Source organism: Mucilaginibacter lappiensis (assembly GCF_050433765.1).
Classification (GTDB): Bacteria; Bacteroidota; Bacteroidia; order Sphingobacteriales; family Sphingobacteriaceae; genus Mucilaginibacter; species Mucilaginibacter lappiensis_A.
This window is the reverse complement of record NZ_JBNPWP010000013.1, coordinates 1-57671: the sequence shown is the minus strand read 5'-3', so window position 1 is coordinate 57671 and position 57671 is coordinate 1. Positions and strand designations below refer to the sequence as shown.

Annotated in this window: 53 protein-coding genes (1 of these 53 running past the window's edge); 34 read left to right on the top strand and 19 right to left on the bottom strand. The window is 40.9% G+C overall.

Annotation, left to right across the window (positions count from 1 at the left end; translation table 11 throughout):
* Positions 1-371: the 3' portion of a YceH family protein gene (locus M2273_RS27845; protein WP_429401148.1), read on the top strand. It extends 283 nt beyond the left edge of the window; the window shows 371 of its 654 coding nt (coding positions 284-654); its start codon lies off the left edge, out of view; its stop codon occupies positions 369-371.
* A 108-nt stretch (positions 372-479) separates the two neighbouring features.
* On the opposite strand, the gene M2273_RS27840 is transcribed toward M2273_RS27845, so the two are convergent.
* Positions 480-782, bottom strand: coding sequence for a hypothetical protein (locus M2273_RS27840; RefSeq protein WP_429401146.1), 303 nt, complete (start codon positions 780-782; stop codon positions 480-482).
* Between the two features lie 273 nt (positions 783-1055).
* The gene (locus tag M2273_RS27835; protein WP_429401145.1) at positions 1056-5348 is read right to left on the bottom strand and encodes a two-component regulator propeller domain-containing protein; all 4293 of its coding nucleotides are present in this window, start codon (positions 5346-5348) and stop codon (positions 1056-1058) included.
* Between the two features lie 238 nt (positions 5349-5586).
* Here M2273_RS27835 and M2273_RS27830 point away from each other — a divergent pair, with 238 nt between their 5' ends.
* The gene (locus M2273_RS27830; RefSeq protein WP_429401143.1) at positions 5587-5805 is read left to right on the top strand and encodes a VF530 family DNA-binding protein; all 219 of its coding nucleotides are present in this window, start codon (positions 5587-5589) and stop codon (positions 5803-5805) included.
* Here the strand turns inward: M2273_RS27830 and M2273_RS27825 are convergent, their stop codons facing one another.
* The 4 genes from M2273_RS27825 to M2273_RS27810 form a co-directional block, all read right to left on the bottom strand.
* A complete protein-coding gene (locus M2273_RS27825; RefSeq protein WP_429401141.1) occupies positions 5806-7110 on the bottom strand; it encodes a DEAD/DEAH box helicase in 1305 nt (434 codons plus the stop codon).
* 82 nt (positions 7111-7192) lie between these two features.
* Positions 7193-8002, bottom strand: coding sequence for a tRNA pseudouridine synthase A (locus tag M2273_RS27820; protein ID WP_429401139.1), 810 nt, complete (start codon positions 8000-8002; stop codon positions 7193-7195).
* Between the two features lie 110 nt (positions 8003-8112).
* Positions 8113-8337, bottom strand: a complete 225-nt coding sequence (locus M2273_RS27815) for a CDGSH iron-sulfur domain-containing protein (RefSeq protein ID WP_429401137.1) — start codon at positions 8335-8337, stop codon at positions 8113-8115.
* Positions 8338-8450: 113 nt separating this feature from the next.
* Complete coding sequence (locus M2273_RS27810; RefSeq protein ID WP_429401135.1) at positions 8451-8678, bottom strand: hypothetical protein; 228 nt, start codon at positions 8676-8678, stop codon at positions 8451-8453.
* Between the two features lie 183 nt (positions 8679-8861).
* Here M2273_RS27810 and M2273_RS27805 point away from each other — a divergent pair, with 183 nt between their 5' ends.
* From M2273_RS27805 to M2273_RS27790, 4 genes are all read left to right on the top strand, one after another.
* Complete coding sequence (locus M2273_RS27805; protein ID WP_429401133.1) at positions 8862-9893, top strand: aldo/keto reductase; 1032 nt, start codon at positions 8862-8864, stop codon at positions 9891-9893.
* Positions 9894-10002: 109 nt separating this feature from the next.
* Positions 10003-10368: an MmcQ/YjbR family DNA-binding protein gene (locus tag M2273_RS27800; RefSeq protein WP_429401131.1), complete on the top strand. Its 366-nt coding sequence runs from the start codon at positions 10003-10005 to the stop codon at positions 10366-10368.
* A 129-nt stretch (positions 10369-10497) separates the two neighbouring features.
* Positions 10498-11826, top strand: coding sequence for a Gfo/Idh/MocA family protein (locus M2273_RS27795; protein WP_429401129.1), 1329 nt, complete (start codon positions 10498-10500; stop codon positions 11824-11826).
* Between the two features lie 170 nt (positions 11827-11996).
* Positions 11997-13364: a 3-keto-disaccharide hydrolase gene (locus tag M2273_RS27790; RefSeq protein ID WP_429401127.1), complete on the top strand. Its 1368-nt coding sequence runs from the start codon at positions 11997-11999 to the stop codon at positions 13362-13364.
* 93 nt (positions 13365-13457) lie between these two features.
* Here the strand turns inward: M2273_RS27790 and M2273_RS27785 are convergent, their stop codons facing one another.
* Entirely contained in the window at positions 13458-14486 is a 1029-nt protein-coding gene (locus M2273_RS27785; RefSeq protein ID WP_429401125.1) for a GntR family transcriptional regulator, read from the bottom strand.
* A 166-nt stretch (positions 14487-14652) separates the two neighbouring features.
* On the opposite strand from M2273_RS27785, the gene M2273_RS27780 reads away from it, so the two are divergent.
* Entirely contained in the window at positions 14653-16311 is a 1659-nt protein-coding gene (locus tag M2273_RS27780) for a glycoside hydrolase (protein ID WP_429401123.1), read from the top strand.
* Positions 16312-16528: 217 nt separating this feature from the next.
* Here the strand turns inward: M2273_RS27780 and M2273_RS27775 are convergent, their stop codons facing one another.
* The 4 genes from M2273_RS27775 to M2273_RS27760 all read right to left on the bottom strand — a co-directional run bounded on the left by M2273_RS27775 (position 16529) and on the right by M2273_RS27760 (position 20651).
* Positions 16529-17557: a cytochrome d ubiquinol oxidase subunit II gene (locus tag M2273_RS27775; RefSeq protein WP_429401121.1), complete on the bottom strand. Its 1029-nt coding sequence runs from the start codon at positions 17555-17557 to the stop codon at positions 16529-16531.
* An 11-nt stretch (positions 17558-17568) separates the two neighbouring features.
* A complete protein-coding gene (locus M2273_RS27770) occupies positions 17569-18876 on the bottom strand; it encodes a cytochrome ubiquinol oxidase subunit I (protein ID WP_429401119.1) in 1308 nt (435 codons plus the stop codon).
* Between the two features lie 142 nt (positions 18877-19018).
* Positions 19019-19504 (bottom strand): hypothetical protein, encoded by a 486-nt coding sequence (locus tag M2273_RS27765; RefSeq protein ID WP_429401117.1) that lies wholly within the window; start codon positions 19502-19504, stop codon positions 19019-19021.
* 109 nt (positions 19505-19613) lie between these two features.
* Positions 19614-20651: a LacI family DNA-binding transcriptional regulator gene (locus M2273_RS27760; RefSeq protein WP_429401115.1), complete on the bottom strand. Its 1038-nt coding sequence runs from the start codon at positions 20649-20651 to the stop codon at positions 19614-19616.
* Positions 20652-20781: 130 nt separating this feature from the next.
* On the opposite strand from M2273_RS27760, the gene M2273_RS27755 reads away from it, so the two are divergent.
* From M2273_RS27755 to M2273_RS27720, 8 genes are all read left to right on the top strand, one after another.
* On the top strand, positions 20782-22266 hold the full coding sequence (locus tag M2273_RS27755; protein ID WP_429401113.1) for a xylulokinase: 1485 nt from the start codon (positions 20782-20784) through the stop codon (positions 22264-22266).
* An 81-nt stretch (positions 22267-22347) separates the two neighbouring features.
* Positions 22348-23676: a xylose isomerase gene (xylA, locus tag M2273_RS27750; RefSeq protein ID WP_429401111.1), complete on the top strand. Its 1329-nt coding sequence runs from the start codon at positions 22348-22350 to the stop codon at positions 23674-23676.
* A gap of 51 nt (positions 23677-23727) precedes the next feature.
* Positions 23728-25428, top strand: coding sequence for a sodium/sugar symporter (locus M2273_RS27745; RefSeq protein WP_429401399.1), 1701 nt, complete (start codon positions 23728-23730; stop codon positions 25426-25428).
* Positions 25429-25676: 248 nt separating this feature from the next.
* On the top strand, positions 25677-26876 hold the full coding sequence (gene uxuA / locus M2273_RS27740; RefSeq protein WP_429401109.1) for a mannonate dehydratase: 1200 nt from the start codon (positions 25677-25679) through the stop codon (positions 26874-26876).
* Positions 26877-27007: 131 nt separating this feature from the next.
* Positions 27008-28417 carry a glucuronate isomerase gene (gene uxaC / locus M2273_RS27735; RefSeq protein ID WP_429401107.1) on the top strand — a complete coding sequence of 470 codons (1410 nt, stop codon included), beginning with the start codon at positions 27008-27010 and terminating at the stop codon, positions 28415-28417.
* Entirely contained in the window at positions 28417-29457 is a 1041-nt protein-coding gene (locus tag M2273_RS27730; protein WP_429401105.1) for a PfkB family carbohydrate kinase, read from the top strand. The genes uxaC and M2273_RS27730 overlap by 1 nt, the downstream gene beginning before the upstream one ends.
* Positions 29454-30113 carry a bifunctional 4-hydroxy-2-oxoglutarate aldolase/2-dehydro-3-deoxy-phosphogluconate aldolase gene (locus M2273_RS27725; protein WP_429401104.1) on the top strand — a complete coding sequence of 220 codons (660 nt, stop codon included), beginning with the start codon at positions 29454-29456 and terminating at the stop codon, positions 30111-30113. Before M2273_RS27730 ends, M2273_RS27725 begins: the two co-directional genes overlap by 4 nt.
* Positions 30114-30133: 20 nt before the next feature.
* A complete protein-coding gene (locus M2273_RS27720) occupies positions 30134-31423 on the top strand; it encodes an MFS transporter (RefSeq protein ID WP_429401102.1) in 1290 nt (429 codons plus the stop codon).
* A gap of 100 nt (positions 31424-31523) precedes the next feature.
* On the opposite strand, the gene M2273_RS27715 is transcribed toward M2273_RS27720, so the two are convergent.
* Positions 31524-31757, bottom strand: a complete 234-nt coding sequence (locus tag M2273_RS27715; RefSeq protein ID WP_429401100.1) for a hypothetical protein — start codon at positions 31755-31757, stop codon at positions 31524-31526.
* A gap of 172 nt (positions 31758-31929) precedes the next feature.
* Here M2273_RS27715 and M2273_RS27710 point away from each other — a divergent pair, with 172 nt between their 5' ends.
* From M2273_RS27710 to msrA, 3 genes are all read left to right on the top strand, one after another.
* The gene (locus tag M2273_RS27710; protein ID WP_429401099.1) at positions 31930-32865 is read left to right on the top strand and encodes an MBL fold metallo-hydrolase; all 936 of its coding nucleotides are present in this window, start codon (positions 31930-31932) and stop codon (positions 32863-32865) included.
* A 92-nt stretch (positions 32866-32957) separates the two neighbouring features.
* Positions 32958-33197: a DUF3820 family protein gene (locus M2273_RS27705; protein WP_429401397.1), complete on the top strand. Its 240-nt coding sequence runs from the start codon at positions 32958-32960 to the stop codon at positions 33195-33197.
* A gap of 93 nt (positions 33198-33290) precedes the next feature.
* A complete protein-coding gene (gene msrA, locus M2273_RS27700; RefSeq protein WP_429401097.1) occupies positions 33291-33938 on the top strand; it encodes a peptide-methionine (S)-S-oxide reductase MsrA in 648 nt (215 codons plus the stop codon).
* Positions 33939-34049: 111 nt separating this feature from the next.
* On the opposite strand, the gene corA is transcribed toward msrA, so the two are convergent.
* Together corA and M2273_RS27690 are read right to left on the bottom strand one after the other, a co-directional pair.
* The gene (gene corA, locus M2273_RS27695; protein ID WP_429401095.1) at positions 34050-35183 is read right to left on the bottom strand and encodes a magnesium/cobalt transporter CorA; all 1134 of its coding nucleotides are present in this window, start codon (positions 35181-35183) and stop codon (positions 34050-34052) included.
* Entirely contained in the window at positions 35184-35801 is a 618-nt protein-coding gene (locus M2273_RS27690; protein WP_429401093.1) for a WbqC family protein, read from the bottom strand.
* Between the two features lie 35 nt (positions 35802-35836).
* Between M2273_RS27690 and M2273_RS27685 the strand changes: the two genes are divergently transcribed.
* Entirely contained in the window at positions 35837-36721 is an 885-nt protein-coding gene (locus tag M2273_RS27685; RefSeq protein ID WP_429401091.1) for a lysophospholipid acyltransferase family protein, read from the top strand.
* A complete protein-coding gene (locus M2273_RS27680; RefSeq protein WP_429401089.1) occupies positions 36718-37803 on the top strand; it encodes a glycosyltransferase family 2 protein in 1086 nt (361 codons plus the stop codon). The genes M2273_RS27685 and M2273_RS27680 overlap by 4 nt, the downstream gene beginning before the upstream one ends.
* Here M2273_RS27680 and M2273_RS27675 read toward each other — a convergent pair.
* Positions 37772-40324: a mechanosensitive ion channel family protein gene (locus M2273_RS27675; RefSeq protein ID WP_429401087.1), complete on the bottom strand. Its 2553-nt coding sequence runs from the start codon at positions 40322-40324 to the stop codon at positions 37772-37774. The two genes, M2273_RS27680 and M2273_RS27675, sit on opposite strands and share 32 nt — an antisense overlap.
* A gap of 42 nt (positions 40325-40366) precedes the next feature.
* Complete coding sequence (gene aroQ, locus M2273_RS27670; RefSeq protein ID WP_429401085.1) at positions 40367-40786, bottom strand: type II 3-dehydroquinate dehydratase; 420 nt, start codon at positions 40784-40786, stop codon at positions 40367-40369.
* Positions 40787-40826: 40 nt separating this feature from the next.
* Here aroQ and xerD point away from each other — a divergent pair, with 40 nt between their 5' ends.
* Both xerD and M2273_RS27660 read left to right on the top strand, forming a co-directional pair.
* The gene (gene xerD / locus M2273_RS27665; protein ID WP_429401083.1) at positions 40827-41726 is read left to right on the top strand and encodes a site-specific tyrosine recombinase XerD; all 900 of its coding nucleotides are present in this window, start codon (positions 40827-40829) and stop codon (positions 41724-41726) included.
* A 204-nt stretch (positions 41727-41930) separates the two neighbouring features.
* Positions 41931-42269 carry a hypothetical protein gene (locus M2273_RS27660; protein WP_429401082.1) on the top strand — a complete coding sequence of 113 codons (339 nt, stop codon included), beginning with the start codon at positions 41931-41933 and terminating at the stop codon, positions 42267-42269.
* 13 nt (positions 42270-42282) lie between these two features.
* On the opposite strand, the gene prmC is transcribed toward M2273_RS27660, so the two are convergent.
* Complete coding sequence (gene prmC, locus M2273_RS27655; RefSeq protein WP_429401080.1) at positions 42283-43155, bottom strand: peptide chain release factor N(5)-glutamine methyltransferase; 873 nt, start codon at positions 43153-43155, stop codon at positions 42283-42285.
* A gap of 33 nt (positions 43156-43188) precedes the next feature.
* On the opposite strand from prmC, the gene ribD reads away from it, so the two are divergent.
* The 5 genes from ribD to bioB all read left to right on the top strand — a co-directional run bounded on the left by ribD (position 43189) and on the right by bioB (position 48415).
* Positions 43189-44244 carry a bifunctional diaminohydroxyphosphoribosylaminopyrimidine deaminase/5-amino-6-(5-phosphoribosylamino)uracil reductase RibD gene (ribD, locus tag M2273_RS27650; protein WP_429401078.1) on the top strand — a complete coding sequence of 352 codons (1056 nt, stop codon included), beginning with the start codon at positions 43189-43191 and terminating at the stop codon, positions 44242-44244.
* Positions 44244-45104: an EamA/RhaT family transporter gene (locus M2273_RS27645; RefSeq protein WP_429401076.1), complete on the top strand. Its 861-nt coding sequence runs from the start codon at positions 44244-44246 to the stop codon at positions 45102-45104. Before ribD ends, M2273_RS27645 begins: the two co-directional genes overlap by 1 nt.
* Positions 45105-45112: 8 nt before the next feature.
* Positions 45113-45727, top strand: a complete 615-nt coding sequence (locus M2273_RS27640) for an IMPACT family protein (RefSeq protein ID WP_429401074.1) — start codon at positions 45113-45115, stop codon at positions 45725-45727.
* 188 nt (positions 45728-45915) lie between these two features.
* The gene (gene mgtE, locus M2273_RS27635) at positions 45916-47271 is read left to right on the top strand and encodes a magnesium transporter (RefSeq protein WP_429401072.1); all 1356 of its coding nucleotides are present in this window, start codon (positions 45916-45918) and stop codon (positions 47269-47271) included.
* Positions 47272-47413: 142 nt separating this feature from the next.
* Positions 47414-48415, top strand: coding sequence for a biotin synthase BioB (bioB, locus tag M2273_RS27630; protein ID WP_429401070.1), 1002 nt, complete (start codon positions 47414-47416; stop codon positions 48413-48415).
* 182 nt (positions 48416-48597) lie between these two features.
* Here the strand turns inward: bioB and M2273_RS27625 are convergent, their stop codons facing one another.
* Positions 48598-49089, bottom strand: a complete 492-nt coding sequence (locus tag M2273_RS27625; protein ID WP_429401068.1) for a YajQ family cyclic di-GMP-binding protein — start codon at positions 49087-49089, stop codon at positions 48598-48600.
* A gap of 189 nt (positions 49090-49278) precedes the next feature.
* Between M2273_RS27625 and ppk1 the strand changes: the two genes are divergently transcribed.
* The 7 genes from ppk1 to M2273_RS27590 all read left to right on the top strand — a co-directional run bounded on the left by ppk1 (position 49279) and on the right by M2273_RS27590 (position 56796).
* Entirely contained in the window at positions 49279-51330 is a 2052-nt protein-coding gene (ppk1, locus tag M2273_RS27620) for a polyphosphate kinase 1 (RefSeq protein ID WP_429401066.1), read from the top strand.
* Entirely contained in the window at positions 51327-52202 is an 876-nt protein-coding gene (locus tag M2273_RS27615) for an exopolyphosphatase (RefSeq protein WP_429401064.1), read from the top strand. Before ppk1 ends, M2273_RS27615 begins: the two co-directional genes overlap by 4 nt.
* 174 nt (positions 52203-52376) lie before the next feature.
* The gene (locus M2273_RS27610) at positions 52377-52943 is read left to right on the top strand and encodes a UbiX family flavin prenyltransferase (protein ID WP_429401062.1); all 567 of its coding nucleotides are present in this window, start codon (positions 52377-52379) and stop codon (positions 52941-52943) included.
* A gap of 99 nt (positions 52944-53042) precedes the next feature.
* Positions 53043-54362 carry a tRNA (N(6)-L-threonylcarbamoyladenosine(37)-C(2))-methylthiotransferase MtaB gene (mtaB, locus tag M2273_RS27605; RefSeq protein WP_429401060.1) on the top strand — a complete coding sequence of 440 codons (1320 nt, stop codon included), beginning with the start codon at positions 53043-53045 and terminating at the stop codon, positions 54360-54362.
* 29 nt (positions 54363-54391) lie between these two features.
* Positions 54392-55558 (top strand): prolipoprotein diacylglyceryl transferase, encoded by a 1167-nt coding sequence (locus M2273_RS27600; RefSeq protein ID WP_429401058.1) that lies wholly within the window; start codon positions 54392-54394, stop codon positions 55556-55558.
* The gene (locus M2273_RS27595) at positions 55551-56039 is read left to right on the top strand and encodes a GtrA family protein (protein ID WP_429401057.1); all 489 of its coding nucleotides are present in this window, start codon (positions 55551-55553) and stop codon (positions 56037-56039) included. Before M2273_RS27600 ends, M2273_RS27595 begins: the two co-directional genes overlap by 8 nt.
* Complete coding sequence (locus tag M2273_RS27590; RefSeq protein WP_429401055.1) at positions 56005-56796, top strand: inositol monophosphatase family protein; 792 nt, start codon at positions 56005-56007, stop codon at positions 56794-56796. Before M2273_RS27595 ends, M2273_RS27590 begins: the two co-directional genes overlap by 35 nt.
* 108 nt (positions 56797-56904) lie before the next feature.
* Here M2273_RS27590 and M2273_RS27585 read toward each other — a convergent pair whose 3' ends face one another.
* Positions 56905-57456: a NifU family protein gene (locus M2273_RS27585; protein WP_429401053.1), complete on the bottom strand. Its 552-nt coding sequence runs from the start codon at positions 57454-57456 to the stop codon at positions 56905-56907.
* Positions 57457-57671 lie beyond the last annotated feature (215 nt).

Below are 57671 nucleotides of genomic sequence, written 5' to 3'. Positions count from 1 at the left end.
CGGTGATACCAGCCGAGGTAGCTTTAATTTGCCTGCTGATATTAAGAGGGCCGCAAACTCCAGGAGAGCTGAACACCAACTCGGGCAGGTTGTATGAATTTGAATCGATAGAAGAAGTGCAGGAAATGCTCGAGAAACTGGCTGACCCCGCTATGCCGTATGTGGTTCAATTACCAAAGCGCCCCGGGCAAAAGGAAGTAAGATATGCTCATTTATTAGGTGGTACTCCTGACATAGCTGATGATGACTATACCGAGGAAACCAGCAGCAGATCAGGCAGCGGCTTAGAAGCCCGTGTAGCCAAACTGGAGCAGGACCTCGCCGAAATGAAGGAAGCGTTTGATAAGCTGATGAAGGAATTGATGGGGTAGGGTTGTATATGAATTACGCTCACTGCGGACTGACATCAACATCTAAAGAGTTCTAATTTCTTTAGATGTTGATGAGAAGCAGCCCGGCATTCAGAATGGTGAAGCCATTTAATAATGAGTTACTACCGCACCTTCATATTCATTATACAACTGCGTTATCATGGGCTTAGACTGGTCAACAGCAACACCAGCTTTCCTCAAAATTGGCATTAAGGTTTCGCTAAATTTGTTAAATGCTTCTTCCGATTCCCAAACATCAACCACCAGCCAATTATTGCCTTGTTGTGCACCTACATGGTGGTGAAGTCCCATTGGGTTTGATTGACCTGCTCTTTGCAGTTCTGCCCACACCTGGTCATACATTTTGGCTGTCATGCCAGGAATGTTGAATTGAACGATTACTCTTTCCATGATTAATTCTATTTAATATTTAACTGAATTATTAAAATTCAAAGTAATATGATAGTAGTAACAAGAAGAAAGAACTATTAAGATAACAAAAAAGGTTTTAGATAGGAAGATACGGTTATAATGGGAACGCTGTAAGCATTTGTTTTATTTTAATTTTTCAAAATAAATGCACACGAATTTGTCTCAATCAGGATTTTTCACTTGTTATTTATTTTTCAATGCTGCTCAAGAAGGCTTCGCCGTTTGTAGGATGGAAGGGTTATAGAAAGTTATTTAAATCGCCCTTTCCCTTATCTCCTCAAAGGCCCTTTTCAACATTGCTATCAAAGTATCTGTTTTCATAGGTTTGGCGATGTAATCATTCATGCCTTCTTTAATGCAATGATCGCGGTCATCAGGCCCGGCGTTGGCTGTCATGGCTATGATGTATGGCTGTTTAAAAACATATTTACGGATATACTTGGTGGCTTCAAAACCATCCATTTCGGGCATTTGAACATCCATAAATACTACATCAAAGGGTTTTAAATTCAATTTATCCAGCGCTTCGTTGCCGTTATATACCATTTCAAAATCATAGCCCAGTTTGGTGAGCATTCTGTCAATCAATTTTTGATTGATCTGGTTATCCTCCGCAACTAAAATGCGTAGTGGAAATTGGGACGCGAAGCTTTCATCAAGTAGTTTTTGTGATTTATTTTCGGGCAAGGGTTCTGGTTTGATGTGTTGCAATTCAACCTGTATACTTTTGCCTAACTGACTTTGTTTAACAGGCTTGGTTAATATAGCCGAGAACAATCCCGGATATTTTTTCTTAGAACCATCGCCAATGGAGCTTAGCATAATAACGGGTAAGCCTTTATAATTGCTTTTAATGGCTCTGGCAAGTTCAACACCATCCATATCGGGCATTTCCATATCAGTTATGACCAAATTTAACCCAGAATCGGCCGATAATAATTCAAGTGCTTCCACAGCCGATGAAGCGGTTACGGTTAACAAACCCCATAGTTCAAGCTGGGTTTTTAAGATAAACCGGTTTGTCTGATTGTCATCAACAACCAGTATCTTTTTGCCTTCCAGATCGGTTGGATTAAATATTATAGGTGTATTTTTTGATTGCTTTTTGCTGATAGCCGCCCTGATGGTAAAAACAAAAACAGATCCTTCGTTAAAAACACTTTCCACCCAAATTTCGCCCCCCATTAACTTTACCAGACGCTGACTAATCACCAGGCCTAAACCAGTGCCGCCATATTTACGTGTTGTAGATGAATCAACCTGCGTAAATGCACTGAACAGGTCAGGGACCTTTTCTTCAGGAATACCTATGCCGGTATCCATTACGCTAAAGCCTATTTCAATTTCGCCATTACCGAAGCTCTTAGAAAGAAATACTTTTATAAATACTTCACCTTTTTGGGTGAATTTTAGGGCATTGCCGGTTAAATTTGTTATTACCTGTTTAAGGCGCAAGCTATCGCCAATAATTTGCTGGGGCAATGCCGGATCTATTTGATACACCAGTTCAAGATCTTGCTGGGCGGCTTTTTGCGCAAAAAGGTCCATCACCTCTTCAATACAATGGCGCAGGTCAAAATCTTCCTGCTCTATATCCATTTTTCCGGATTCTATTTTTGAAAAATCAAGGATGTCATTAATTACGTTCACCAGGCTATCGCCACAGGATATAATGGTATCAGTATATTCACGTTGTTCGCTGTTCAGGTCAGTTTCTCCTAAGAGCGAGGCCATACCTATCACACCGTTCATTGGCGTCCTTATTTCATGGCTCATAGTGGCCAGGAATATACTCTTGGCCTGGTTAGCTTTGTCGGCTTCTTCGCGGGCCCGTTCTTCCTGTAAACGCTGCAATTCTAATTCTTCCGATTGCGCCAACAGTTCTTCGTTCAATGCCTGTAACTCTTCTGATTGTGCCTGTAGTTCAGAATTTAAGTCCTGCAGATCCGCGGCTTGTTTTTTTAACTCTTCTGATTGTTGTAAAACTTCCGCTGTACGTTCTGATACCTGCTGCTTTAATAAAGCTTTTTGTTTAATGATGGTATTTACCTTTAAACGATATAAAACATAAATAACACCACATATAAATAAGATGGTAAGGGTAATAAACCACCAGGTTAGCCAAAACGGAGGTAAAATAGTTAGCTCCAAACTTAACTGACGGGTTGACCACTTACCATTGCTGCTTTGACTTTTTACCTTAAATATGTAGTAGCCGGGTGCTAAATTGGTATAGGTTGCCGTGTTTTTGCGACCTACAACGTTCCAGTTTTTATCAAAACCTACTAATTGGTAAGCATAAACAGTTCTGTTTGTTAAAGCATAATCTAACGAAACAAATTCAAACGAAATTACCGATTCCTTATTTGTTAAGGTGATAGTTTTGGTTATTGTGACATCCTGTTTCAAGGGTGACGGATCGTTGCTGCTTTTAGCAACCGGTACAGTTTTGTTGAAAATTTGAAAGTCGATTAAAATAAGCGGCGGATTATAAATAGTTTCGGTTATTTTATTTGGATCAAACACATTAAAGCCATTAACACCTCCAAAGTATAAGGTGCCATCATTGCTTTTTAAAGCAGCGTGCGGTTTAAACTCATCTGCCTGTAAACCATCGTCAACGGTGAAGTTTTTAAAAGTTTTTGTTGAAGGGTTATATTTTGATATGCCATTGTTGGTGCTTATCCATAAGTTTCCCTTGTTATCCTCTTTAACGGCATATGTATAGTTGTTGGGTAAACCATCTTTTATTTTAAAACTATTAAATCTGCCCGTTTTAGGGTCAAAACGGTTTAAGCCATCAAAAGTACATATCCATATATTACCTGCATGATCTTCAAGCAAATCGAGCGCTGTATTATTACTGATGCTGTTTTTTGATATGTCATATTTATAGCTGGTGAAAGTATTGGTTTTAGCGTCAAAAAGATTAAGCCCCCCATCATTAGTACCCACCCAAAGGTTACCCTTCGAATCTGTTAGCAATGAATTGATATTATCACTGCTCAGGCTTTTGGCGTCATTATCATTATGCCTGTAATGGATAAACTTATTGGTTTTGGGGTTATATAGTTCAAGGCCCTGGCCAAGTGTACCAATCCATACCTTATGATCTGGTGTGGTGGTTATGGCATATATATTATTGCCACTTAAGCTCGCAGTATCATCGGGGTTATGTACGTACGATTTAAATTTGCGGGTTTTGGTATCCATAACACTTAAGCCATTGCCCCAGGTACCTATCCATAAATTATCTTTGTCGTCTTCTTTTATCGCTAAAATATAATTGCCAGCAATACTGCTTTTATCATTGCTGTTATGTTTATATACAGTAAAACCGCCTTTTTCGGGGTCAAAAAGATTTAAACCGCCACCGTCAGTACCTATCCATATATTTTCTTTTTTATCCTGATAAATGCTTAATACAAAATTATTGGACAGGCTATTGGGTTGAGAAGTATGTTTATAATGAATAAAGTTTTCCTTTATTTTTTTATACAAACTAACGCCCGATGCAAATGCACCAATCCACATATTACCTACATTATCCTTTAATATAACATCAACAGAGTTACTTGGTATACTACTGTTATCAACATCGTCCTGGTAATGGTTATTAAATTTTCCAGTTCTGTAATTAAATATGCTTAAGCCGCCGTTTTCTGTACCAACCCATAAATTTTGATAGCTGTCCTCTACGATGCATTGTATACTGTTGTTTGAAAGCGAATTGATGTTTTTTGGGTCGTTCTTAAAATGCTTAAAAGTGCCGGTATTACTATTATATAAATTTATGCCACCTTCCGTAACGCCTATCCACAAATGGTGATTGCTATCCTCAAAAATGCTGCTTATTGTATTTCCGGCTATTGATCCCTCTACATTTTTATCATGTTTAAAGCTTTTAAAAGTTTGAGTTTTGGAATTGAACTGGTTTAAACCACCATGTGTAGTGCCAACCCATAAATTGTTATGGCTGTCAACATAAACAGTTCTTATGTTATTATCGCTCAGGCTTTGTGGGTTACCACTATTATATTTATAGTGTACAAATTTGTTTTGCCCTATCAGGTATTCATCAAGCCCGTCTTTTTGATTGCCTATCCACAAATTTCCAGCTTTATCAAAAGCAAGCTTTATAATATAGTTACTCGCAGGGGTGTTTATTGCTTTATCCTTATGCAGATAACGGTAAAAACGATTTTTTTTGCGGTCGTACCTGTTTAATCCACCACCAAGGGTAGCTATCCACAGGTCGCCATTTTTATCTTCGGTAATATGGTTGATATAATTATTACCTATGCTTGTGCTATCAGAAATATCGTTTCTGAAAACCTTAAATTTATTACCATCAAAACGATTTAAACCATCTCTGGTACCTACCCATATAAAGCCCCTGCTGTCCTGAAAAATGGTATTTACGTTCAGCTCAGATAAGTTTGCCCTGCTGCCAATTCGCTGAAAATGAATAGGTTGATCTTGTGAAAATACATATAATGATATAGCTTGAAAAAGTAAAATAAGAAAAAACTTAAAGCCAGTCATTATATCAAATAAATTACATGGTTGTTTGTAGCAATAATGTATATGAAGTGGTATCTAATTTAGCAAATTACTTTGAACATACCATATACTTATGTATGGTATTTAAACGGATTAATGACAAGTTTAGTTATGCCTAAGTTAAAGGAACTTAACTTAGTGTAAAATATGTCGTGAAAAGCAAAATGTATTATACCTTGTTTTTGGGTGATTATGTATTAAACAAGTCTTACTTTTGCGTATGCAACAGCAAAGTAAGGACCCGCTTCATGGTAAAACATTAGAGATGATTTTGAACGAGCTTGTAGAACGCTTCGGCTGGGGCGAACTTGGCGCACGCATCCGCATTAATTGTTTTAATGATAACCCAACCGTATCATCAAGCCTTAAATTTTTACGTAAAACACCCTGGGCCCGCAAAAAGGTGGAGGACCTGTATATAGATCACTGTACCAGGTAATTAGTGTTTGCGTTTGTTGTTCATCTTGGCTTTTTGGCCCGAACTGTAATTGTAAGTTTTTGAGTTGGCCGCCTTTTTCTCATGGAAAGCCGCGCCCACAATAGGAGCATCGGGATTTGGTTTGGCAGGTTTTTCTTCCTCTTTTTTGGTTTTTATCTCTTTTTCAATAACAAGTTCATCGGGCAGGGCAGCCAGAGGTATTTTTTTACCGCTAACCTGTTCAATCTTTTTAACCTGGCTTAGTTCAAGATCGGTAGCAAAGGTGATGGCCAATGTTTCATCGTCATTATCGGGCTGATTATTTGCAATACGCTCAATAAAAGTTTCTTTTTCCAGGGGCAGGTCAAAATGGATGAGGAAGGGGATGCCACTTAAATCAATGGTTTCGTTATTTTCATTGGCTACTATTAAAACCCTTGAATGGTCTGCTGCTTTAAAATCTTCCACATTTTTAAAACCGTTGGTGTCAAAAAACTGGGGATTTAAAAATGCTACGGCATCGCGCAGGCGGCTGTGCAGGCTCTTGTATAATTTATCGGCTGTAACACGGGTATTTACAAAAACAACAGTTTTGGTAAACAGCTCATCGTCATACATGAATAAATTAAGCAGATTTAGCTTGGTGCCGAAGTTAGGAACGTTGTATAATAATTGCGGATGTGTTTGTATGGGTGTTCCTTCCAATGCTTCAACCTCAACAATAGCGGGTTGATTCATAAAAGGGGCCAACATTTTTTCTAACCGGCTATGCATTACTTCGGTAAATACAAGATGCTGGCATTTGCCTATACTGTTAGCGAGTTCAACAACAGGTAGTTGCAGTCCCTTTTTTATCATCATATCGGCATCATCAACCACAAACATATCAACCTTATTAAGGTTAAGACCAAGTTTCAGGTAAATTGCCCTGGCCCTGTCAGGAGTGGCTACTACAATATCGGCGCCATCTGCAAGCGCATCCATCTGGGCTTCAATACCCGGAGCTACGTATAAGCCAACTATCGAGATAGATTTGTTTTTATTCAGGAGCTCAAACTGCTCAAGTACAGCCATTACCTGTTCCTTTTCGGGTACCAGGATCAATACACGCGGAACGCCTTCGGGAGCATAGTTAAAGCGATTTAAAACTCCTAAAACATAGGAGGTTGTTTTGCCACTGCCTTCATGGCCTATGGCTATAATATCCTGGCCGCCAACTATTCTTGTAAGGGTTTTTAGCTGCAGTTCTTTGGGGGTTGTAAAACCAGCTTCATTTACCGATCTAACCAGTTGCTTATTCAGCTTCAATTTTTCTAACCACACCATCAGGACTTTATATTAAATTATTTAAGAGGGCGAATTTACCAATTTCAGCGCTCATATTCATAAAGATTAAATATATAGCTGTTTATAGCGCCTGCCAGGTTGTATCATTATCACTTTGAAGCGTGCCAGAAAAGGTAGTTCGTGGTGCCAGGTCAAGGTAAGGGTAGGTAACTTTTGTAAGGTATAATCCCTGCGGATGGGCCGGTATAATGATCCTGGGTGTTTGTTTACTGGCCAAATGATGCTCAAATTCATCAACACTCATTACCCCGCGGCCAATATCCAGCAGTCTGCCAATTATTATCCTGATCATCCTGCTTAAAAACCGGTTGGCCGATATATGGAACCTGAGCCTGTCGCCACTTTTATCAACAAATAAACCAGCCGATGTTACGTAGCAAATGGTATGATCAATCCTGTTGGGCATTTTACAGAACGCGCGATAATCATTATATAACGGCAACACCGCTACAGCCTTTTTCATGGCCGCAACATCCAAATTCGTTTCAGGATAAAGCGAACTGAAACCACTCAAAAACGGGTCTTTATAGGTATGTATAAAGTAATCATAAGCACGCTGCACGGCATCAAACCGGGCATGGGGCAGGCCCTGCATGGGGATGATATCAAACACAGCAATATCATCGGGCAGTATTTTATTGAGCCTGAAAAACAGGTCGAAATCCCATTCGCGTTCCACATCTATATGAAAAAAGAACTGACTGGCGTGTACATGGGCATCGGTACGGCCGCAGCCAACAACGGTAATGGTTTTTTTTAAGAGTTGGCTAAGGGCGGTTTCTAAAACTTCCTGAACGCTTATAACTCCGGCGTGTTTTTGCCAGCCGCTGTACCGTGTACCATGATAACCTATATGGAAAAAATAACGCATAAATATATGGCTCAAAATTCCATAAAAAATCCGGTAAAACGGGTATAATGCAAAAGCCCCCTGCATATTAGCAAGGGGCTTTTATATATAAGCTGGTTATATGCTAATAATTAAACCTTTTTAGGGGGCAGGTCAAAAGCAATAGCGTTATGCTCAAAATGTCCTTTGTGCGAACCATCGCAAAATGGTTTATTGGCCGACATGCCACAACGGCAAATTGAAACAACTGTTCTGCCTTGTAAACCGTATTGATTGCCCTGCATATCTACAATTTCAAAGTCGCCTTCAATTTTTACAGAGCCATTGTTATTGATAGTAAGTTTAGTTTTCTCCATTTGATAAATTTTTGCGCAAAGTTAACCAACGCCAACACCTTTAAAGGAGCTATTTGCAATTTAGACCTGTTCCTGATTAGCTGGTATCTTAACCTTTTATCAAGCTTAAATACTCAATTAAAAGATTGACTAAAGGCAACAAGCACCTGTAAAAATACATGCCTGTCGAGTCCGAAAGAGGTGGGCTGTTCGGGTTTTACAGGGGCGCCATTTTTATATCTCAATGGGAATAACGCGATAAAATCACGAATGGTGATCTCATACCGTAGCAAAGGGTCACGCCGGTGAATTTCTTCCAGCCTCATCTCAAAAAGGGATACACGTAACGGGTCTGCTATCATTGCCTCAAAATTAATAATTAATATCACTTTACATGATCGAAATGATTTAGTACAATACCCTAAGCGCACATAAATGACAAATGTATGATGTGCAAAACGTAAAGCTAAAACACATAAGTTTTAGCTTTGTTAAGCATGAACCACCAAGGGCACATGTCAGTTTTTACATCAAAAATACCACAAATGGAATACAGACAATTAGGAGCATCTGGATTAAAAGTACCAGTATTAAGTTTTGGAACGGCCACTTTTGGCGGCGGCAACGAATTCTTTAAAGCCTGGGGAAATACACAGGTAGACGAGGCCAAAAAGCTTATCAATTTATGTTTAGATGCCGGGGTTAATTTTTTCGACACGGCCAATGTTTATTCCCGGGGGTTATCTGAAGAGATATTAGGCAAAGCGCTGGAAGGTTTACGCAACCAGGTACTTATTTCGTCAAAAGCCACCTTTACCATGGGCGATGGCGCTAATGATTATGGATCATCACGTTTCCACCTGATTGAACAATGCGAGGCCAGTCTTCGCCGCTTAAATACCGATCATATTGACGTTTACCACATGCATGGCTTTGACGGTACTACACCGGTTGAGGAAACCCTACGCGCATTGGATGACCTGGTTACCAGCGGAAAGATCCGTTATATCGCCTGCTCCAACTTTTCGGGCTGGCACTTAATGAAATCATTATCCGTATCAGAACGTTATGGCTGGAGCAGGTACGTAGCACAGCAGGCTTATTATTCATTACTGAACCGTGAGTTTGAATGGGAGCTGATGCCTTTGGGAATTGATCAAAAGGTAAGCACCATAGTTTGGAGTCCTTTAGCATCGGGCCAGTTAAGTGGCAAATTCAGAAGGGGTGAACCGATTCCCGAAAATTCAAGAACAGTACAGGGCGGCAGCCACGGCCCGGCTACCAATTTTGATCATCTATACAACATTGTTGATGCATTGGATGAAGTAGCCGAAGAAACCGGCAAATCTATTGCGCAGGTTTCATTAAACTGGTTATTACAAAGGCCAACCGTTGCCAACCTGGTAATAGGTGCCCGTAATGAGGAGCAGTTAAAGCAAAACCTGGCTGCCATTGGCTGGAATTTAACAACAGACCAGGTTAAAAAGCTGGATGCTGCAAGCGAGGTTGACCCCATATATCCATACTGGCACCAGCGTCAAAATATCAAGCTTAATCCGCTGCCGAATTTTTATTAAGAATTTGTATGAACCGGAATTTGTAGGATTTTTTAAAACAGATGTTGCGAATTCGTCGTTACATTTGTAATTCTTAAATTCCGGTTCTGATATTTTAAATTCTTACACCATGGCTACTGATATGCAAGTTTTTATGCAGTTTATGCGCCACACCTTGTTGCCTTTGCCCGGTGTAACCGAAAAAATGTGCTTTGACGATCCTGCTTTTTATGTGAACAAAAAGATATTCACCAATGTTAAGCTAAAAGAGGAGCTCCGGGCAGTACATACCCTTGAACGTGATGAATGGATGGCTGCCGATCCAGTTACGTTTTTTGTTACCGAACATTATTTAAACTATAAATATATGCTGGTGCGCCTCGAAACCGTATCGCCTGATGATCTGAAAAATCTCCTGATCACTGCCTGGCATAACCGGGCTACTAAAAGGCTCATCAGTGAGTATGAGGCGCTCAAATTGCCCCGTAAAATTTAAGTAACAGTTAAATTACAATTGCTTTATAAAAAAATCACCAGTTTTTCTTTAATGCTTTATAAAACTTAACTAATTTGCCATATCTGCTCACAGATATGGCGGGATATAGACCAATTAACCGATTTAGATATGATTAGCCGTAGAAAGTTCATTCAGACAACTTCATTAGCGGGTACTTGTTTCCTGCTGACACCGGAAATATCAAAAGCCGGATTTTTTAAGGGATCACCCGGCAATAAGGTAGTATTGGGTATGATGGGAACCAACAGCCGTGGATTATATCTTGCCCAGAGTTATGCCAAAATCCCTAATGTAGAAATTGGATATATATGTGATGTAGACTCCAAAGTGGTTGAAAAAACCATCAACGAGATATTTAAAATAACAGGTAAAAAACCAAAGGGTATCACCGATATCCGCAAAATGTTGGAGATAAAGGATATTGACGCGGTTGTTATAGCGGCACCAGACCATTGGCACGCGCCCGCTACCATTATGGCCTGCCAGGCTGGTAAGCATGTATATGTTGAAAAACCATGTAGTCATAACCCCCATGAGGGTGAAATGGCTGTTGCCGCATCAAAAAAATATAACCGGTTGGTGCAAATGGGCAGTCAGCGGCGGTCGTTCTCTAATGTGCAAAAGATGGTAAAGGAATTGCATGATGGTGTTATTGGCCGGGCTTACTATGCCAAGGGCTGGTACACTAATCACCGGCAAAGCATTGGTCGCGGAAAGCAAATACCCGTACCCGAAAATTTAAACTATGAGCTATGGCAAGGACCTGCGCCAAGAAAGCCGTACCAGGATAACCTGATACATTACAACTGGCACTGGTTCTGGAACTGGGGAACCGGCGAAGCCCTGAACAACGGAACGCATGAACTTGATGTGATACGCTGGGGTCTGGGTGTTGATTTTCCAAGTAAAGTGGTTTCAACGGGAGGCCGTTTTCATTTTAATGACGACTGGCAAACACCCGATACACAAAATATCCTGTATAATTTCCCGAATAATACAGCCGCCGAGTGGGAGAACCGTAGTTGCAACGGTTTCGAGATTGAAAAATTAGGCAGGGGAGTAATATTTTATGGCGATAAAGGAACCTTATTTTATGACGGTGGTAACGGTTACCAGGTTTATGATGGCGACAACAAACCGGTAAAAGATGTTAAAGACGGTACTAAAGTTGATGCCACCAATAAAGTAAGCCCCACTGAATCACTTGATGGGTTACACTTTAAAAACTTTATTGATGCAATAAGGGGGGATGCAGCTTTGAATTGCCCCATCGAGATCGGGTTTAGATCAACCTTACTACCACAATTGGGCAATATATCCTACAGGGTAGATAGGGTACTGCATATAGATCCTTCAAACGGACATATTTTGAATGATCCCGAAGCCACTAAATTATGGAGCAGGGAATATGAAAAGGGTTGGGAGGTAAATGTATAGCAATAATTATTGTCCCACACGTTATTACGAGGAACCAAGCGATCTCTTTAAGACAAGTTATAAACCTTGCATGAACAACCTGCATATCGGGATTGCTTCGTACCTTACAAAACACATTTTTATTTTAAAACCATTTTTAAACAATATAAAACCAACATTTTAAATCACACATGAAGAAGATCATCTACCCTGCCATAGTCCTGTTTGCTGCGGCTGCTTTATTACCTGTTAAAACCTATGCACAGAATACCATATTTGATGGTAAAACCCTTAAAGGATGGAAGCGTCTTGCCGGTACTGCCGATTATAAGGTAGAAGATGGACAAATTGTAGGTACTACTGTTTTAAACTCAGGCAATTCGTTTTTAGTTACCGAAAAAGAGTATGGTGACTTTATACTGGAGCTTGATGCCAAAATTGAAAGTAACCTGAGTAACTCAGGGGTACAAACCCGCAGCCATTATGACCCCGCCGGTCATGAAGGGAACGGCAAGGTTTATGGCAGGCAATTTGAAATTGACCCGTCAGTTCGTAACTGGACCGGAGGTATTTATGACGAAGGCAGGCGCGACTGGCTTTATCCCCTGGATTTGAATGCCAAAGCAAAGGATGCTTTTAAAGTGGGCGTATTTAACCATATCAGGATTGAGTGTATTGGTAACGAAATGAAAACCTGGGTTAATGGCATCCCGGCTGCTGATGTAGTTGATACCATTGATCAAAAAGGTTTTATAGCCTTGCAGGTACATGCAGTAAGCAAGGAAGAACAGGCTGGCAAAAAAGTATATTTTAAGAATTTTAACCTGCAAACTACTAATTTAAAACCTAAACCTTTTCCAAAGGATGTGTACGTGGTAAACCTGCGTCCCAATAGCCTTACACCGGCTGAAAAGGCTGCCGGATGGAAATTATTATATGATGGTAAAACCAATACAGGCTGGCGCGGTGCAACGCTTAAAGCATTCCCAACCAAAGGATGGGAGTATGCGCAGGGCACTATGCATGTATTACCTTCGGTTGGTAAGGAAGAGTCTGGCGGCGGTGATATTGTTACCAACGACAATTACAGTGCTTTTGATCTTTCGTTCGAGTTTAAGCTTACACCCGGCGCAAATAGCGGGGTGAAATACTTTGTAACCCTGAAAGAAATTACAGATGGTTCGGCCATTGGCCTGGAGTACCAGGTGCTTGATGATAAGCTGCACCCTGACGCCAAACTCGGCCGCGACGGCGACCGTACACTGGCTTCGCTTTATGATTTAATTAAGGCAAACAAGCAGGAGCGCTTTGTTCACCCAATAGGTTCCTGGAATACAGGCAGAGTAGTGGTTTATCCTAATAACCACGTAGAGCATTACCTGAACGGCGTTAAAGTGCTGGAATATGACAGAGGCTCAAAAGCCTACCGCGACCTGGTAGCCATCAGTAAATACAAGGTTTGGAAAAACTTTGGTGAAGCACCTCAAGGCCACCTGTTATTGCAGGATCATGGCAATGAAGCATTTTTCAGGAATATAAAGGTTAAGAATTTGAAGTAAGAAGCCCCACCCAATCCTCCCCTAAAGGGGAGGACTTTAAAAATTAAATATTGTTTTTCAAGTCACCCCCTTTAGGGGGAGATTTAGAGGGGCTTACAACGAACTCCTCAGCGTAACATGAAACGGCACTGCAAAGTGCTCATAGCAGTTACTTAAAGCAAATTCGGCGGCTTTACTGCCCATCAACTTAAAATCGGTTGATATGGTGGTAATGCCGTCTAATATGATCTCTTTAAGCGCGGTTTCGTTATAGGAGATCACACCTACATCTTTGGCCACCTTCAGGTCAGATGCGATGATCTTTTTAATCAATTCAACAAGGTCATCCTCCATCAGGCTGATATAAACCGTTTGAGGCTGGATCACCTCTGTAGCTAAAGAATCAACTACAGCATATTCAAAAGCATATTGCCGGCAAAAATTCAGGAAGCCTTTCAAAATTTCTTTGGAGTGATAGGTTTTGCCCGGGAATACCAGCTTAATGGTATTGTATTTACTCAGTTTATCCAGCAGCTTTTTTAGTGCTTCATACACATCGAACGCGAAGTTTTCATAAATGGCGGCGAACTTACCGCTCACCCCCGGCACCAGGTTATCCAGCAAGATCAATTTATCCTTGGGGATAGTATTGATGATCTCATGCGCTTTGTTCTCATTATCCAAAAAATGGGGGATGATGATGTATTTGGCATAATCGCTTTGTGAGCTTTCGGCTATTATCTTTTTAAAAAAGTAAAAATCGTTGTTATAAATATAAAAATCGATAGTGGCCTGTTCGCCTATGGTGGCTACAAAAGCGTCATAAATTATCTTCTTGTGTGCGCTTAATTTGTTGAAAAGCAGGAATATTTTGAGCGGCTTCTGAAAATCGGTGTTCGAAATAAAAAAACCTTTGCCTGGTACCGAGCTCACTATCCCCTTATCCTTTAATTCTTTATAAACACGCTCAATAGTATTGCGCGAGGTGTCAAGTGCAAAGCTCAGATCATTGATGGATGGGAGCATATCATCCTTGATAATATCACCGCTTTCAATGGCTCTGATAATGGCATTGGATAATTGAAGGTATTTAGGGGTGATGGAATACTCGTCGATCGATAATATTTTAAGATAATTCTTCACACTTTATAATTGGGATAGCACAAATGTAATATTACATAATTGTATTTGTACCTTAAAAAGATAGTAGGGGATGGTATGAAAAATGTATATATTTATCTTGCTTTAACCAATTATATAACTTCGTTACAAGTAGTTACGGAAATCTTAAAATTTAAACTATTCCCCTATGGTATTAAACTTACTCAACCCAAAATTTACCCTTCTATTAGCCGCTTTTATTACACTTTTTACCAACAATGTAAAAGCGCAGGACCCTTACCAATCCTATCGGCAGGACTGGCTAAAGAAAGCTGAAGAAAACAAGCCTAAGCTTGTCGAAACGGAAAAACAACCCATTAGTATGGTAAAGCTGGAAAAAGACCCCACTGCTTTCCAGGGTTGGAAAGCTGTAAATACAGATAGTGTGGGTGCATTTTACAGCAAATCATTCAAAACCCAAAGTGGTGTAGTAGCCGATTTTGGCGAACATCTTACCGGGTATTTTACATTTACCATCCAATCATTAAAAGGTACGCCGGATGCACCGGTGAGGCTGAAATTTACCTTTGGCGAAGTGCCATCTGAATTAACGGTGCCATTTGATCCATATCCGGGCACTATAAGCCGGGCCTGGCTGCAAGACGAAACCGTTACTGTTACCGAAATGCCGGCCACTATTACCATACCACGCAGACTGGCTTGTCGGTATGTAAAGATAGAATTGCTCGGTGCTTCGCCCTATTTTGATTTTCATATCACCAATATGGAGTTTAAGGCTACAACTTCTGTAATGGCCAAGCCCCCGCTTTTAGCCCAGGGAACATCCCAGCTTATTGCCGATATTGACAGAATAGGGCTTACCACCTTAAAGGAGTGTATGCAAACCGTATATGAGGATGGCCCCAAACGAGATCGCAGGCTCTGGATAGGCGACCTATACCTTGAATCGTTGGCTAACCTGTATTCATATCAAAACAATAACCTTACAAAGCGTTGCTTTTACCTGCTGGCAGGATTGTCTGCTGATGATGGTGTACTTATCTCCAACGTATTTGAAACCCCCGAACCACATGCACAGGTTGGTAACAGGCTGCTGGATTATTGCTTTTTATATAATGTTGCACTGAAAGAATATGTAGCTGCTACTGATGATAAACAAACCGGACTTGACCTGTGGCCCGTGGCCAAAAAACAGCTGGACATGATCCGCAAATATGCCGGTAAAGATGGTATGATGGATTATATAAAAGCCGGAAAGGAGTGGTGGGTGTTTTTTGACTGGAAAGACGGCTTGGACAAACAAGCCAGTTTACAGGGTTTATCTATTTATACGCTTAATCAAACCTACGCGTTGGCCAAAATATTAGGTAAGGAAAATGAAGTATCGGATATCCCCGCATTAGCCAGAAAGCTGAAGAATGCGGCATATACAAATCTGTACGATAAAAAATCGGGTTTATTTGTAAGCGGGGTAAAAAAGCAAATATCCTATGGCTCACAGGCCTGGATGGTATTGAGTGGGGTGGCCTCCAAAACTGAGGGACAAACAGCGCTTAAGGCATTGCCATCTATAAAAGATGCCGTACATCCTGGCGCACCCTACATGTTCCATTACTATGTAGCTGCGCTGATAGAAAGCGGTCTGAAAGCAGAAGCCAAAGAAGCGCTGCAAACCTACTGGGGCGGTATGATCAAAAAGGGTGCTGATACCTTTTGGGAGGTTTATGATCCTAATGATGAGCTGAAATCGCCGTATAACTTCTATCCGGTTAACAGCTATTGTCATGCCTGGAGCTGTACACCGGTTTATTTTATCAGGAAATACCCGGAAATATTTCAGCGATAGACCGTTGATTTTGGTGATTACGTGGATTGCGTTGATTTTCTGAACCATGATTAAAGGATTTTAGGATTTTCTTGATCCCATTTTTTTATGTCATTCTGAGTGCAGCGAAGAATCTAATATTCGATATGCTTGTATACGAATAGATTCTTCGCTGCGCTCAGGATGACAAGTTGTTTGAAAAAATCAACGCAATCCACGTAATCACCAAAATCAACGGTCAATGTTCAGCAGCCTGCCCCGAATCTTTCTTCTTAAAACTGTAATATAAATACCCCAGTGCCGGAAGTATGAATAAACTACCGATGAGCAGGCCTATGCCCAGGTCATCAATAGTTTTGGTGGTTGCATGATCTGTAAGCAAAGACATGGAGCTGCCATCTTTAAATATCACAAAACGAGGGAAACGGGTGTGCCCAACTGCAATCAGGATCATGCTCACCTGAAAAGCGGCCAATACCCTGATCCACTGTTTGTTTTTTATATCTGAAATAATGAACCATAGTAATATCAGTGACAATGTAGCTGCAATAACAACTACTAAACTTATTGGGTTACCAAATATCCAGTTGGCCAAATGGACTTGTTCAAAGTTCGAAGCCAAAAACACAAGAGCTCCTAATATTACGGCGGCTATATTCATAGCCTTTGCTTTTTTTATAAAGCGTTTTATATCATACACCTCGGTACATTCGCCAATGAGATAAATGGCTGCAAGGAAACCACAAAGCGCCACAGTGAAAAGTCCAACAGCTACAGAGAACCAGTTGAGCCAGCTAAAAATATAAGCCCCCGCAAAGGTTTTAGCAGTAGGATCTATCTGGCCCGACAGGGCGCTGCCCGCTATAATGCCCAAAAACATAGGCGTAACAAAGCTCGAATAAACAAACATGTGGTTATAAAACCCCTGCGTTTTCTCATCCTTTATAGCATCATAATTACGAAACGCGAAAGCCGTTCCGCGGGCAATAATACCCATCAGCATGATCAATAAGGGGATATGCAGATAAATACACATCTCACTGTATATGGTTGGGAAACCTACAAACAAAATTACCACGGTAATAATAAGCCACATGTGGTTGGCTTCCCATATGGGCCCAATAGCCTGGTAACTGGTTTTACGGGTACGGTGTTTATTATCGGTTGATGTAAAAAGCTCAATGATACCCGCGCCAAAATCGGCCCCGCCTAACAGAAAATATAGGGTGATGGCAGCAAATAAAAACAGGATAACAACGTATAACATAATTTTATGGGTTAACGGTCGTACAATTCAGGCACCATTTGTATTTGCCTTTTTAGCAAGAAAATAACAAACACACTCAGTGTAAAATAAATAAAGGTGAACAGGTAAAAGGAATACTGTATGCCCGGCATGGGCGTAACGGCTTCGCTGGTGCGCATAACCCCCTGTATTATCCAGGGCTGGCGGCCAACTTCGGTAACTGTCCACCCGGCTTCCAGCGCTATAAAACCGGCAGGAGTAGCATAAATAAACATTTTCAGGAACCAACTCTTGTTAAACCAGCTTTTCTTTTTCCACAAGGCAATAAAATATAATATCCCGATCAACATCATCAGCATACCAAAACCAACCATGATCTGAAAAGCGTAATGAGTAACCGCGATAGGTGGCTGGTCCTTAACCGGTATCTGGTCTAACCCCTTTACTTCCTGTTTAAAATTATCATGCACCAGGAAACTCAGCAAACCGGGGACTTCAATGCCATAGTTTACTTTTTTAGCCGCAGTATCAGGTATACCCCCGATAACCAGTGGGGCATAAGTTTGCGTATGGAAATAAGCTTCCATTGCGGCTAATTTTGCAGGTTGCCTTTTGGCAGCGCCTTTGGCAGATATATCGCCGCTTAAAGGTTGTAAAATAGCTGCCGCAGCACCAAATATAATGGCGATTTTAAATGCCTTGCTGTGAAAATGCACATTACGTTTCCGGTAGATCATCAACGCATGGATCCCCGCTACAGCAAAACCCGTGGCCGAAAATGCCGCTATGGTCATGTGCAGCGACTCGGAGAACCAGGCCTCGTTAAACATGGCTTTTACCGGGTCGATGTTTAGATACTGGCCATTCACAAAATCAAAACCTGAAGGGCTGTTCATCCACGCATTGGCAGATACCACCAAAATGCCAGACGCTATACCACTTACACCCACTACAACACCCGTAACCCAGTGGAACCAGGTGTTAAGCTTGTTCCAGCCGTACAGGAAAAAGCCCAGGGCTATGGCTTCAATAAAGAAAGCTACACCTTCTAAGGAAAACGGCATCCCGAAAATAGGGCCGGCGTGTTTCATAAACCCAGGCCAAAGCAAACCCAGCTCAAATGATAGCATAGTGCCCGATACAGCACCTGTAGCGAAAAAGATAGCCACACCCTTACTCCAGGCTATAGTAATGTTTTTATAAACCGGGTCTTTGGTTTTTATCCATTTATAGTGGGAAATGGCCATAAAAACAGGCATAACCATGCCAATGCAGGAGTATATGATATGAAAACCTAATGATAAGGCCATTTGCGACCTTGCTGCAATAAAATCATCCATATTTTTGTATATAAATAATGGTTGAATTTAAGGCTTAATGTAACAAAATCGTTAAGATTTATTAATTGATATTGAATATAAAATATACTTTTTATACGTAACGTGTTGTATTAGTGGATAAAATTTATTAAAGATGGCTGGTTTAATAATCTTTTTGGAAACGCTTTGCAAGCTCAAAGCCATTAAATTCGGGATTGGTTGTTACCTCTCTTAAATATATTAAAGGCATCTGAAAGTTATCCATCTCCTCCTGTGTAATAAATTCTATTTCTGCTATCCATAATTCTTCAGATGAGTTTGTATATCTATCCAAACCAATAACCAAAGACCCCGCAGCTATCAGGTATCTGATTTTTTCTACTACAACACACTCAGAGTTATTTAACTGCAAGTATTCTTCCTGGTCCAAGTAAATGGTTGTGATTAGATGCTCTCCCGTAATATTTAGAGGTGTCTTTTTGGTTAGCTTATAGGTTGTTCCGTTGTCATCTGTAACCAGGCGGAATCTTATAGCAGTATTGAGCATGTAATGATCTGTAATATGTTTATGGGGCAAGCCACTAATATTAACATGATCGGGAGGTATCACGAATTTCCTTTCTCTTTCTACTAAAGCATATTTAGACATAAACTTGCAAATGCTATTAATTATCGATCTTTATATCTTTATAATACTGAGCCTTTTGTCCCAGCAGGGTCTCTCGCAGAGGCCCCTGTGAAAGCTTTTACTTAAAATCCTATTGTTTCCCATTCCTTGATGTTGATCCCCTGATGATCAACTCTGGTTTTATGCTGATGATCTTGGGTTTGGCTGTAGTATCGGTATTACCTATCTCCTGGAAAAACAAATTGGCAACCGTATTACCCATGTAAACGCTAAACTGGTCAATAGTAGTAATGGATGGACTGGTGATCTCAGAAAAAGCCTCGTTGGCATAGCCGCATACACCTAACTCCGCTGGTACTTTGATGCCCATAGCATTGGCAACTTCCAATACACCCAGCGCCGAAAAATCAGAAGTGGAGGCAAATATGGCATCAGGAGGCTGAGGCAGGTTTAATAGTTTGCGTGTACCCTCGGCGCCCAGTTCTTTGGTCCAGGCATTTTCAACAATCAATTCATCTATCACCGGGATATTATATAGCTGTAGTGCTTTCAAATAGCCCTCTTTCCGTTGTCTGAAAATATTAAGGTTTTGAGGGCCTTCCAGCAGAGCTATCCGTTTATAACCACCTTCAATTAAGTGCGACATCGCCTCAAAGGAGGCCTGTACATTATCATTGATTACCTTTAGGGTTTCCAGTTCTTCGGCAACACGGTCAAACTGGATCAGTTGGATGCCGTGATCTATTACATTTTGCAGGTGCTGGTAATCGTAACTATCGGCCGATACTGATATTACAATACAATCCACATGTTGGTTTATCAGTGTATTTACGCACTGGATCTCCTTATCATGATCCTCGCCCGATTGGCAAATGATCAGATTATAGCCCTTTTGATAGGTAGTTTCTTCGATGCCCGCAATTACGTTCGAAAAAAAGTTCTGATTAATACGCGGTACAACTACACCAATAGTTTTTGATTGCCCCTTTCGCAGGTTTGAAGCCAGTATATTACGTTTATAGTTTAGTTCATCGGCTGTTTTAATAATGAGCTCCTTTGTTTTTTCGTTCACCTGGCTGCTATTATTCAGCGCCCTTGATACGGAAGAAGCAGTTATGCCCAGTTTGGCAGCAATATCATAAATGGTGGTCCGTTTTACTTTCTTCATTATAAAGTGCAAGTTGGAAAAAATATTTTACGCAATCGATTGCAATTTCAAATATTTCTTTAATTTCGTCTCGTTAAGTTACCAAAAAATAAACGCACCATAGTATTCACGCAATAATCCCACAAAAAATATGCTGTTATTAGGCATTGATATAGGTACCTCGTCAGTTAAAGTTAGTGTTGTTGATGCAGCTACTCAACAAATAGTGGCATCGGCGCAATATCCCGACGAGGAATCGCCAATTAAAGCTTTACATCCGGGCTGGGCCGAGCAGTCGCCGCTAATGTGGTGGGAGCAGGCTCAAAAAGCACTGGAACTTTGTCACGCTAAAAAATTATACACCCCTGCCGATATTGCAGCCATTGGCATAGCCTACCAGATGCACGGTTTGGTTTTGGTTGATAAAGACCAGAATGTACTGCGCGATAGTATTATATGGTGTGATAGCCGCGCTGTTGAAATTGGTGATAAAGCTTTTGTCGCCATAGGCGAGGAGAATTGCTTGTCGCATCTGCTAAACTCTCCCGGAAACTTTACAGCATCAAAATTAGCTTGGGTTAAGGAGAACGAACCGGAAATTTACAGTAAGATAGATAAGATCATGCTGCCCGGTGATTTTATTGCCATGAAGCTTACAGGAGAGATCACTACCTCAGTTTCGGCATTATCCGAAGGGGTGTTCTTTGATTTTAAAACAAATGGCATTTCTAAAGAGATCATCAGCTATTTTGGGTTTGATGAAAGTTTGTTCCCGGTTATCAACCCCGTATTTTCGTCGCACGGTAACCTGCTGGCTTCTGTTGCCGAAAAATTGAAATTAAAAGCAGGCATCCCGGTAACCTACAAATCGGGCGATCAGCCAAACAACGCGCTTTCCTTAAATGTGCTTAATCCGGGCGAGGTTGCTGCTACTGCGGGTACTTCCGGGGTAATATATGGTGTGAGCGACCAGTTGGCTTATGACCAGGAATCGCGCATTAACACCTTTGCACATGTTAACTATACTGAACAACAAAAACGCCTGGGTGTACTTTTGTGCATTAATGGTACAGGCAGCTTGTACCGCTGGGCTAAATACAATTTTGGGACAGGGCTAAGTTATACACAGTTAAACAACGAGGCTAAGAAAGCACCATTAGGCAGCGATGGCTTGCAGGTATTACCATTTGGTAACGGTGCCGAGCGTATGCTTAACAACAAACAGGTAGGCGCCCATTTTCAAAACATCGACCTGAACTTGCATACACAAGCCCATATTTTTAGGGCTGTGCAGGAGGGCATTGCCAGCGCTTTCCGTTACGGGCTGGATATTATGCGGGGCAACGGCATGAACCCGACAGTGATCCGCGCCGGAAAAAGCAACCTGTTTTTAAGCGAACTATTTACCGAAGCCTTTGTAAACGCCACAGGTGTGCCTGTTGAACTTTATAATAATGATGGCAGCGTAGGAGCAGCATTAGGTGCTGGTATTGGCGCAGGGATATTTGCATCGCCGGCCGAAGCATTCAGCAACACTAAAGCCATTCAATTAATTGAACCATCAACCCAACAATTTGAACCTGTTTACCAGGAATGGAAGGAGCTTTTAGAAGAGAGGTTAAAGGCAAAAGGTTAAAGGCGAAAGATAAAAAAATCAATAATTCATTAATCGATAACTAAAACAATTCATTAATTCAATAACTCAACAATTAAAAATATGAGCATCGTAACCGGAGAAAAGGAATTTTTTAAAGAAATAGGTCAGGTCAAATATGAAGGACCGCAGTCTGATAATCCACTGGCATTTAGGTGGTATGACGCGGATAGGGTAGTGGCCGGCAAAACCATGAAAGATCATTTACGCTTTGCCTGTGCTTACTGGCACTCGTTCTGCGGTAATGGTGCAGATCCATTTGGCGGACCTACTCACGTATTTGCATGGGATGAAAAGACAGATGCGGTTGAACGTGCCAAAGATAAAATGGATGCCGCGTTTGAGTTCATCACCAAAATGAACCTGCCATACTATTGTTTTCATGATGTGGATGTGGTTGATTATGGCAACGATGTAAACGAGAACGACAGGCGTTTACAGGCCCTGGTTGATTATGCCAAACAAAAACAAGCTGCGAGTGGTGTTAAGTTGCTTTGGGGTACGTCGAACCTGTTCAGCCACAAAAGGTATATGAACGGCGCGTCAACCAATCCCGATTTTCATGTTTTGGCCCATGCAGGTGCGCAGGTTAAGGCAGCTATTGATGCAACTATTGCTTTAGGCGGCGAGAACTATGTATTCTGGGGCGGTCGCGAAGGTTACATGAGCTTGCTTAACACGGATATGAAACGTGAGCAGGAACATTTCGCGAAGTTTTTACATACAGCTAAAGATTATGCCCGCAAGCAAGGCTTTAAAGGTAATTTCTTTATCGAACCAAAACCTTGTGAGCCTACTAAACATCAATATGATTATGACGCGGCTACCGTATTGGGCTTTTTGCAGAAATATGACCTATTGAATGATTTTAAACTGAACCTGGAAGTTAACCACGCTACACTGGCCGGTCACACTTTTCAGCATGAACTGCAGGTAGCGGTTGATTCGGGTTTATTAGGGTCTATAGATGCCAACCGTGGCGATGTGCAAAACGGCTGGGATACCGATCAGTTCCCGAATGATATTAATGAGATCACCGAATCGATGCTGATCATTTTAGAAGCAGGCGGTTTCCAGGGTGGCGGTATTAATTTTGACGCTAAAATACGCCGTAACTCAACCGATCCGGCCGATCTTTTCTATGCCCACATTGGTGGTATGGATATTTTTGCCCGTGCTTTGGTAACGGCTGATAACATCCTGCAAAAATCAGAATACAAAAAAATACGTGCAGACAGGTATGCTTCATTTGACTCAGGTTCTGGTAACGATTTTGAAACAGGTAAGCTTTCGTTAGAAGATTTACGTAACTATGCAATAGCTAATGGCGAGCCTAAAGCCATAAGTGGTAAACAAGAATATTTAGAAAATTTGATAAATCGCTATATATAGTTTATAATTGTCAATCTAACATATTAAACCAACAGAACCAAAACAATGAACCTGAAAACCCTCTCGTATGGCGATTATGCTGTATTTTTGATCTACTTTGTATTAGTTTCCAGCTATGGCTGGTGGGTATATAAGCGTAAACACAACGCTGATGCCACCTCAAAAGACTACTTTTTGGCCGAAGGGTCACTAACCTGGTGGGCTATCGGTGCATCATTGATCGCTTCAAATATATCAGCCGAACAGTTTATCGGAACCAGCGGATCTGCATTCAAGATGGGTTTGGCCATTTCAACATACGAGTGGATGGCAGCTATTACACTGATCATTGTAGCGGTGTTTTTTATACCGGTGTATCTTAAAAACAAGATATTCACCATGCCGCAATTCCTGCACCAGCGATATAATGGTACAGTAGCTATGATCATGGCCATATTCTGGCTGTTACTATACATTGTGGTTAACTTAATGTCCATATTATATCTCGGCGCGTTGGCTATCAGCGGTATATCCGGTTTGGATATTCACCTGTGTATCTGGTTGCTGGCTATATTCTCCATAGTAATTACACTGGGTGGGATGAAGGTTATTGGTTACACTGATGTTATACAAGTGGCTGTGCTTATACTGGGTGGTTTAATGGCTACATACCTTGCATTAACGCTTTTAAGTGAAAAAGAAGGAACCACGGGTTTATTGAATGGATTTAAAATATTGCATTCAGAGGCTACTGATCATTTCCATATGATCTTTAAGAAAGACAATCCTAACTATATGGATCTGCCGGGTTTAACTGTACTTATTGGCGGTATGTGGATCACTAACCTTAACTATTGGGGCTGTAACCAGTACATTACGCAAAGGGCTTTGGGTGCAAACCTTAAAACTGCACGTGGCGGTATCCTGTTCGCGGCTTTCCTTAAATTGCTGATGCCCGTTATTGTAGTATTACCAGGTATAGCGGCATATTTACTATACCAAAAGGGTATGTTTCACCAGGAAATGATGAGTTCATCGGGCGTTTTGGATCCTAATAAGGCATATCCATCATTGTTAAACTTATTACCGTCGGGCTTAAAAGGACTTTCATTTGCTGCTTTAACAGCTGCAATTGTTGCCTCGTTAGCAGGTAAAGCAAACAGTATAGCAACCATATTTACACTTGATATCTACAAAAAAGCCATTAATCCCGGAGCTACAGATAAAAAGCTGGTTACTTTAGGTAAATGGTCTGTAGTGGTTGCCATGGTATTAGGTATAATTTTGTCAGAATTGATAGGTAAAACACTAATGGGCGAAGGTAAGCAGGGCTTCCAGTACATACAGGAGTATACAGGCTTCGTATCTCCGGGTATTTTTGCCATGTTTATCCTCGGTTTCTTCTGGAAAAAAGCAACCTCAAACGCGGCATTGTTTGCAACTGTGGGCGGGTTTATATTCTCCTGTTTCTTTAAACTGTTACCGCGCTTTGCCGATCTGAGTTTCTTGTCGCCTTATGGTTTTTCAAAACTTGCATTGCAGGACGACAAAGTTACCCAGCTATACGAAATACCATTCCTTGACCGCATGGGTTTTGTATTCATCATTTGCGTTGTTGGTATGTATATCATTTCAAAAATTGATGAAGCGAGGGGTATTACAACCAATGGTTTAGAGATAGATGCATCCATGTTTAAAACATCACGTGCATTTACTGCCGGCGCGCTGATTGTTACCGGTATAGTAGTTGCGCTTTATTCTATCTTCTGGTAGCAGATACGCACAACTAAATATAAAAGAGGGCGATAGATCTGGTGATATGTCGCCCTCTTTTTTTAATCAAACTATATCAATTGCTAAAACGTTATTCAATTTAATAATACCCCTTAATGGTATTTGGCATTTTAACCCGTATCCGCAAACGTTTGCGTTGATTGTTTTTTAATATCGCTTTAAACTTGTGCGAATGATGTGTAATTTGCCGGTCAACAACAAACCTATTATACTACGATACCATAATCATGGTGAATAATTTAGAACAAACATTTCGCTGGTTTGGGCCTACCGATCCGGTTACACTTACAGCCATCAGGCAAACTGGGGCTACTGGCATTGTTACATCGCTTTATCACATCCCCAGCGGGGAAGTGTGGCCTTTGGACGAGATCATCGAACGTAAAAAAATGATTGAAGCTGCCGGACTTACATGGTCGGTTGTGGAGAGCGTTAATATTCACGAAAGCATAAAAACAGCTTCGGCCGGTAGAGACAAATACATCGAGAACTACGTTAGCACCCTTAAAAACCTATCAGCAGCAGGTATACATATTGTATGCTATAATTTTATGCCCGTGCTTGACTGGACGCGGACCGATCTGGATTTTCTGTTGCCTAATAAAGGAACCGCGTTAAGATATGATGCAAACGCCCTGGCTGCATTTGATCTTTACATATTGGAGCGTGAAGGCGCTGATAATGATTTCACAGCGAAGCAACAACAAGCTGCCAAAAATTACCTCGACAAGATCAGCACTGATGAAAAAGAGCAGCTGATCAATAACCTGATGGCCGGCTTGCCCGGAACCAACAAAGTATTAACTATTGCTGAATTTAATGAGCATTTAAAACGATATGCCAACACCGATGCGGTTGCTTTAAAGAACAACCTTGGTTATTTTCTGAAGGGTATTATTCCGGGTGCAGAAGCAGCCGGTGTAAAAATGTGTATTCACCCTGATGATCCGCCGTTTCCTATACTGGGTTTGCCGCGGGTAGTATCGACCGAGCAGGATTTGGTTGATGTGGTTAATTTTAGTCCATCGCCAAGTAATGGTTTAACCTTTTGTACCGGTTCATTAGGAGCAAGGGCTGACAACGACCTGCCCGGCATGGTGGAGAGGTTAGGAGAGCATATTCATTTTCTGCATTTGCGTAATGTACAGCGTGAACCTGACGGCAGCTTTTATGAGGCCGAGCATTTAAATGGTAGTACTGATATGTACGCGGTGATGAAAAACATTATTCTTGAGCAGCAAAAACGCCAGCAAAACGGTCGCGAAGATATAGCTATACCCATGCGCCCGGATCATGGTCATAAACTGCTCGACGATTTTAAGTATAAAACATACCACGGATATTCGGCTATTGGAAGGCTAAAAGGCCTTGCCGAACTAAGGGGCCTGGAAATGGGCGTTAAACGCTCCTTATTTGATAAAGCATAACAGCCTTACCCTGCCCTCTCCAAAGGAGAGGGTTCAAAAAGTGAAGTTAAAGTTCTCTCCTTTGGAGAGGATTAGGTGAGGCTAACACATAATTTAAAAATTTAAAAGGCAGTTTACTGCTTATCATACTAATGAAGAATTTTTTAGATCAGGATTTTTTACTCAATACCAAAACAGCACAACGCCTGTACCACGAGTATGCCAGCGAATTACCTATTATTGACTACCACTGCCATTTGCCGCCTGATCAGATAGCCGAAGATGTTAAGTTTGAGAACCTAACGCGTATATGGCTATATGGTGATCATTATAAATGGCGGGCCATGCGTGCCAATGGTGTTAATGAGGAATATATCACCGGGAATAAAACCGACCAGGAAAAATTTGAAAAATGGGCCGCTACCGTACCCTACACACTGCGTAACCCACTTTATCATTGGACTCACCTGGAGTTGCAACGCTATTTTGGTATTAATGAACTGCTTTCGCCGGCAACCGCGCAGAAAATATATGCGGACTGTAACGCTAAGCTGCAAACACCTGAATTTAGTGTAAGGGGTATCCTCAAAAGTAAAAATGTAGAGGTGGTTTGTACTACTGATGATCCGCTGGATAATTTAGCTTATCATCAGCAGATTAAACAGGATGGCTTCAGTGTAAAGGTATTACCAGCTTTTAGGCCCGATAAAGCCATGAATGCTGATGATCTTAATGCACTAAACACTTACATTGATCAGTTGGAAGTGGTTGCTAATGTATCTGTATCAAACTTTGACGATTATTTAAAAGCGTTAAAAGCCCGTCATGATTATTTCGCCGCAAATGGCTGCCAATTGTCTGATCATGGCCTGGAGCAAATTTATGCCGAGGATTATACCGACAGTGAGATAGCGGCTATTTTCTTAAAAATAAGAAATAAGCAAGCTTTGTTGCCTCTGGAAATATTAAAGTTCAAATCGGCTATGTTGGTGCATTTCGCGCTTTGGGATCATGAAAAAGGCTGGGTGCAGCAATTTCACCTCGGCGCATTGCGCAACAACAATACCCGTGGGTTAACAAATTCCGGTCCGGATACAGGCTGGGATTCTATTGGAGATTTTAAACAGGGTGTTGCTTTGTCTAAATTCTTAAATAGGCTTGATCTGGATAATCAACTGGCAAAAACTATCCTCTATAACTTAAATCCGGCAGATAACGAGCTGATGGCTTCTATGACTGGTAATTTTAATGATGGTTCAGTAGCAGGTAAAGTTCAGTTTGGTTCGGCCTGGTGGTTTTTGGATCAAAAAGACGGGATGACCAAACAGTTAAACGCGCTATCGAATATTGGTCTCATCAGCCGTATGGTAGGGATGCTTACCGATTCGCGCAGCTTTTTATCGTTCCCGAGGCATGAGTATTTCCGCAGACTGGTTTGTAACCTGTTTGCCGAGGATATAGAGAACGGCGAATTGCCTAATGATTTAGAGTGGACCGGCAAGATCATTCAGGATATTTGCTATTATAACGCTAAGAATTACTTTAATTTTGATAAGCAGTAATGAGTAACCCTTTTGAAAACGGATCACCAAAGGGCAGTGTACTTTCATTTGGCGAATTGCTGCTCAGGATTTGCCCTGATGCTGGCGGACAATGGTTAGTTGATAACCAACTTTCATTTTTTGTAGGCGGCGCCGAATTAAATGTAGCTACAGCCTTAGCCTTATGGGGACTGCCATCAGCTTATTTTACGGCCTTGCCGGATAATGCCATGTCGGCACAGATCCTTGATTACCTGCAGGATAAAAAAGTGGATACTACGCCCGTTTTTATGCATGGCGATAGGATAGGGTTATACTATTTAACCCGTGGTAAAGACATCAAGAATAACGCACTGATATATGACCGGGCCCACTCTGCCTTTGCAGCCTTAAAACCTGGGCAGGTTGATTGGGATAAGGTGCTTGATGGTGTAAGCTGGTTTCACTTTAGCGCTATATGCCCGGCCATCAGTCAAAATGTAGCCAACGTTTGTGCGGAAGTACTGGAAGCGGCATCTGCCAAAAATATTACCATATCGGTTGATCTGAATTATCGGGCCAGGCTTTGGCAATACGGCAAACAGCCGATTGATGTGATGCCGCAATTGGTAAAATATGCAGACCTGATCATGGGCAACATTTGGGCTGCCGAAAGGATGCTGGGCATACCCGTAGAACCAAATGTTACAGAATCAGGGCAAAAAAGCATCTACTTAAAAGAGGCTTTATTTTCATCAGAAAGTATCATCAGCCAGTATCCTAAATGTAAAGCGGTAGCCAATACCTTCCGTTTTGATGCCGGCGAGGGTATTAATTATTATACTGCACTGTACGATGGCGATCTATTGCATAGTTCAAAACAGTACGATACAGATAAAGTGATAGACAAAGTTGGCAGCGGCGACTGTTTTATGGCAGGGCTGATCTATGGTTTTTACAATAACCTTGATCCGCTGCAAACGCTGGAATTTGCAACCTCGGCAGCTTACCAGAAATTATTTATAGAAGGCGATGCAACTACTAAAACGGTTGAGGAAATTACAAAAGCGATAATATCATGAGCAAAAAAGATACAGTACTTGATGCCATATTAACCCAGGGATCGTTACCACTCTTCTTTTATGAAGATGCAGAGGTGAGCCTGGAAATAACACGTACGCTATACAAAGCAGGCATCCGGGTTTTTGAATATACTAACAGGGGCGCAGCCGCTCTTGCCAATTTTATAGTGTTAAAAAAGGCTCAGCAAGAAGAAATGCCGGGTCTGCATTTGGGTATAGGTACAATAAAAACAGCTGCAGAAGCCGCCGCTTTCATTGCTGCAGGTGCAGATTTTATTGTAGCCCCTACCATAAACCCCGAAGTTGGGGCCGTGGCCAAACAGCACGACTTACTATGGATCCCCGGTTGTATGACCCCAACCGAAATTAGTATTGCACAACAGCATGGTGCGGCTTTGATAAAATTATTCCCGGCTAACATTTTAGGACCTGAATTTATGTCGTCGATAAGGGAGTTGTTTGGTGGGCAATTGTTTATACCAACTGGTGGGGTCGAACTTAACATCGACAGTATCAGCACCTGGTTTAGGGCAGGGGTTTGCGCGGTGGGGATGGGCAGCAAGCTGATCAGCAAAAAGGTATTGGACAATCGTTTATATGAGCAGTTATATTCAGATACCATTAAACTAATGGAAATGGTGCAAACCAGTAAATAACCAATTAAAAACCAATTATAATGAAAGAAACCAAAGTTGGAAACTACAGATGGGTAGTAGTTACACTTCTATTTTTTGCCACTACCATAAACTATCTTGACAGACAGGTTATAGGTTTATTAAAACCTGTGTTGGAAGTTCAGTTTAAATGGACCGAAACTGACTACGGTTATATTGTAATGGCATTTGCTACAGCCTACGCTTTAGGACTATTGGCCTTTGGTAGCTTTATTGATAAAATAGGCACCAAATTAGGTTATACCATATCATTAATTGTATGGAGCGTAGCGGCTATGCTTCATGCCATTGTTAAAAGTACCCTGGGTTTTGGAATAGTTAGGGCTGCTTTGGGATTAGGCGAATCAGGTAATTTTCCGGCTGCTATAAAGGTAGTGGCCGAGTGGTTCCCTAAAAAGGAGCGGGCGCTGGCTACCGGGATATTTAACTCCGGAGCTAATATTGGAGCAGTAGTCGCTCCGGTAATGGTGCCCTGGATATTAGGTATTTATGGATGGGAGATGGCCTTTTTAATTACCGGGGCCATCGGTTTTGTATGGCTTATATTTTGGTGGATATTTTATGAAATACCTTCAAAACACAAAAAAATAACACCCGAGGAATTTGCATTCATTCATAGTGATGTGGAGCTTTCGGTTGTACCAGAAGAAGAAAGCAAAATAAAATGGGTGCAGTTATTCGGTATCAGGCAAACCTGGACATTTGTTATTGGTAAATTTTTAACAGATCCAATATGGTGGTTTTTCCTGTTCTGGTTACCTTCTTATTTTTCAAGTACATTTCATCTTGATCTCACCAAACCAAGTTTGCCTTTGATCATAGTTTATACGGCTACATCCATTGGGAGTATTGGAGGTGGATATTTATCATCATACTTCATTAAAAAGGGATGGCCGGTGTTTAAAGCCCGTAAAACTGCCATGTTTATATTTGCTTTATGCGTAATACCTATAGTAACAGCAAAGTATGCAACTAATATTTGGCAGGCAGTGGCTCTGATCAGTTTAGCGGCAGCAGCCCACCAGGCCTGGAGTGCTAATATTTTTACTACCGCATCAGATATGTTCCCTAAAAGAGCGCTTAGTTCGGTTGTAGGTATAGGTGGTATGGCCGGTTCAGTAGGTGGTATATTATTCCCTTTTTTAGTAGGGCATATATTGGAATTTTATAAAGAAAGCGGGCACCTGATAACAGGCTACAATATTATTTTCCTGATATGCGGTTGTGCTTATTTGCTGGCATGGTTTATCATGCACCTGCTTTCGCCTAAAATGAAACCTGTTAATTTATAATTAGGTCATAAGTTACAAAACAAAGCGACCAGCATATTAGAATATGCTGGTCGCTTTGTTTTGAGCATTTTTATTAAATAATTAAACTTGATCAACTTTTTTATTTGGCAGCTACCTGCTCTGCCAACTCATCAATCCAGCTTGACAAATAAGGTTCAGTACCGGTTAGCCTGATCCATTGACCGTCAGCATCTTTAGCTATGATCAGGTGCAGTGTTCCATCAGTTGACTTAAATTCAAACGCATTGTTAAAATTGGGATAGGCTATTGCTTGGGCGGTGCCGTCAATCTCACTATCGGTACCGGTAAGTTTGGCATTAAATTGTTCTTCCATTGTGTATACTTTAATTATCTAACACGTTTATATGCATTTGTGTTTTACTTGTTAACCCAGATGCGTATGACGCAGGTGCATTAAAGCGTTTATATCTTTAAAATTAGCCCTAAACCAAAGCTGTTAAAACTTTTAACATCAGCTTGTTGTTCTGTTAATAATTATAAAATAAATGAACAGATTACTTAGTGCCAAATATTTTCAGGTAACTCAAAGGGTATGGGGAACCAGGCTGCTATTTGTAAATGTATACATGATAGCCAATCGCCCCGGTTCAACAAAAGGTTGGGTATTGGTTGATACCGGATTAAAGGGCTCGGCAGATAAAATTATTGCTATGGCCGAAGCCCTCTTTGGCCCTGGTACTAAACCAGGTGCAATTGTACTTACACATGGCCATGCAGACCATGCCGGCAGCCTTCGTGAACTTTTAAAACACTGGAATGTGCCGGTGTATGCCCATGCACTTGAACTGCCTTACTTAACCGGGAAATCATCCTATCCGCCTATCGATCCGTTTGTGGGTGGGGGCTTAATGAGCTTGTTATCTGCGTTCTTTCCGATTAAGCCAATCCATATTCGCCATAAAATTAATACTATAGATGTGGATGAAGGGATACCTTACCTGCCAGAATGGAAAGTGATTGAAACGCCCGGACACTCGCCCGGACATATATCTTTATTTATGTCAGCTAATTCCGTCTTGCTGGCAGGCGACGCACTGGCCACAACCCGCACAGAATCGGCACTTTATGAGCTTAATTATATCAAAAAACTAACCGGGCCCCCTCAATATTTCACCGTGAATTGGTTGGCTGCTGCGATATCTTTACGGAAAATAGCAGAACTTAATCCCCGTACTATAGCACCTGGGCACGGGCCGGTTATGCGCGGCCGTGAATTGCAGGATGATCTGCAGGAACTTGCAGCTAATTTTGAAGCGGTAGCCGTACCCGCAAGCGGACGATATGTGGAACATCCCGCTATTGCAGACGAAACAGGAGTAACCTATGTGCCGCCGTTTGTGAGCAATGTTAGGTTTAAGGTGATTGTTGCCTTTGCCGCAGCATTTGCAGGGTTTATAATAATGCGACAATTGCAAAGGTAAGGCGGAAAAGACTAATGAGTTTGTGAGCACCACAAAGTTGTTTTTTTCACTATTGATCTGTGGTAAAACTCTACCTTTACAGAGTGGAAAACATGCAGCCTGATCCGAAGATACTTGTGGATATTGTACAAACGAGAATGCCGTATGGTAAATATAAAGGCACTATTATAGCCGATTTGCCTGTATATTATTTGGAGTGGATGTCGGGTAAGGGATTTACAAAGGATAAAATGGGAATGCTGTTATCAACTACGTTCGAGATCAAAACAAATGGATTGGGCGAAATACTTTTTATGGTTAAAAAGTCCCTTAAACAGGATGGCGGTTTTTAATTTGCATAAAACAGTTCAAGATTACTTTGTTGTGACCAACCGACTGAAAGGTTTACAACGTATATCCGTCTAAATACATAAATCATTATAATCATGAAAAAGTTGATCTTATATATCGCAGGCATTTTTTTATTTGTAGGCTGCGCTAATGGACAGTCGTCTGATAAGTTTCCCTCATTGCCAAACCCAAAGACGGGCGAAGCCGTGGCTACCTTTGGAGGTGGCTGTTTCTGGAGCATGAGCGAGGCTATGTCTGAGCTTAAGGGTGTAAACAAAGTTGTTTCGGGATATGCGGGTGGTAATACCAAAAATCCAACCTATCAGGAGGTAAGTTCACAAAATACCAATCATGCCGAAACGGTACAGGTTTATTACGATCCTAAAGTGATCAGTTATGATAAACTGGCCGAAGGATTTTTCTTTGCGCATGATCCTACCACCTTAAACCGCCAGGGTCCCGATGAAGGTACCGATTATCGTTCCATAGCTTTTTATCGTACACCAGAAGAAAAAAATACTTTACTGGCCACTATTAAAAAAGTGAACGAATCGAAGCACTACAACAACCCAGTGGTAACCCAGGTTGTTCCGTTTGCTGCCTTTTATCCGGCAGAAACCTATCATCAGGGATACTACAGGACACATGATGACAATCCTTATATAGAAGGTGTATCGAAACCAAAAGTGTTGAAATTCAGGAAAGCTATGGCTGCCGATCTGAAACCGGAGTTTAAGAAGTAAAGAGCCCCCTCTAAATCTCCCCCTAAAGGGAGGAGACTTTTGAATGTCTTTTTAAATTGCGGAAAAACTTTTATCTAAAGCCCTCCCCTTTAGGGGAGGGTTGGGTGGGGCTTAAAGCTTATTAAACCAACCTTTTCTCCAGAATACCAATACCTGGACAATGGCTATTAAAAACATAAATATAAGCGCGTACACATAGCCATGGTTCCAGTATAATTCGGGCATGTTATCTTTAATAATGTGGCCTTTATCGTCCTGTCTCGAAAAATTCATTCCATATATACCGGCAATAAAGGTTAGGGGAATAAATATTACCGATATAATGGTGAGCACTTTCATGATTTCGTTCATACGGTTGCTCACCATCGATAAATACAGGTCAATAATGCTGGAGGTTACTTCCTTATAGTTCTCTATCAGATCCATGGCCTGTATACAATGATCGTAAGCATCGCGTAAAAACACCTTTACTTCGGCTGTTATCAGCGGACTTTCAGAACGGATCATATCATTGATCTTGTCGCGTTCGGGCCAGCTTGCCCTGCGTATGATGATCAGGGTGCGTTTAATTTGCTGGGAGTTAAACATGATGCTTTTATCCGCATCGCTGTATACCTTATCCTCAATGGTGTCCAGTTTGTCGCCAATCTGGGCCAGCAGTATAAAGTAGGTATCAATAATGGTATCAGTTAAGGCATAACACATATAGCCCGGGCCAGCAGTACGTATTGCACCTTTACCTGCCTTAAGCCGGGCTTTTACCGCTTCAAAATGCTCCTCATAATCTTCTTCAAAACTAATGATTATGTTATCCTTAATAATGGCCGAAAACTGGTTGTTCACCAGTTCATCCTCCTTGTTAAAATGAACTATGCGGCTGGTGCTAAAAGCATAATCATCATATTCATCAAACTTAGGGCGCTGATGGGTATTGGCAATATCCTCAAGCACCAGCGGATTTATGTTGAGATACGTTCCTATTTGCTCAATCAGTTCGGCATCGCCAAGACCATTGATCTTTATCCAGTGGGTCCATTTAACATGGCCATTACATTTCTTAAACTGGTCCAGTATGACTTTTATATTCTTTCCTTCCGATGTCAGCAGTTCATCCTTATGATAAGAAAATATGGCTATATGCGGTTTAACCGCATCTTCGGGAATTATTACCAGGCCTGGCCGGTCGCCAACATTACCCGTATGCCTGCGAACTTTATAACGTACGCGTTTAATCCTGTTGTCCATTTATAAATAATTAATACTTTGCGGGCCCTGGTTAAATAACAGATCAACAATGCTCAGATTTTTCAGGAATCCTTTACGCTCTTCAAAAACCTGAAAGTAGGGTTTTTGTTCCAGCTCAGCTTCTTTTTTGGGGGTGATGGAAGTTCTGAAGTCAGGAACGGAGGTGTACTCCGAATGGTACTCATGGGGGTATTTGATGTCGGTTTTGATCTTCAGGAGCTTGAACAGCAGTTGCAGCAGTTCTTCATTATAATCAAACAGATAAGGAATTTGCTTTTGCTTCTGATAAAACGCGGCAAAATCGTCTTCATAATATTCAAAAAAAGCCGACCGCCGATAGCAGGCCCCGAGGCTCCGCCAGTGCAGGGTCTGCCAGTCAAAATCGTAGCTTATTTTTACATCTTTAAATTTGGTGTGGTTTTTTGAACCTTTTACAACCGGTACCACCAACGTTAGTAAACCATCGGGCGAGTAAATATTGGCCCGGTTACGATAAGTTTGTTTAGGGAAATGTTCTTCTCTTTCTATCAGTATATCAGGTTTATAAGTATTTAATTTTACAAAATACTCTACCGGTGGAAGATAAAACATAGGGAATACAGCACCTTTTTCAATCATATATTTTATGTTTGTGTCCAAAATTGGTTAAAATAATGATAAAAAAAGGGTTTTTAAGGTTGGGTATATTTTTTTTATACCTTACATCGTTACTTCCCTTTTGGTTTTTATACCTGATAGCCGATGTTTTATTTGTCATTATCTATTATTTTATCCGTTATCGTCGTGACGTTGTGCAGCAAAACCTGGCCAATGCTTTCCCTGAAAAAACTAAGAAAGAACGCCATAATATTGAATTTAAATACTATCGCTACCTTGCTGATCTGATTGTGGAAACGGTAAAAATGATCACCGTATCTGAAAAGCAAATTCAACGCCGGGTAGTGGCAACCAACTCCGAACTGGTTCATGAGTACTTTGCCAAAGGGAAAAGCATTATTGCCGTAGCCGGTCATTACTGCAACTGGGAAATGGCGGCATTGAACTTTAACTTTGTTACTGATAAAAGATTCATGATAGTTTACAAACCACTATCAAATGCCACATTTAACGATTTTTTTGTTAAGATACGTTCGCGTTTTGGAGGACAGCCCGTTGCTATGAGGCAAACTATGCGTAAAATGGTTGAATATAAGAATGAATTAACGGTGAGTGTGCTGGTTGGTGATCAAACCCCGGTGATGCACGAAGTAAATTACTTTACCAATTTTTTAAATCAACCAACTGCCGTATTTTTGGGCATCGAAAAAATATCAAAAGCAATTGATGCTGCTGTAGTGTTTTACGATATGAAACGCGTTAAAAGAGGTTATTATACATACACTTTGGTTCCCTTAACAGAAAATGCTAAACAAACTGCCGAACATGAAATCACGGACGCGCATGTGCAGTATTTAGACGGAATGATCAGAAGGGAACCGCAATATTGGCTATGGTCTCACCGGAGATGGAAGTTTAGGCCGGAGGACACACATAAATGATCAATACACCTAAAGTTGCTGTAGTTATATTAAACTGGAACGGCGTTAAATACCTTAAACAATTTTTACCCACTGTTTTAGCCTCAACCTGGCCCGGGCTGGAGGTTGTAGTGGGCGATAATGCTTCCTCAGATGATTCTCTGGCATTTATAAAAGAAACCCACCCAAACATACGAATCATACAAAATGATCAAAACTACGGCTTTACAGGTGGCTATAACCGGGTATTGAGCCAGGTAGATGCCGACTATTATATATTGCTGAACTCTGATGTGGAAGTAATGCCCGGCTGGATTGAGCCTGTGATCAGTTTAATGGAAAGTGATCCTTTAATTGCTGCCGCGGCACCCAAAATATTATCATTTGCCCAAAAAGACCAGTTTGAACATGCCGGGGCCGCCGGTGGTTTTATAGATACCTTTGGTTACCCGTTTTGTCGCGGCCGGATGTTTTATGAAGTAGAGCACGACCTGGGGCAGTATGAGCAATCAGACGAAGTGTTTTGGGCCTCAGGTGCTTCCTTGTTCATTAAAAAGAAGTGTTGGGATGAAGTAGGCGGCTTTGACGAATACTTTTTTGCCCACATGGAAGAGATTGACCTTTGCTGGCGCCTCAAAAATATGGGCTACAAGGTAATGTATTGTGCACAATCGGCCATATATCATGTTGGGGGTGGTACGCTCAATGCCGAAAACCCGTTTAAAACCTATCTTAATTTCAGGAACAACCTGTTGTTGTTAAAAAAGAACCTTCCGTTTTGGAGAGCCTTATTTGTGATACCCCTGCGTTTTTGTATGGATCTGCTTGCCATAGCAAGATTTTTGGCCGAAGGCAAACGCAAAGATGCCTGGGCGGTAAGCCGCGCGCATCAGAATTTTGTGCTTCATCTTTTTGGCATACGGGTTTCGGGATATGGGGTTAAGGATTTAGAAAACGGAAAAAATAGCTTATCCCCTAAAACGCATCATTCAAAACGCACAATTCACAACTTAAAGGGTATGTACAAGGGTAGTATAGTATGGAGCTTTTTTGTTAAAAAGAAGACCAGGTTTACTGATCTTGATCCGGTTGATTTGCTTTAACGTCATCCACGTCCTGATTTTTTACCTTTTTCGTTTCCTTAACTTTAGCCTTAACCGGGTCACTTATTGCAATGCTATCCTTTGGTAGCAATAGATGTACATCCTGCTGAGGGAAAGGTATCTCAATACCTTCTTTGTTAAACGTGTCATAAATATCGGTCAGCACACTGCTTTTAAGCCCTAACCAGGTATTGATATCGGCTGCCCAAAAAAGCACCCTGAAATCTACAGTGCTTTCACTCAGGTTATGCAGTAACACTGACGGTTCGGGTGTCGGCATAATATCGTTATGAGCACTTAATACACCGTTTAACAAGCCTTTAACTTTTTCGATATTGGTGCCGTAGGCTACACCCACAATAAGCTCAACACGGCGGTTATTGTTACTTAAGGTCCAGTTAATTACATGGTGCGATATCAGATCGCCGTTCGGGATGATCACCTCAGCGCCATCGCTGGTAGCGATTTTACTCGCTCGTATGCCGATATCAAGTATAGTGCCGGAACGGTTATCTACCTCAATAATATCGCCCACCTGTATCGGTTTTTCAAAGGCCAGTATCAGTCCCGAAACCAGGTTGTTCACAATGTTTTGTAAACCAAATCCTATACCTATACCAAATGCGCTTATGATGATGGTTATTTTATCAATAGGCACCCCTGATGCCGCAACCGCCAGGAAAAAGCCTACTGCAATAACACCGATACGGATCAACAGGGTGGAGGTACGGTTTTTCTTTTTAAGCACATCCATATCATGGGCGTGCTTGGCAGATACATCATACAGGTAACTGATGATCTTGGAGAAAATGGACGACAGCCAGATCACGGCAATAAATATGATCACACTTTGAAAGGTGAACTGTGTATTGGTGCCGCCAATGCTGCGGTTGGCTGTTAAAAAGTCTTCAATGTGGGTAAACACAGCGTCCTCAATACTCAAATTTTGGGTGAGCATAACCAACCACAATAAACTGGTTAGTACAGTAAGTACGCTTCTGAACTTGTTTTTAAGTAATTGAAAATCAATATAAGAAGTAAGGTTGTTGCTGTTTTTACTGGCTTCCAGCTGTAAAAACAGGGCCTCCATGATCATCTGCACTATGTAGTACATGGCCATGGCCAGCCATAAGTTATGTACGGCGGTTACACCAATTATTTTGGCCAGGCTAAAACGGCCAAAAACATTGCATATAAATGAAGCGGCCTGAAGCACAATAAAAAACTTCAATACAACACCTGTATAAGGTAAAAAATCATCTGGCGATTTACGTACAACAGGTAAAAGCCTGATGCTGATAATAGCCGAAGCCAGCCCAAGAACAAGTACAATAACCCTGTCAGCATTGGTTACCTGTATAAATAAATTACTTAAACAGTAAATATTGGTAATAACAAATAACTGAACCAGGTAAGTGAACAAGGATTTGGTACAGGTTTTTTTTGCCAGGTAAAGCATGGCTGTGATCAGGATAACAAAAAAGGTTTCCAGTACCACTACCGGCGGGTGATCATAAAAATTAGGGATCAGCGTAAAAGCAATAATGATTGAGGAAGTTATTGGATAATTAATTACATACTTAGCCTGGCTAAACACATTATCTGAAGCATCATTGGTTTTAAGTATTTTCTTTCGGCTTGTATACACCCATGCCAAAAAGCCCAATAAAACCAATAACCCCGAAAGGTGTATCAATATATCGCGCCCAATAAAAAAGCTAAAAAGCTTGGAGTTCATGGCGGCGGTTTTTGACAGGGCTTCTTTGAAATCACTCCCTTCATCGGCTTTCATAGCCCAAATGTTGCTGTACTCGGCGGATAATGCCCTGATGCTAAAGTCTCTTATTTTAAGGTCTATCTGGTCCTTCAGGTCAAGTATGGATATGTATACAGACGAAGTACGGTTTTGCAGCAAACCTATCTTCACCATTAATTTTTTATTAACGGTATCAAGCCGGTGGTATTTGCTGTCGATAGCTATTTTTTGGATCAGAAAAGTGGTAGCCAGCGAGCTGTCGGCCGGGAGGATCTTTAAAACGCTATCTTGTGATATGGCATTAAGATCGGTTTGGTTTTGAACCAATTTGGAGTTGATATCAGCCAGCTGTTCCTGCCAAAGGTCAAGCTGGTCATCGCTGCGGGTTAAAACATCGCGTATGGCGTACAAATAACGCAATGTGCTCGATTTGTCATTATCAATCAATGGTTTGATAAGGTTTACACGTCTTTCATATTGGGGTAATTGAGCGCTTATATCAACCGTATCAACATCTTTTGAAAGATTGGTTTTGATCTGATTAAAAGCAGAGGTATAATATTCAACCTTTTGCAGCAGGTTATTTGTTGATGTATCTGATCTTTTGAGCGATCGCATCATCGAGTCGCGCGATAGGATGGCTGCCCGAAGCGAATCCCTTACAGAGCGGGGTTTTTTCTTCTTTGTTTGGGCCAGTGCATCCGCGCATGAAAAAAGCGTGATAAACAGTAAACAATATGTTGTAACCTTTAATAATTTATGCATCTGGATAACCTCTTGTATCTTGATTCTTATCTCTATTTATGCTTACCCGTTCAACAGGTTTTCGATAGCCAAACGGTAGGAGTCCATGCCGAAACCCGCTATTACACCTTTACAATTTGCCGCCAGCATTGATGTATGCCTAAATTCTTCGCGCTTATGAACGTTTGATATGTGTACCTCAATAACCGGTGTATTTATGGCGGCAATAGCATCGGCAATGGCAATGGAAGTATGGGTGTAAGCACCTGCATTCATCACAATTCCATCGTAACTAAAACCAATTTCATGCAGTTTGTTTATAATTTCGCCTTCAACATTACTTTGGTAATAATTAATAGTGATGTTTGCATAACGCTTGCGCAGTTCTTCCAGGTATGTATCAAAGTTGGTATTGCCATAAATTGATTTTTCGCGTACGCCAAGCAGGTTTAAATTAGGGCCGTTTATAATTTGTATATTCATTAGTTCAAACTTAACTATAAATCATTAAAACTAAAATCAATTGGAGTGGCGTTCGGCAATAAAAGGTTTTCAAGCCTATTTGAAGTTAGAGAAATCGCTGGCCGATAATTCTATTGAAGCTTATGGCAGGGATATAGAAAAATTATATCAATTTTCTGATTTACAAATAGTTAAACTAAAACCAGAAACAATTACTTTAGGTAACTTGCGCGAGTTTATTAACTGGGCAATTAACCTTGGTATGATCCCGTCATCACAGGCCAGGGTATTATCGGGCATTAAAGCTTTTTATAAATACCTGTTGATGGAAGATCTTATCAAGATCGATCCTTCGGAATTACTGGAGTCGCCCAAGATACAACGCAAACTACCTGACACACTGAGTTATCAGGATATTAACAAACTGATAGCCGCCATTGACGTATCTAAACCCGAGGGGGCACGTAACAAAGCCATACTCGAAACATTGTACGGCAGCGGCTTGCGGGTGTCTGAATTAACAGAGCTTAAACTATCAAACCTTTACCTGGATATTGAATTTATAAAAGTGACCGGCAAAGGGAATAAGGAGCGACTTGTACCCATTGGAGCCGAGGCTATCCGTGCACTGAAAATATGGATAGAAAATGTACGGGTACACATCGCCATAAAAAAAGGTGAGGAGGATATGGTTTTCCTGAACCGCCGGGGATCAAGATTAAGCCGGGTATATATATTCCTGATGATCAAAGAGCTGGTTGAACTTACCGGTTTAAAGAAAACCATAAGTCCGCATACGTTCAGGCATTCATTTGCCACTCATTTGGTAGAGGGGGGCGCCGACCTTAGGGCCGTGCAGGAAATGCTGGGCCATGAGAGCATTACCACCACCGAGATATACACCCACCTTGACAGGGAGTATCTGAAAAGCACCATCAGCCAGTTTCATCCCCGGAGTTAGTTGCTTTAATCTATACACATTGTGGTATTTAGCGGCAATTCCATAGCATTTCGGGTAGCCTTTGATAGATAATTGCTATTTAATTCCCCTTATTGTGGCGGGATTTACACAGGTTAGGTATAGAAATTAATTAACTCCACACTGTTCTGAGTATAAGAAGGTTTCGGCATTACGCTTGATAATATTAATTAAAAATTAATACATATGGCAGATTATTTAGGGGAATTAAATGAGCTAAAAGTTCTATTTAATGATTTAGGTAATTATTCGGCAACCAACGCCTATATGCTTCAAATACTTTTAGAGCGTTATGACGGTGTAGTTGAACAACTATTTAATATTAATAACAAAGTATTCAGATCATCGGTCGAAATCATTAGTGAAGTGGAAGTTGATCTTGGTTTTATGGCAAGTAATGAATTGCCATCATTTAAAAAGAAAATGCTTTTTGAAAAGAATAAATTTAAGTTAAAAGTAGCAGTCAATAATGATATAAGCAAGTACGGACATTATAAAATGATCGAACAAATTATTTATAACTAAGTAGAATGCGTCACTAAATTATAGCTTTAATCATTCTATCCCTGCCGCTCATATCTTTTCTCAGCTCCGCGTTTACAAAGCCTTTATCTTTTAATAGTTTAACTGTTTCCTGGCCATAAAGCTCGTTGATCTCAAAAAACAACAGGCCGTTTGGAGTAAGGTTTAATAGTGCAAAATCAGCGATGGCTTTGTAAAATATAAGCGGATCGTGCTCAGGAACAAACAAGGCCGTATGTGGCTCAAAATTGGTCACGTTGGTATGCATTTGTTTTTTATCGTCTAAAGTAACATAGGGGGGATTGCTGATTATGATTTCGGATTTCGGAAGTTTGATTTCGGAATTAATATTAAGGATATCTGCATGGATAAAATTAACCTCAACTTCGTTTAGCTCAGCATTTTCTTTTGCTGTTTGCAAAGCCCGCTCAGATATATCAATCGCCGAAACCTGTGCTTGCGGCAAATTCTTTTTTAAACTAATGGCAATACAACCGCTACCTGTACCAATGTCAAGGATGTTACCAGTAAACTGAGAACCGGCAACTGGCAACCGGGTACCCGCCACTGATAAAATCCACTCCACCAATTCCTCCGTTTCGGGGCGGGGGATCAGCACGGACGGATTTACCTTAAAGGGCAGACCATAAAAGTCAGTTATGCCTAAAATGTACTGAATGGGTTCGCCTGTTTGTAATTGGGTAAGGGTATTTTTTAGCTTTTGCGTTTGTTCATTACTCAGTTCCCTTTCAGGAAATGCTTTAATCGACGCTTTTGATAGTCCACTTATTTCACTGATGGCTAATAAGGTAATGGCCTGGATCTCCTTAGTTTCATAAACCTTGTTCAGCTGTTTGTAATCTTCAAAAACATCCTTAATAGTAATCATGCGACAAAGTAACATAAAAGCTACTTTTGCAGCATGGTTAAACATGAAAAATATATGCAGCGCTGCATTGAACTTGCCGAACTGGGCATGGGGCTGGTGAGCCCCAATCCCATGGTGGGTGCAGTTGTTGTTCATGATGGCAAAATAATAGGTGAAGGCTATCACCATAAATATGGCGAAGCACATGCCGAAGTGAATGCCATTGCACAGGTAACCAGTAAATTTGAAAACTCAGCCGAACTGTTAAAGCAAGCTGTAATTTACGTTTCATTAGAGCCATGCGCCCATTATGGTAAAACACCACCATGTGCCGATCTGATCATTAAACATCAGATCCCCTTAGTAGTAGTGGGCTGTCGCGATCCATTTGAACAGGTTGATGGCAAAGGGATTGAAAAGCTAAAGGCAGCAGGTATTGAAGTGATTACAGGAGTGTTGGAAAAGGAATGCCAATGGCTTAACCGTCGTTTTTTTACACGGGTACAAAAACACCGTCCATACATTATATTAAAATGGGCACAAACCAATGATGGTTTTTTTGCACCTGGTGATGGCAGCCAGCTATGGATAACCGGCCAGCAATCGCGTAAGCTGGTGCATAAATGGCGCAGCGAAGAGGATGCGGTATTAGTAGGTAAAAATACAGCTGCTGTAGATAACCCTCAGCTAAACGTGCGTTACTGGGAAGGCAGATCACCTAAACGAGTGGTGATTGACAGGCGGCTGGAATTAAATAAAAACTTAAATATATTTGATCAATCAACTGATACATTTGTATTTAACGAGGTTAAGTTTGATGCGGATGGCAGAAATAAATATATAGCCCTGGAAGACTTTGACCGATACGTGCCTCAGTATATTTTATATCAGTTATATCTGCAAGACATACAATCTGTTATTATTGAAGGGGGAGCACATACCCTGCAAACTTTTATTGAAGCCGGCTTATGGGATGAAGCCCGTATTTTTACCAGTAAAATTGTTTTAAAAAATGGTATAAAAGCACCACAAATAACAGGTATAATTGCTGACGAATTTCCATCAGGAGATGATGGTCTACAAATAATATATAACAAGCCAATTATATAATGCTATACGTTTTTTTAAGTATTTGCTGCAGTGTTGTAGTTTCTGTTTTGTTAAAGCTTGCCAAGCGTTACCAGATTGATGTTTTTCAAGCCATCACCTGGAACTATTCCATGGCTATATTGCTTACCTGGATATTTTTTAAACCGCAGCTTTCACACTTGCAGGGTGCGCCTATTTACAATTACCTGGGGCTTGGATTATTATTACCCCTGGTTTTTTGGTTTATTGCTTTCTCTATTAGGCTCACCGGTATTGTGCGTACCGATGTGGCGCAGCGTTTATCGTTATTTATCCCTGTAGTTGCCTCATTTGTGTTGTTTAGTGAAGCACTTACCAGTTTAAAAATTGTAGGCATAGCGCTTGGTTTTATCGCCATCATATGCTCCATTCCGTGGCAGCAAAAAAGCCATGGAAACAGAATAACCAAATTTTCATGGTTTTATTTGCTCGTGGTATTTGTTGGTATGGGTATTATTGATGTGTTATTTAAAGAGATAGCCCTGTTTAAAGGCTTGCCTTATACCACATCATTGTTTATTGTGTATATACTGGCTTTTGCTATAGCTATGGCCGGGTTACTTTACCAGGTTGCCACCAAAAAAACAAAATTCTCGTGGCCGCATATTTTTATTGGCTGGATATTGGGCGTGGCCAATTTTGGCAACATACTTTTTTACCTGAAAGCCCACCAGGCCCTGTCAAATAATCCTTCAACCGTTTTCTCGGCCATGAACATTGGCGTTATTGCCGTGGGTACACTGGTTGGTTTAGTCATTTTTAAAGAAAAACTTAGCTGGCTCAACAAAGCAGGTGTTGTTATAGCTGTTGTGGCTATCATAGTTATCTCCTATGCTAAATAGAATTTTTAATGCTCTTTGACGATACTTACAAAACCATAGAAAAACCAACCGAAAGTATATTCCGCGACCGCGGGAGCAAATTTCTGGGTTATGCTTATCCTATAAATTCCGAAAACGATATTAAAACCATAGTGGCTAAGCTAAAGGCCGAACATCCTAAGGCCAATCATCATTGCTGGGCCATGCGTTTAAGTATCGACAGATCGGTATTTAGGGTTAATGATGATGGGGAGCCATCGGGTACAGCTGGTCGCCCAATACTCAATACCTTGTTATCCCGCGATCTGACTAATATTCTGGTAGTTGTGGTGCGATATTTTGGTGGTACACTGTTAGGGGTACCGGGTTTAATTAACGCATATAAAGTCGCAACGGACGAGGCGCTTAACCAGGCGGTCATTATCCATAAAACTGTTAATGATATTTATACCATTAAATTTGACTACCTGCAAATGAATGATGTAATGCGCATCATTAAAGATGATAACCTGACTATCATTCATCAACAGTTTGATAATGATTGCAGCATTCAGGTTTCTATCCGCAAAACACAGGTTGAGCAAACGCTAATGAAAGTAAGTAAACTAAGCGGAGTTATTGCTAAATATGACCACAGCCTGTAATAACCAGCCCCTGGGTCATGCCGAATTTATTTCGGCATCCCATATGTAAGGTAAAACACTTATATAGTCGACATATCCTGTGAGATGCCGAAACAAGTTCGGCATGACTTCCTATTCTATATTTTACACTTATTTTAATGCCTTTTTAATTCCCTACTTACTGCATAAAATAACTATTTTAGTCGCATATGCAATCATTTGAAATCGATAAAACCGATCTGCTCCGCATAAAAGCCGCCCTGGAAGGCGATGATGCTGAGTTAGAGAAAGTTCTGCAGGGATACCACGCCTCTGAGATTGCTATATTATTTGAAAAACTTCCGCAAGAAGCCAAAGAACGAATCATCAATATTCTGCCTACCGACGTTGCATCAGAAGTAATTTCGGAAATGGATGAAGAACATCACCCGGAAGAACTATTGGTGAACCTTCATCCCGAAAAAAGATCTGAGATAGTTGAGGAGCTGGATTATGATGACGCGACTGATATTATTTCGCAGTTGGATGAGCAACAGCAGCATGAAATACTAAAGGATATTGACCAGGAAGATGCCAGCAGCATCCGCGCTCTGTTAAACTATGATGAGGACACGGCCGGTGGTTTGATGAATTCTGAAATTATCAAGGTAAATATTAACCTTGATAAAAAGGGTGCATTAGACGAGATCATCCATCAATCTGAAGAGATGGAAGAGCTATATACCATTTATGTGGTTGATGATCATGACATCCTGAAAGGCATCCTATCCATAAAAACAATTATTAAGGCAAAAGCCGATGCTAAGGTAAGCGACCTGGTACAAACCAACTTTGTATATGTAAAAGCTGATGTTGACCAGGAGGAGGTTGCCCGTTTAATATCGCAATATAACCTTACCAGTATCCCCGTTGTTAATGACGACATGAAACTGCTGGGCCGTGTTACGGTTGATGATATCATCGACGTAATGGAAGAAGAGAACACCGAGGATATATTGAAGATTTCGGGTGTATCAGAGGATGAAGAATTGAGCGGTAACTGGCAGGATGCGGTAAAAAGCCGTTTACCCTGGCTGGTGATCAATTTAGGTACAGCATTTTTGGCAGCATCCATCATTCGTGATTTTGATTCTACCGTAGCCAAACTTTCTGTTATTTCGGCATACATGACCATTATTGCCGGGATGGGAGGTAACGCCGCTACGCAAGCGCTGGCTGTTACAGTAAGACGTATCTCGCTGAGCGACCTGAGCGATAAACAGGCCTACAATACGGTGCTGAAAGAGTTTTTGGTAGGCATGATAAATGGCGGAGCCAATGGCCTGATCGTTTTTTTAGTGGCTTATTTTTACGATGCTAATCCTTTGCTTGGTTTGGTGCTGTTTTTAGCTATGACGGGCAACCTGATCATCGCCGGCTTAACAGGCGCGTCTATTCCTCTGATATTAAAGAGGGTAGGGATCGACCCGGCGGTAGCATCATCCATCATTATCACCACATTTACTGATTGTATAGGTTTTTTATTACCGCTTTGGCTGGCTACAAAACTTTTATTACATCAGTAGGGAAAGTTTTGAGTGACCAGTTTTGAGTGTTGAGTGAATTGATCCATAAGTCTTTAAAATTACTAAGAACTCAAAACTCATTACTCACCACTTGCTATTCCAGCTTTTATTATAAATTTGAACCATCAAAATTAGAAACAGAATGACTGAGGTAAGATACAACTGGACGAAAGAAGAAATAGCTGAAATATATCATACTCCACTGCTTGACCTTGTTTACAAGGCCGCAACCATCCATCGTGAAAATAAGGATTATGCCGAGGTGCAGATTAGCTCGCTGATCTCGATAAAAACCGGTGGATGCCCCGAGGACTGCGCTTATTGTCCGCAGGCGGCACGTTACAATACCGGGGTTGATGTACATGCCATTATGCCAAAGGAAGAAGTTTTGGCTGTAGCCCAAAAAGCTAAAGATGGTGGTGCTTCAAGGTTGTGTATGGGCGCTGCCTGGCGCGAGGTGCGCGATAATAAAGATTTTGACAAGGTAATTGAGATGGTGAAAGCGGTTAACGGCCTTGATATGGAGGTTTGCTGTACACTGGGTATGCTTACCGAAAGCCAGGCGCAACGTTTAGCTGATGCAGGCTTGTATGCCTACAACCATAACCTGGATACCTCTAAGGAGGACTATAAGCGTATTATATCAACCCGTACCTATGATGATCGCCTGCAAACGCTGGAGCATGTACGCAAAGCAAAAATTACGGTGTGCAGCGGTGGTATCATCGGCTTAGGCGAAACCGTGGAAGACCGTGTATCCATGTTGCATACCCTGTCAAACCTGCCTAAGCATCCGGAATCTGTACCGATCAACGCGTTGGTGCCTGTTCAGGGAACCCCATTGGCTAACCAGCCACGGGTATCTGTTTGGGATATGGTACGCATGGTAGCAACTACCCGTATCATTATGCCTAAAACTGTGGTGCGTTTATCTGCAGGTCGTACCGAAATGAGTGTAGTTGAACAGGCATTTTGCTTTATGGCGGGTGCAAATTCTATTTTTGCGGGAGAAAAGCTTTTAACTACACCAAACCCGTCATTCGATACTGATATGGCTATGTTTGAATTGCTGGGTTTATCGCCGCGCAAGGCTTTCAAAAATGGTCGCCCTAATGAGGTTAAAGAAGTGGAAGTAGCAGGTTAAACCGGTATTCCAGGAAGAAGATATAAAACACAAAGAGGTGCATTTATGCGCCTCTTTGTGTTTTATATCTTAAACGTGTCATGCTGAACTTGATTCAGCATCTCTCTTGCAATGTATGCTATGCTGGCCACCTGTCCCATGGCATGCCGAAATAAATTCGGCATGACTAAATTATTATATAATTAATCCCGCATGTTTATAAATTGCAATGGCTGCCCAAAGTCTTCGCCACGGCATAAGCTGATCACCGATTGCAGGTCATCTATTTTTTTACCCTGAACACGTACCTGATCGTCCATAATGGAGGCCTGTACCTTTAAACCGCTGTCCTTTATTTTTTTAACTATTTTTTTGGCGGCTTCTTTATCAATGCCTTCCTTAACTTTTATCTCTTTACGTATCATATTGCCCGATGCGTATTGCTCTTTTCCAAAGTCTAAAGCCTTAGAGTCAAGATGCTGTTTTACCATACGACCGATGATAGAATCCTGAATTGCTTTTAAGCGCATATCATTTTCGGTAACAATAGTTATCTCGTTGGTTTTTTTATCAAGGTCAATCGTACTTTTCGAGTCGTTAAAATCGTAACGGTTCAATATTTCCTTTTTTGCAGTATTGATAGCGTTGTCAAGGGTCTGTCCGTCTATCTTGCTTACTATATCAAATGTTGGCATAAGTAATGGATTTATAAATGTTTACAAAACTAATGTATTGTAAACATTTATATAGTGTGTAAATTTAATTTGTTTACATGGCGTAATAAATAATAATGAATAAAAACCCTATAAATACCAATGAGTTAATATTAAGTTAACAAATAAATAAGCAGTTTTGTAAAAGTGGGCCCTGAGCGGGCAATTTATATGGATAAACAGGTTCCCTTAATAAACAGAGAGATAAGTTGGTTATATTTTAATGACAGAGTTTTACAGGAAGCTGCTGATCCAACTGTTCCACTAATTGAACGGGTTAAGTTTTTGGCTATATTTTCGTCCAATCTTGATGAGTTTTATCGTGTTAGGGTAGCAACGCTGAGCCGCCTGGCCAATTTGAATGAAAAATCAAAGGAGATACTGGGATACAATCCTAAAAGGATACTGAACCAAATAAAAAATATTGTAGTGAAGCAGGAGCGTAAGTTTAACAACCTGTATGAAAATATTATCGTAAAAGAGCTTGCCGAAGAGAAGATATTTTTGCTGAACGATAAGCAGCTTAACGTAACCCGTGGGGCGTTTGTTAAAAGCTATTTCAGGGAAAAACTGCTGGCTACCCTGGTGCCTATCATGCTTGATGACACCCTGCCTTTACCCGAACTGCGCGACAGGGCGATTTATTTTTTTGTAAAACTTACCAAAAACAAAAAATCAAGGTTCGCGCTCATTGAGTTTCCTGACAACCTGTCGAGGTTTGTGGTACTGCCCGAAACCAATAAACTGAAGTTCATTATCCTGCTGGATGATATTATCAGGTACAGTTTAGAGGATATATTTTTCATTTTTAACCATGACAATATCGAGGCTTATTCTTTACAGCTCACCCGCGATGCGGAGCTTGACCTGGATAAAGAAGTAAGCGATAAATTTATTGATTCACTGTCCAAAAGTTTGCAAAAGCGTAAAAAAGGTAAACCTATGCGTTTACTTTATGATACAGACATGCCTATGGATATGTTAAAATACCTGGTAAACAAAATGGGCCTGCATGGCGAAAGTCTTATACCGGGCAACAGGTATCATAATTTCAAAAATTTTATTTCATTCCCTAATGTTGGCAGGCCCGAGCTGGAGTATAATAAATACCCGCCCTTGCCGGTTGAGGACCTGTCGTTTGGTAAAAGTTTAATTGGGTTAATTGCTAAAAAAGATTACCTGGTGAGCGCACCATACCAATCATTTGATTATATCATTCACTTTTTACGCGAGGCTGCTATTGATCCAAAGGTTAAAGAGATCAGTATAGCTGTTTATCGGCTTGCCGAAAATTCAAGGGTAATACACGCGCTCATCAATGCTGCAAAAAACGGCAAAAAGGTACACTGCCTGGTTGAGCTCAGGGCCCGATTTGATGAGCAGAATAATATATTCTGGAGCAACAGGCTGGAGGAAGAAGGCGTAAATGTACTTTATGGTGTTGCCGGTTACAAGGTACACTCTAAAATATGCCTGGTTACCCGTATCGAAAAACGACAGCCTGTTCACTATGCTTGCTTATCAACCGGAAACTTCAACGAAAAGACCGCCACGATATATGCCGACCATACCCTGTTTACGGTTAATAAAAAGATCACCGATGACCTGGTTGTGGTTTTTAAAGCATTGTATAAAAATACCTTGCCTAAGGGCTTAAAGAATTTAATTGTTTCGCCAATTGATTCAAGACCGGCTATTTACAGGTTGATAGATAACGAAATAAAAAATGCAAAGGCTGGTAAACAGGCATACATGATCCTGAAAATGAATAGCCTTGCTGATGAAAGTCTGATCACTAAGCTATATCAGGCCAGTAATGCCGGTGTTAAAATAAAGATGATCATACGGGGTATGTGCTGCCTCATCCCCGGCGAAAAGGGTTATAGTGAAAATATAGAAGTAATAAGTATAGTTGATAAATACCTGGAGCATGCCAGGGTGCATATTTACTGTAATGACGGCCACGAATTATTGTATTTAACATCTGCCGATTTCATGACCCGTAATATCGATAACCGGATAGAGGTTGGCTTCCCGGTATATGATGAGGAATTGCATAAGGAAATTAAAGATATTATTAATATTCAGCTGCGCGATAACACCAAGGCCCGTGAAATAAACAGCAATAATACCAACAAATACCACAAAACAAATTCTGCCGAAGCTCATCGCGCACAAATAGAAATATATAATTACCTCAAATCTAAAAACACAAAAAATTGAGATACGCCGCTATAGATATAGGTTCAAATGCAGTAAGGCTGCTAATTGCCGACATTATTGAAAACAATGGTTCGGTTTCCTTTAAAAAGAATACACTGATAAGGGTTCCGTTACGATTGGGCGACGATGCATTTATACAGCAGCATATTTCTGAAAGAAAAGCTAATGATCTTGTAAAATCAATGCAGGCGTTTAGGAACCTGATGGATGTTTACAAGGTTACCGATTATCTGGCCTACGCCACGTCGGCCATGCGCGAGGCTAAAAATGGAGAAGACGTAGTGAAGTTGATAAAAGAAGAGGCCCGTATAGACCTGGAGATCATTCATGGTTCAAAAGAAGCTAAGGTTATTTATGCAAGCCATGCAGATCAAAATATAGATAAAAGTAAAAATTACCTGTACATTGACGTAGGCGGGGGTAGTACAGAGCTTTCACTTTTTTCGGCAGGCGAACTGATGGCGTCTAAATCATTCAACATAGGTACCATCAGGATACTGGATAATCAGGATACCGAGGAGACCTGGAATGAAATGAAGGATTTTATACGCGAGCATACCCGTGGGTTTAAACAATTGTCGGGCATTGGTACCGGTGGTAATATTAACAAGTTATACAAGCTGTCTGAAGAAGAAAACGAGGCCCCTATGGCCTTTGTCAAACTGAAGTCGCTATATTCCTATCTTACATCGTTCTCATTAAAGGACCGTATCAATGTGCTGGGCCTTAACCAGGACCGTGCCGATGTAATTATCCCGGCATGCGAAATATATCTTACGGTTATGAAAAATGCAGGTATTAAACATATATATGTTCCCAGAGTAGGTATGGTTGATGGTATTATTCAGTTACTTATCGAGAAAAATTCATAAAAAGATAACATAAAATTATTTTTACAAATTTGTTTAATAATTAGAAAACTGTTACTACATTTGTAATGCCCTCTCAAGGGCATGTTTTTCATAGGTAGATGTAGGGTCGGGTACAAGTTATTCGACCCTTTTTTGTGCCCGTAACTTTTGCCTGTTTGGGTTGTTGGAGTAATCATGAAGAAGAAGATTGTAGTTGCTATTACGGGTGCCAGCGGCGCTATTTATGCCCATCTGTTATTAAAAAAATTAGATCAGCTAAAAGATCAGATAGCCGAGGTAGCCATCGTAATGTCTGACAATGCAAAGGATGTGTGGCGCTTTGAGCTTGACAACGAGGATTTTGATCTTCACGACCATAAATTTTATGCCAAAAATGATTTCATGGCGCCGTTTGCATCCGGCTCGGCCAGGTTTGATACTATGGTAATCGTGCCATGCTCCATGGGCACGCTGGGCCGTATAGCCGGCGGCATATCTGATGATTTGATAAGCCGTGCTGCAGATGTGATATTAAAAGAACGCCGCAAACTGATACTGGTTGCCCGGGATACACCTTTAAACCTCATCCATATCCGCAATATGGAAACAGTTACCGAAGCCGGTGGCATTATCTGCCCTGCCATACCCTCATATTACAGTAAGCCCAAAACCATCGAAGAACTGGCCATGACCGTAGTGAACCGTGTTATTGACCTGATAGGGTTGGAGCACGAAAGCTACCGCTGGAGCGAGGATAATTAGTGGATTAGTGATTTATTGAAATTGATAATTCCGAAATCGAACATCCAAAATCCGAAATTAAAATTAATTTAATAATTCCTTATCTTTGCGGCCTTAAAGATGAATAAGAAAGTCGCTTTTTATACGCTGGGCTGCAAGCTCAACTATTCGGAAACCTCGTCTATTGGTCGCCTGTTTAACCAGGCAGGCTATGATACGGTTGAGTTTACGAATACGCCTGATGTGTTTGTAATCAACACCTGCTCGGTTACCGAAAATGCGGATAAAAAGTGTAAAAAGATTGTTAAGGAAGCGCTTAAAATTTCGCCTAACGCTTATGTAACCTTAGTAGGTTGTTATGCGCAGCTAAAGCCCCAGGAAATAGCCGAAATACCTGGCGTTGATATGGTATTGGGCGCTGCCGAAAAATTCCAGATCATTGATCATATCACTGACCTTACTAAAAAGCCTAAAGCTGTAATTTATAACCAACCGGTATCTGAGGCTAACCAGTTTGTACCCGCTTATTCATTTGGCGATCGTACCCGTACCTTTTTAAAAGTTCAGGATGGTTGTGATTATTCCTGTACCTTTTGCACCATACCCCTGGCCCGTGGCAGCAGCCGCAGCGATACCATTGAAAATGTTGTAGAGCAGGCAAAGCAAATTGCGGCATCGGGTGTAAAAGAAATTGTTTTAACGGGGGTTAACCTTGGCGACTTTGGCATCAGGAACGGCCAGCGTGAAGATAAATTCTTTGATCTGGTAAAAGCTTTGGATGAAGTAGAAGGTATTGACCGCTTCAGGATCTCATCTATAGAACCTAACCTGCTTACCGACGAGATTATTGCCTTTGTTGCCGGCTCAAAACGTTTTGTACCGCATTTTCATATTCCATTGCAATCTGGCTCTGATAAGATACTGGGCTTAATGCGCCGCCGCTATAAACGTGATTTGTATGTGAACCGTGTAGCTAAAATAAAAGAGCTGATGCCCAATTGCTGCATAGGTGTTGATGTGATAGTGGGTTTCCCCGGCGAAACAAGAGAAGATTTTATTGACACCTATAATTTTTTAAACGACCTGAACGTTTCATACCTGCATGTGTTTACCTACTCTGAACGTGAAAATACACTGGCCAGCCAAATGAGCGGAGCGGTACCAGGTTCGGCCCGTGGCGAACGGAGTAAAATGTTGCACATACTGTCAGACAAAAAGCGCAGGGCGTTTTATGAAAGCCAGCTTCATAAAACCGAAGTGGTTTTGTTTGAAGGTGATATTAAAGATGGCTTTATGCATGGCTTTACACGCAATTACGTAAAGGTAAAAACCAAGTACGACCCTGTGCTGATCAATGAATTAAAAACGGTTTACTTAACAAATATTTCACCTGACGGTGATGTCGAAATAACAGAAGGCGAAGAAATATTAGTTCATTAAAACACTATATTCGCTTCAAACTATAACCTATGTTTCCAACCATTACATCGCTCCTTCAATATCTTTTTGGTATAAACATCCCTTTGCCCGTACAAACATTTGGTTTTTTTGTGGCTATTGCCTTTATGGGCGCGTATTGGGCTTTTGCTCAGGAATTTAAAAGGAAAGAGAAGCTTGGGATAATACACTCCTTTAAAAAAAAGGTAACTATTGGTAAACCCGCATCTGTTAACGAATTAGCAGGTAATGGTATTTTCGGATTTATTTTATTCTATAAAGTTGTTGATTGTGCATTAAACTACCAGGCGCTGTTGGATAGCCCTCAAGATTTTCTTTTATCCACAAGGGGTAATTTAATAGGTGGTATTATTGGAGCTGCTGTTTTTGCTTACTGGGCTTATCGTGAAAGCGAAAAGCAAAAATTAGCCCAACCGGTAATTAAAGACATAACAGTGCATCCGCATGAGTTAATGGGCAACATTTTGCTATGGGCCGCCGTATTTGGTTTTGCAGGAGCCAAGCTGTTTAATGCCCTTGAAAACTGGGGCGATTTTATGAAGGATCCGGTTGGGATGTTAATTGGTTTTAGTGGTCTTACTTTTTACGGAGGTTTAATATGCGGTGGTGCCGCGGTGCTTTATGTAGCCAATAAACATGGTATTAAGCCACTAAATATGCTTGATATTGGCGGCCCGGGTGTAATGCTGGCTTATGCTTTAGGTCGCATAGGTTGCCAGATGTCGGGAGATGGGGATTGGGGTGTTGTTAACACTGCGCCAAAACCAGGCTGGTTAAGCTGGGCACCTGATTGGGTGTGGGCCTTTAAATTTCCGCATAATGTAAATGATGAAGGAGTTGCCATTCCGGGTTGCGTAGGTAAGTTTTGTCATGAGCTGGCATATCCGGTTTTCCCTACATCATTTTATGAATGCATAATTTGTTTATTACTGTTTTGGTTTTTGTGGAGTATCCGCGATCGTATAAAGGCTGCCGGTGTAATGTTTGGTATTTATATGATATTAGCCGGTATTGAACGCTTTTTTATTGAACTGATACGTGTAAATACAAAATACCATGTTGCAGGCATAAGCTTTACCCAGGCCGAATTTATTTCGCTGTTGATGGTTGTTGGCGGAATTGTTTTAATTGTTACAGGACTTAACAGAGACAAAAAAACGGCAACGGTACATGGCTAATACTATTAAGCAGTCATATAAAATATTTGAAAATCAGGTATTCAGGTTTGTAATTTCTGCAGGTGCAGGTTTTTTAGTTGATGTATCGGCCTTTTATCTGTTTTATCATAATTTGCTTACACGGCATACTTATCAGATATTTTCAATTACTGTTCGTAACTCAACATTGTCATTAGCCATATCGTTCTGTATGGGTGTGATTGTGAATTTTCTAATCACCCGTTATATGGTATTCACCGAATCAAAACTATCATTTTATAAGCAGTTTATACGTTTTGCATCAGTGGCCGGTATTGGTTTTTTTGCAAATTTAACTGTGATAAAAATATTGATACAGGTTTTTGGTATGTACCCTCCTGTGGCAAGGATAGGGGCCGCGTTAAGTTTGTTTTTTGCGAGTTATTTTATACATAAGGTATTTTCATTCAGTTTATCATTACGGCATCATGGAACTCATAAAAATAACAAACCAGGTAACTGAGGTATCAAAACAAGCAGGAGATTTCATCAGGCAGGAACGAAAAACGTTTGATCCTGATAAAATTGAATACAAGGGGTTGAACGACCTGGTATCATACGTTGATAAAACAGCCGAAAAAATAATTGTTGAAGGCCTGCGGAAAATATTACCTGAAGCCGGTTTTATTACCGAAGAAAAAACCACTACTACATTAGGAGAACGCTATAACTGGATCATTGATCCGCTTGATGGCACTACCAATTTTATACATGGTTTGCCGGCGTTTTCGGTAAGTATAGCGCTTAAAGAGTATGATGAATTGGTTTTAGGCGTGGTGTATGAAATTAACCAGGATGAGTGTTTTTATGCCTGGAAAGATGCGCCTGCTTATCTTAACAATTCAGAGATCAAGGTTAGTAATAATAAAAAGGTTGCAGATAGCTTGCTGGCTACCGGTTTTCCGTATTATGATTTTGGTAAACAAGCGGCTTATATTGAATTATTTGCCGACCTGATGAAAAATTGCCACGGTTTGCGCAGAATAGGTTCAGCTGCGGTAGATCTGGCTTATACCGCTTGTGGCAGGTTTGAGGCTTTTTACGAATATAACCTGAATGCCTGGGATGTAGCCGCCGGTATAGTCATAGTAAAACAGGCGGGAGGACAGGTAGTTAATTTTAAAGGGGGTGAGGAAGTGCTTGAGACAAGGGAGCTATTGGCAACCAATGGCAAGATCACTGACGAACTGTTACAAACCATTCAAAAGTATTTCAAATAGAGTTACACTAATTTCACGAATTTATAAAACACGAATGCCACAAATTTATTGAATTGTATACTGATTAGTATTCATTCGAATAAATTCGTGGCATTCGTGAAAAAAATCTTATACAGCCTCAGATACCACTTCGGTAACTTCGGGTACCATACGTTTAAGCAGGTTTTCGATACCGGCTTTAAGTGTAATGGTTGATGAAGGGCATCCGCTGCATGAACCACGCAGTTCAACGGTAACTACACCTTCGTTAAATGAACGGTATGAAATTGCACCGCCATCCTGCTCAACAGCCGGGCGAACGTAATCATGTAATATCTGTTGTATTTTAACTTCGGTTTCTGAGCCTTCAAAGTTTGCTTCTTCGGCTTGGTCTTCTAATTGTATTTTCAATTCAGATTCAACCGCGCCTTTAACAAACTCCTTCATGATGGGTTCAACATCTGCCCATTCGCTGCCATCAGTTTTGGTGATGGTAACAAAGTTACTGGCAAAGAAAACACCATTTACAAATGAGAATTTATATAGCTCTTTGGCGAAAGGTGATTTTTCGGCACTTTCCTTTGTAGCGTAATCGGCACTGCCATTAATTAGCAACTTGTTCACTATGAACTTCATAGTTGCCGGATTAGGCGTTAATTCTGTATATACGTTGATATTCATCCTGATCTTTTATTAAAACTTGAAGTAACAAATTTAGGTAGCTTTTTCCTTTAAAGTTAGCTATTAAATAGTTATGACATGCAGATGATAGATAGTTTATGCGAGCAAATGAAAAAACTTGTCATTGCTGTAAGGGTTTAGTAATTCGATGACAAGGTAGCAGGTTTATTTTGTGTTGTTTAAGGTGATCATATCAATAGGTCTTTTTCCACCAA

What these genes read in the sequence shown, in the direction of transcription:
- M2273_RS27760 (WP_429401115.1), bottom strand. Translation starts at nt 20,651, where the DNA reads ATGAAGAAAGTAAAACGGACCACCATTTATGATATTGCTGCCAAACTG.
- M2273_RS27600 (WP_429401058.1), top strand. Translation starts at nt 54,392, where the DNA reads ATGTTTCCAACCATTACATCGCTCCTTCAATATCTTTTTGGTATAAAC.
- M2273_RS27770 (WP_429401119.1), bottom strand. Translation starts at nt 18,876, where the DNA reads ATGGATGATTTTATTGCAGCAAGGTCGCAAATGGCCTTATCATTAGGT.
- M2273_RS27775 (WP_429401121.1), bottom strand. Translation starts at nt 17,557, where the DNA reads ATGTTATACGTTGTTATCCTGTTTTTATTTGCTGCCATCACCCTATAT.
- M2273_RS27725 (WP_429401104.1), top strand. Translation starts at nt 29,454, where the DNA reads ATGAGCAAAAAAGATACAGTACTTGATGCCATATTAACCCAGGGATCG.
- M2273_RS27590 (WP_429401055.1), top strand. Translation starts at nt 56,005, where the DNA reads ATGGAACTCATAAAAATAACAAACCAGGTAACTGAGGTATCAAAACAA.
- M2273_RS27715 (WP_429401100.1), bottom strand. Translation starts at nt 31,757, where the DNA reads ATGGAAGAACAATTTAATGCCAAACTTACCGGTACCGATAGTGAGATT.
- M2273_RS27720 (WP_429401102.1), top strand. Translation starts at nt 30,134, where the DNA reads ATGAAAGAAACCAAAGTTGGAAACTACAGATGGGTAGTAGTTACACTT.
- xylA (WP_429401111.1), top strand. Translation starts at nt 22,348, where the DNA reads ATGAGCATCGTAACCGGAGAAAAGGAATTTTTTAAAGAAATAGGTCAG.
- M2273_RS27790 (WP_429401127.1), top strand. Translation starts at nt 11,997, where the DNA reads ATGAAGAAGATCATCTACCCTGCCATAGTCCTGTTTGCTGCGGCTGCT.
- M2273_RS27585 (WP_429401053.1), bottom strand. Translation starts at nt 57,456, where the DNA reads ATGAATATCAACGTATATACAGAATTAACGCCTAATCCGGCAACTATG.
- M2273_RS27805 (WP_429401133.1), top strand. Translation starts at nt 8,862, where the DNA reads ATGGAATACAGACAATTAGGAGCATCTGGATTAAAAGTACCAGTATTA.
- uxaC (WP_429401107.1), top strand. Translation starts at nt 27,008, where the DNA reads ATGAAGAATTTTTTAGATCAGGATTTTTTACTCAATACCAAAACAGCA.
- M2273_RS27645 (WP_429401076.1), top strand. Translation starts at nt 44,244, where the DNA reads ATGCTATACGTTTTTTTAAGTATTTGCTGCAGTGTTGTAGTTTCTGTT.
- M2273_RS27685 (WP_429401091.1), top strand. Translation starts at nt 35,837, where the DNA reads ATGATAAAAAAAGGGTTTTTAAGGTTGGGTATATTTTTTTTATACCTT.
- M2273_RS27755 (WP_429401113.1), top strand. Translation starts at nt 20,782, where the DNA reads ATGCTGTTATTAGGCATTGATATAGGTACCTCGTCAGTTAAAGTTAGT.
- M2273_RS27830 (WP_429401143.1), top strand. Translation starts at nt 5,587, where the DNA reads ATGCAACAGCAAAGTAAGGACCCGCTTCATGGTAAAACATTAGAGATG.
- mtaB (WP_429401060.1), top strand. Translation starts at nt 53,043, where the DNA reads ATGAATAAGAAAGTCGCTTTTTATACGCTGGGCTGCAAGCTCAACTAT.
- M2273_RS27820 (WP_429401139.1), bottom strand. Translation starts at nt 8,002, where the DNA reads ATGCGTTATTTTTTCCATATAGGTTATCATGGTACACGGTACAGCGGC.
- msrA (WP_429401097.1), top strand. Translation starts at nt 33,291, where the DNA reads ATGAAAAAGTTGATCTTATATATCGCAGGCATTTTTTTATTTGTAGGC.
- M2273_RS27825 (WP_429401141.1), bottom strand. Translation starts at nt 7,110, where the DNA reads ATGGTGTGGTTAGAAAAATTGAAGCTGAATAAGCAACTGGTTAGATCG.
- aroQ (WP_429401085.1), bottom strand. Translation starts at nt 40,786, where the DNA reads ATGAATATACAAATTATAAACGGCCCTAATTTAAACCTGCTTGGCGTA.
- M2273_RS27795 (WP_429401129.1), top strand. Translation starts at nt 10,498, where the DNA reads ATGATTAGCCGTAGAAAGTTCATTCAGACAACTTCATTAGCGGGTACT.
- M2273_RS27680 (WP_429401089.1), top strand. Translation starts at nt 36,718, where the DNA reads ATGATCAATACACCTAAAGTTGCTGTAGTTATATTAAACTGGAACGGC.
- M2273_RS27675 (WP_429401087.1), bottom strand. Translation starts at nt 40,324, where the DNA reads ATGCATAAATTATTAAAGGTTACAACATATTGTTTACTGTTTATCACG.
- corA (WP_429401095.1), bottom strand. Translation starts at nt 35,183, where the DNA reads ATGGACAACAGGATTAAACGCGTACGTTATAAAGTTCGCAGGCATACG.
- M2273_RS27730 (WP_429401105.1), top strand. Translation starts at nt 28,417, where the DNA reads ATGAGTAACCCTTTTGAAAACGGATCACCAAAGGGCAGTGTACTTTCA.
- M2273_RS27595 (WP_429401057.1), top strand. Translation starts at nt 55,551, where the DNA reads ATGGCTAATACTATTAAGCAGTCATATAAAATATTTGAAAATCAGGTA.
- M2273_RS27810 (WP_429401135.1), bottom strand. Translation starts at nt 8,678, where the DNA reads ATGATAGCAGACCCGTTACGTGTATCCCTTTTTGAGATGAGGCTGGAA.
- bioB (WP_429401070.1), top strand. Translation starts at nt 47,414, where the DNA reads ATGACTGAGGTAAGATACAACTGGACGAAAGAAGAAATAGCTGAAATA.
- M2273_RS27800 (WP_429401131.1), top strand. Translation starts at nt 10,003, where the DNA reads ATGGCTACTGATATGCAAGTTTTTATGCAGTTTATGCGCCACACCTTG.
- M2273_RS27780 (WP_429401123.1), top strand. Translation starts at nt 14,653, where the DNA reads ATGGTATTAAACTTACTCAACCCAAAATTTACCCTTCTATTAGCCGCT.
- M2273_RS27835 (WP_429401145.1), bottom strand. Translation starts at nt 5,348, where the DNA reads ATGACTGGCTTTAAGTTTTTTCTTATTTTACTTTTTCAAGCTATATCA.
- M2273_RS27640 (WP_429401074.1), top strand. Translation starts at nt 45,113, where the DNA reads ATGCTCTTTGACGATACTTACAAAACCATAGAAAAACCAACCGAAAGT.
- M2273_RS27610 (WP_429401062.1), top strand. Translation starts at nt 52,377, where the DNA reads ATGAAGAAGAAGATTGTAGTTGCTATTACGGGTGCCAGCGGCGCTATT.
- M2273_RS27705 (WP_429401397.1), top strand. Translation starts at nt 32,958, where the DNA reads ATGCAGCCTGATCCGAAGATACTTGTGGATATTGTACAAACGAGAATG.
- uxuA (WP_429401109.1), top strand. Translation starts at nt 25,677, where the DNA reads ATGGTGAATAATTTAGAACAAACATTTCGCTGGTTTGGGCCTACCGAT.
- M2273_RS27660 (WP_429401082.1), top strand. Translation starts at nt 41,931, where the DNA reads ATGGCAGATTATTTAGGGGAATTAAATGAGCTAAAAGTTCTATTTAAT.
- M2273_RS27710 (WP_429401099.1), top strand. Translation starts at nt 31,930, where the DNA reads ATGAACAGATTACTTAGTGCCAAATATTTTCAGGTAACTCAAAGGGTA.
- M2273_RS27765 (WP_429401117.1), bottom strand. Translation starts at nt 19,504, where the DNA reads ATGTCTAAATATGCTTTAGTAGAAAGAGAAAGGAAATTCGTGATACCT.
- ppk1 (WP_429401066.1), top strand. Translation starts at nt 49,279, where the DNA reads ATGGATAAACAGGTTCCCTTAATAAACAGAGAGATAAGTTGGTTATAT.
- mgtE (WP_429401072.1), top strand. Translation starts at nt 45,916, where the DNA reads ATGCAATCATTTGAAATCGATAAAACCGATCTGCTCCGCATAAAAGCC.
- M2273_RS27815 (WP_429401137.1), bottom strand. Translation starts at nt 8,337, where the DNA reads ATGGAGAAAACTAAACTTACTATCAATAACAATGGCTCTGTAAAAATT.
- M2273_RS27625 (WP_429401068.1), bottom strand. Translation starts at nt 49,089, where the DNA reads ATGCCAACATTTGATATAGTAAGCAAGATAGACGGACAGACCCTTGAC.
- prmC (WP_429401080.1), bottom strand. Translation starts at nt 43,155, where the DNA reads ATGATTACTATTAAGGATGTTTTTGAAGATTACAAACAGCTGAACAAG.
- M2273_RS27690 (WP_429401093.1), bottom strand. Translation starts at nt 35,801, where the DNA reads ATGATTGAAAAAGGTGCTGTATTCCCTATGTTTTATCTTCCACCGGTA.
- M2273_RS27840 (WP_429401146.1), bottom strand. Translation starts at nt 782, where the DNA reads ATGGAAAGAGTAATCGTTCAATTCAACATTCCTGGCATGACAGCCAAA.
- ribD (WP_429401078.1), top strand. Translation starts at nt 43,189, where the DNA reads ATGGTTAAACATGAAAAATATATGCAGCGCTGCATTGAACTTGCCGAA.